This is a genomic window from Stenotrophomonas sp. NPDC077659, from assembly GCF_050268705.1.
Lineage (GTDB): Bacteria > Pseudomonadota > Gammaproteobacteria > Xanthomonadales > Xanthomonadaceae > Stenotrophomonas.
In genome coordinates this window covers 1-56487 of sequence record NZ_JBNNHG010000002.1, presented here as the reverse complement: position 1 = coordinate 56487, position 56487 = coordinate 1, and the positions used below count along the sequence as shown (strand labels likewise).

Below are 56487 nucleotides of genomic sequence, written 5' to 3'. Positions count from 1 at the left end.
GCGCCATCTGGGTCAGCGCCGGGTTTGCGGACAGAGCGCTGGGGAAAATGGAGTTGTCGCAGATGAAGAGATTGGAGATGTCGAAACTGCGTCCGTCAGCATCCACTACGGCGCTGTCCGGAGAATCGCCCATGCGGCAGGTCCCCAGGGTGTGCGCCGAACGCGCGGCGGCGAAAGTACCGGTGGCACCCGCAGCTTGCCAGATACGGGTCAACTGCTCCTGGGCGTGCGCGTCCAGTGCCTTTTCGTTCGGGCCATAGCTGAAATCAACCCGCGCACGGCGCATGCCGGATGCATCACGCTCATCACTGAGGGTCAGCCGGTTCCCATCCTGCGGCAGGCATTCGCCGTTGATGCCAATGCCGGCCAGGTGCCGATAGGAGGTCAGAGCATCCACCAGCCGCTGGCCCCACAGACCCGCGCCCCGTGCAAAGGTAGTGGCCAGAGTGACCGGCTGCACGCCGAGACTCTGCACCAGGTAGCCGCCCGCAAACGACGCGCCATGCGGCCGGACAAAATCCTCTGTGATGAGTGAGGAGGGGTAGCCGCGGTTCATGCACATGTCCGCGTCGAAGAATCCCCATACCTGGGTGGCCACGTGGGCCATGAAGTTGCGACCGACCTGGTCACTGCTGTTGGCCAGCCCGAGGTTGAGCAGCAGTCGCGGCGTCTCTACGCCGCCCGCGCACAGGAAGACAGCCGAACATTTCACGCGGTGCAGGCGATGGTCGCGCTGATAGACCACCGCGCTGACGCGGCCAAGGCCATCGCATTCCAGGTCTACTGCCCGGCTTCGGTCACTGATCGCCGCACCATGCGCTGTTGCCCACGGCAGCCAGGAGATGTCCATGCTCGCCTTGGCACCGTTGCTGCAGCCCTGATGGCAGGCGCCGCAGTTGTTGCACGGCTGGCGCAACCCCCACTGCGGCTGCTGCCGCGCCTGGCTGACCACGGCGGCGGGTGCATCGGTTGCGCGAACACCCAGCGCGCTGCAGCCGTGCTGCATGGCGTGCGCGGAAGCATTGCGTGGTACGGGGGGGTAGCCATACCGGCGGGCCGGGTCCCACGGATAGTGCGAGGGCCCCGATACGCCGATGAAGGCCTCCACGCGCTGTACGTACGCCAGCAGTTCTGCATCTGCGATGGGCCAATCAACACCCCGGCCTGTCAGCGAACGCAGGCGCAGGTCGCGCGGGTCGGGGCGGGGGCAGAACGCGCCCCAGTGGAGGGTTGACCCGCCTACTCCTTGGCCGGAATTGTTTGCGCCGAACGCGGTCGGGGTCTCACCGCCACTGAGGCGCTCTTCCATCCAGTAGATACCGCTCGCGAGCTCATCGGCCAGATGATCCTCTGGCGCGAATGTGCCACCCGCCTCCAGCACCAGCACCGATACGCCGGCTTCGGCCAGACGGGCTGCCAATGGCGCCCCCCCGGCACCACTGCCAATGATGACTGCATCAGCTGACTCATCCTTCCCGGGGCCATGTCGAGTGCCACTCAGCATGGAAGCTGCCACGCATTGATCGTGCCTGCTTCGGTGTGCTCGTAGCCGGGGCTCTGCGCGCCTTTGCCGCCGACAGCGAACCCGTCGTAGCCAATGGCGGCCCAGGTGGAAGGAAGGCTCATCCAGGTTCTGGCAAACAGCGCTCTGGCATCTTCAAACCAGTGCGCCCACTGCGCCGGCCCCAGCATGCCGTCCTGCGGCGCCACGGCGGCGTGCTGTTGCACCTGCTCCAGCAGCACCTGCTGTGCGGCCGGCTCAAGCGTGGTGAACCCATTGGCGGCAGCATCCAGCTGATCCAGAGCCTGTGCCCACGCATCCGCATCCGCGGACAGATCGGCAAAGCGCCATCCGTCGCTCTCCTGATTCACCAATGCGTGGCCGACGCGCAGTGCCAGATCGTCAGCATCTGCACCGGGTACGAGACGTGCCGCCAAGGCAGAGAGCAGCGCCAGGTGGCGCGTCGGCAACGACGATTCCGCGAGCGGCAGCGGCGTAGCATGCCGGGCCAGCAGCCGGGCCCGCATGCGCGGCGCGACGCGCTCAGCGTCCAGCAGTCGGATGAACGACGGCGGCAGTGCACGGGCGGCCAACGGCAGTGCCCACGCCGCAACCCGCTGGGAAAGCCACTCCGGTTGCTCCACGGGTATCAGATGCGCGGCATCCGGAACGACGTCGACGGACGCGTGTAGATAGTGCGGCGCGTTGAGTGCACGTTGCGCCGCTTCACCGAGGGCGCCATCCTCTGCACCGGCCAGGATCAGGGCAGGTACCCGCAGCTGGGCGGCGTCTTCCTGTCGATGCTCGCAGCTTCCTTCCTCCAACCATGCACGCCACGCAATGGGGTCGGTGCGCAGCACATCGAGGATGGCCGCTTCCCGTATGGCACCCTGTAGCGGCCGCCGGATGTTGGCGTCGATGAATTCTTCAGCATGGGCGCGTGCGGGACTCCCTGAGGCGAACCAGCCAAGCATCTCTCGGCGACGTGCTTCGTCCATGGGCTCGGGGCACGGCGGCGATGCGGCCACCAGCACCACGCCAACCAGGCCCGCCAGGCCCTGCCCCCCCTCACGGCTGCGTGCGGCAAGCAGCGAGGCGATCTTGCCTCCCATGCTGTGCCCCACCAGGAACCAGCAGGAGGGGGAGCGCGAGACGACTTCCCCCTGCAACCAATCCACCATGGCAGCAATGTGGGTGACATCTCCGGCGGCGGTGCCACCAAAGCCTGGAATATCCAGCGCGACACATTCGAACTCATCGCCGAGCGCGCGTTGCACGGCACTCCACTCCCGATGGCTGGCGCCCAGGCTGTGCAGCAGGAAAAGGACGGGACGTTGCATGGCGACCTCGGCGTGTAGCGGCGCGAGCATGGTCGTCAGACCGTCCACGTGGCGTGCAGGACGGTGTCAACGCAGCGCAAATGATCACGTGCTGTTGAGCTCTGCCTCACCTTGTTTGCGCGTGCAGCGCTCTAGGTTCAAGGAACCCCACGTCAGGATCCACATCATGTGCACCCCTACCACTGCACCGGCGGCCTTGCATGCCTGCCGGAGGGTGCGTTGATGTCAACGTTGCCCCAGGCCACCTCTCCCGATGGATCCATCGGCGACATAACGCCGTTGTCGATCGAGCGCAGGCGCCAAGGCGCGCTGCCCATCGAGCAGTATTCCGCACTGGGCGAAGGCCGCTCCGTTGCCCTGACCGGCTGCGATGGCGCCATCGACTGGTGGTGCGCGCCCAACATGGACAGCCCCCCACTGTTTGATCGCCTGCTGGACGGGAGCAATGGCGGCTACTTCAGTATCGCGCCTAACGAGCCCTGCACCGTCGAACGCCGCTACCGGAGCGAGAGCAATGTACTCGAAACCGTCTTTACGACGGCGTCTGGACGCGCTTCGCTGACAGAATCGTTGAACAGCGGCCACGCTGGACGGCTGCCGTGGTGCGAGCTGGCGCGCCGCATTGAGGGCCTGGAGGGCGAGGTCAGCTTTGCCGTGCGCATGCGCCCCGGTACCCGTGCACAGCATGCCAGCCCCTACTGTTCTTCCATTGGCGAGCACACCGTCTTCCACGTGCAGCGACTGCTGGGGGTGGTAGTCCATCATCCGGCATTGCAGCTTAGGTGGACCGACGAGGGCGCCGGTGGGCAATGCGCTGTCCGTGCTGGGGAACGCATTACCGTGGCGCTGGTCGTGGGCGAGGACGAGCCGCTGGTGGCACCGTCGGTGGAGGAAGTGGATGGCCGCATCGATCTGACCGACCGGGAATGGAAAGCGTGGGCCCGTAATGTGTCCTATGACGGCTGGGATCGCGCCACGTTCGTGCGCAGCACACTGGCGTTGAAGCTGTTGCTGTACTCACCCTCGGGCGCCATCGCGGCTGCGGCCACCACTTCGTTGCCCGAGAGGATCGGTGGCGACAAGAACTTCGATTATCGGTATGCGTGGGTGCGCGACGCCGGTTACACCATCCAGGCCTTCCTGGCCGCAGGCCTGGAAGCGGAATCCAAGGCAGCGTTTACCTGGCTGCTGCGCCAGTTGCGCCGCCACGGTCCCAAGGTGGTCTTCACACTCGAGGGCGGCGTGGTTGAGCCGGTGCAGGAACTGCCCATGCGCGGCTACCGCGATACCCAGCCGGTGGTGAAAGGCAATCTGGCCGGGGAGCAGCACCAGCATGGCATCTATGGCGATATCTTCGAGACCGCCTTCTGCTTCGTCGCAGCCGGAAACATTCTCGATGGCGCCAGCGCGGAGTTGCTGTCCAGGATTGCCGACCTGTGCGCGGACCACTGGCGCGCGAAAGATTCCGGCATCTGGGAGTTGCCGGAGCTGGAACACTACACAATGTCCAAGATCAGCTGCTGGCAGGCGTTGGCGCGGGCGGTGGAACTGGCCGACCAGGGTCAACTGCCGACGACGTGCCGTGACCGCTGGCAGCGTGAGCGCGACCGCATCAGTGACTGGATCGGAACCCACTGCTGGTCCGATGCCCTGCAGGCGTTCGAGATGTACCCCGGCAGCGGCAAGCTGGACGCAGCACTGGCATTGGCGGTGCGCTTCCGCTTTGACGGCAGGGAGCGGCTTCTGGCCACCCTGCACGCCATCGACCGTGAGCTGGGCCAATCAACCTTCCACTACCGCTACAGCGGCATGCCCGATGAAGAAGGATGCTTCATCGCCTGCTCTTACTGGATGGCCGAGGCCTATGCGCGACTGGGCTTCGTCGAGGACGCACGCGACCGCGTGGATGCGTTGAACGGTGCGCTCGGCCGGTGCCAGGGCGTCCTCAGCGAAATGGTGGACCCGCTTACGGGCCACTACCTCGGCAACACGCCGCAAGGCTTGAGCCACCTGGCCCAGGTAATGGCCATGGCCACGATTGCAGACACGTTGGGCTGCCCGTGAGCGGCCCTGCCTTCCCCGCCCCACGAAAAGGATTGACCATGAATGACCGTCTGAAGATGCAGGACCCGCGCAGCCAGTACCCCCAGCCGCCCTTCCCCGCCCAGCCGCAGCCGTTGCCGGGCAAGGCGGCGGCAATGGAGCCGGTACCGGACCACGGCGAAACCAGTTACCAGGGCTCGGGCAAGCTGAACGGGCGCCGGGCGCTGATCACCGGCGCCGACAGCGGTATCGGCCGCGCTGCAGCCATTGCCTATGCCCGTGAGGGCGCCGACGTTGCGCTGTCCTACCTGCCCTCTGAAGCCTCCGATGCCGACGAGGTATTCGCACTGATCGAAGCGGAGGGCCGCAAGGCGCTGGCGCTGCCGGGCGACATCACCGACCCGGAATGGTGCAAGGCCATGGTGGAGCGCACGGTAGAAGCCTTGGGTGGCCTGGACATCCTGGTAGTCAATGCGGCGCGCCAGCAGTACCGCGAAAGCATCGCCGAACTCAGTGCGGAGGACTTCGACAAGACCATGAAGACCAACCTCTATGCCATGCACTGGATCTGCCAGGCAGCGGTCCCGCATCTGCCGCCGGGTGCGGCGGTGATCACCACTGCGTCCGTGCAGGCCTACGACCCTTCCGCCATCCTGCTGGATTACGCCACCACGAAGGCAGGCATCGTCGCTTACACCAAGGCGCTGTCGGCACAATTGGTCGAGAAGGGAATCCGCGCCAATGTGGTGGCACCCGGCCCGTTCTGGACGGCACTGCAGTCCTCAGGTGGCCAGCCGACCGAGGCAGTCACCAGGTTTGGTACCCAGGTGCCCATGAAGCGCCCGGGCCAGCCGGTGGAAATAGCGCCGGTCTACGTGCTGCTGGCCAGCCAGGAAGGCAGCTACCTGACCGGCGAGGTCTTCGGCGTGACCGGCGGCGCGGGTATCGCCTGACCCCAGCGCTGGCGCGGGCACACGACCGCGCCAGCGGCTACGGACTCAGCAACACGAGACACCGGCGTGAAGCATCCTGCGTTTTTTCTGAACTGTTAATGATGAACGCGGTCACAAATACCCAGATGTGGCATCGTGTGGACCTTCCACGCTCCACCGATCTGGAAGGAGCAGTACCGCCGCTGCCGAAGGATGTGCGTGTCCAACGATCAATTCAAAGGATTTCCTTCACCGGCAATCAGAAGCCACGAACAAGCGGGCATTGGTGACAGACGGTCGGACATCTTCTTCAGCGCGGTGGAAACCACGCGCATGCCGATGATCATCACCGACCCGCACCGGCCCGATAACCCGATCATCTTCGCCAATCGGGCGTTCGTGGAGATGACCGGATATGAGCGCGAGGAGCTGATCGGCCGCAACTGCCGCTTCCTGCAGGGCCCGGACACCGATCCCGATGCCATCGCCGAGATCCGTGAGGCCATTGCCAGCACCCGCGAGGCGGCGACCGAGGTTCTGAATTACCGCAAGGACGGCTCGACGTTCTGGAATGCGCTGTTTGTATCGCCGGTGTTCGATGACGACGGCACCCTGGTGTACTTCTTTGGCTCCCAGCTGGATGTGTCGCGCCGACGCGACGCGGAGGATTCCCTTCGCCAGGCGCAGAAGATGGAGGCTCTCGGCCAGCTGACCGGTGGCATCGCGCACGACTTCAACAACCTTCTGCAGGTCATGTCCGGTTATCTGGAGATGATCACCGGCAGCTCCGAAGAAGAGCTGCGGCCAGACAGCTTCGTCAGGCGTGCGGCCACGCAGGCACAGTCGGCTGCCAGCAAGGCGGCAGTGCTGACCCAGCAGCTGCTGGCGTTCTCGCGACGGCAGAAGCTGGAAGGCCGTACGGTGAACCTGAACTCCCTGGTGTCCTCCACCGTGGAACTGGCCGCACAGCGCGTCGGCGCAGACGTGGAGCTGGAGATGGATCTGGCCCCCGGGCTGTGGAACTGCAGGATCGACACCACCCAGTTCGAGGTGGCCATCCTCAATCTTGTCATCAACGCGCGGGACGCATTGAAGGGATGTCCGCAACAGCGGGTGCTTCTCACTACGCGCAATGTGGAGGCCTCCAGAACAGGTGCTGCGGGTGAACTCGAGCACCTTCCTGCCGGCCGCCGGGTCTGCATATCAGTGCAGGACAATGGCAGCGGCATGTCCCAGGAGATCGTGCGCCGCGTGATGGATCCGTTTTTCACCACCAAGGAAGAGGGCGAAGGAACCGGTCTTGGCCTGTCCATGGTGTATGGCTTCGTCAAGCAGTCCGGCGGCACGGTGCGTATCGCCTCAGAGCCCGGCATGGGCACGACGGTGAGCCTGTACTTCCCTGCCACGACCGAGGCGCTGAGCAAGGACATCGCACCGTCCAACATGGCCATGGACCGCGGTGGCAGCGAGCGCATCCTGATTGTCGAGGACCGCGACGACGTGGCGGAACTGGCGAAGATGCTGCTTGAAGCTGGCGGATACCAGACCCAGGTCGCCCACGATGGTGCATCGGCCTTGGCGCTGCTGGAACAGGGAGAGGTGTTCGACCTGCTCTTCACCGACCTGATCATGCCAGGCGGCATGAACGGCGTGATTCTGGCACGCGAAGCGAAGCGTCGCCTGCCGAAGATGAAGGTACTGCTGACGACCGGTTACGCCGAGGCCAGCCTGGAGCGCACCGATGCCGGTGGCTCCGAATACGAAGTGCTGAACAAACCGTTCAACCGTCAGCAGCTGCTGCGCAAGGTTCGACTGGTCCTGGAGGGACCCACCGGCGTTGGTTGAGCACAGCGCCCACCTGCTGCGGGGGCAGGCTGGTGCTGATCAAGCACAGAGGGAGAAGCCCCGCGTCAGCGGGGCGTGTCCGAGTGGTTCAGGCGGCAGGCTCTGTCGCGCACTTGAACACGGTCATGCTGCGCGGCGGGGCCAGAAAGTGGCCAACGCCCTTCAGCCCGGCTTCGGATGAAAGGCCAGCATCGGTGGAGAGCAGCAGCAACGCGCTCGGCGAGGTGCCATCATCATCAGAAAGAGTGAATTCGACGCCTTCGTGATAAGCATTGATGACGATCAGCAGGCTGGCGTCGTTGCCGTGCTCGCGAACGCCTGATGCCTGTGCCCTGCCCTCCAGCAGCAGCCCGACTGAGCGCGCGGCGGCGTCATTCCAGTCGTCCTCGGTCATCTCCCGGCCTGCTGGATTCAACCAGGTGAGATCGCGCACGCTGGCCTGCTCGTTGTACTGGCCGTTGAGGAAACGGCCGCGCGTCAGGATCGGATGATCCTGGCGCAGCGCCAGCAGATCACGCACGAACCCGGCCAGCCTGCCTTCGGTGATGTCCCGGTCCCAGTCAATCCATGTGATGTCATTGTCCTGGCAGTAGGTATTGTTGTTACCGCCCTGTGTCTGGGCCCGCTCGTCGCCAGCCAGCATCATCGGCGTGCCCTGTGAGAGCAGCAGCGTGGCAAGCAGATTGCGCATCTGCTGTTCGCGCAGCGTGTTTATGGCTGCGTCTTCGCTCGGACCCTCTGCACCGTAGTTGCACGACGAATCGTTGTTTGAGCCATCACGATTCTCTTCGCCGTTTGCATCGTTGTGCTTGACGTTGTAACTGACGAGATCATTCAACGTGAACCCGTCGTGGGCCGTGATGAAGTTGACCGATGCCCACGGGCGGCGGCCACGCCTGTCGAACAGATCCGCCGAGCCGGTCAGGCGCGTTGCAAACTCCGCAAGCTTGCCTTCGTCACCCTTCCAGAAACTGCGTGCGGTGTCGCGGAACTTGTCGTTCCACTCTGCCCAGCCCGGGGGGAAGTGCCCTACCTGGTAACCACCAGGACCACAATCCCAGGGCTCGGCGATCAGTTTCACCTGGCTCAGCAATGGATCCTGGCCGACCGCATCAAGGAAGCCGCCACGCTGGTCGAAACCGGTGGGTTCTCGGCCCAGGATGGTCGCCAGGTCGAAGCGGAAGCCATCGACATGCATGTCATGCGCCCAGTAGCGCAGAGAATCGCAGACAAAGCGGATCGCCTGCAGGTTGCTCAGGTTGAAGGTGTTTCCGGTACCAGTGTCGTTGATGTAGTACCGCTTGTCTTCGGCCAGACGGTAGTAGCTGGCATTGTCGATGCCCTTGAACGACAGCGTGGGGCCGAGCTCGTTTCCTTCGGCAGTGTGGTTGTAGACCACGTCCATGAGGACTTCCAGCCCTTGGCGGTGCATGGCCTTGACCATGTCGCGGAATTCGTCGCGATGGCCACTGGCCAGGTAGCGCCGCTTGGGCGCGAAGAAAGCCAGCGTGTTGTAGCCCCAGTAATTGCGCAGGCCCTTTTCCAGTAGATGGTTGTCGTCCAGATAGGCGTGGACCGGCAGCAGCTCTACCGCGGTGACACCCAGGCCGCGGATGTAGTCCAGAACGGCTGGCCGGGCGAGGCCGGCGCAGGTTCCGCGGATGTCCTCGCCAACCTCGGGATGGCGCTGCGTATAGCCGCGGACGTGGGTTTCGTAGACGACCGTGCGGTTCCAAGGCGTGAGCAGTCGCTCATCCCCTTCCCAGTCATAGGTGTCCTCCACCACGACGGCCTTGGGCATGAACGGTGCACTGTCACGTTCATCAAAACTGAGATCGCCGTCGGGATGGCCGATGGTGTAGCCATAGAGCTCATCGGCCCAGGTCAGGTCGCCATCGATTTCGCGTGCATATGGGTCGAGCAGCAGCTTGTGATGATTGAATCTATGCCCGTCGGCCGGGGCATAGGGCCCATGCACCCGGTAGCCGTAGCGCTGCCCCGGCTTCACATCGGGCAGGTAGCCGTGCCAGATCTCGTTGGTGTATTCGGGCAGTTCGATACGCTGCTCGTTACCGCCATCATCGAACAGGCACAGTTCAACTTTGGTGGCGTGCGCGCTGAACAGGGCGAAGTTCGTGCCTTGGCCGTCGAACGTAGCGCCCTGTGGAAAGGGGCGCCCTTCGCGGATACGGGAGGCGGAGGTGTAGCGGGAGGGTCTGACCTGGTCGCGCATGGAGGGCTCGGTTTACCGGTTGCGGGCGTGCAGCCGTAGACTGCGGAGCATCGCGGTCCGCCTGTAGAGGCCATGTGGCGGCGGCATCACGCGGATTTGCAGGCTGGTGGTAGCGGCCATGGTGCGTTCCCGGCGGTCAGCGGCGTCTTTTTTCCAGATGCCATCGCTTGACTGTGGGCCTGGCCCTGCGGCGGGAGCCGGTGCAGCGAAAGCGGCCTGTCTCTCCGGCCGCCCCGCAGCTTTCATATCCATCGTGCTCGCACATATGGTTTCCAGCTGCCGGGGTCTGCCGCAGCATCTCCCTTCATTGGGCAAAGAGGCGTGCTGCGTCGCTCATCCCGGCGTGAACGCGGGCAGGCCGCCCACAGGACGAAATGGGTCAAGCGTGCATGCGTGCGAAGGGGTATTCTGATCTGAATCCCTTACCGGTTCCCCGCATGCTGCGTGCTGTTGCCTACCGAAGTGTCGCCGTTGCGGGAATGGATGCGGCCCGCCTGGAACGTATCGTGCACGGGGCCCAGCGCTTCAATCGCATGGCGGGCGTCACCGGCGCAATGCTGTTCGACGGTGCACGTTTCCTGCAGTACGTCGAGGGGCCAGACGATGGTATCGAGGGCGCGATCGGGCGAATCACGGCCAGTGATGAGCACAGTCGGCTTCACGTGATGGGTGATGCCCGGATCGACACCCGCCGGTTTCCGGCGTGGGACATGAGTTGCCTCATGCAGCCCAACACGGTGCTCGACCGGCTGTTCGTCGCTCACTGGGGAAGCTTGGATCATGCCCTTGATGAGGCTGGTAATCCTGTGGGGGGTGTGCTTCTGCTTCGACGGTTGATGGGCTGATAACTGCTTCGGCGCCGGCCGCCGTCGAGCGAACTGGACGCTGCAAGCCAATGGACGATTGTCGGCCAGCGGCCGGCACTACTTCGGCATGGCGATGGGCACTGCCGGCTCGCCGTATACATTGGCCACGAGTGCAGCGAGAAATTCATTGGTCGGGATGCGTTCGCCATTGGTGGAATAGCTGATGGCGGTCCCGTCCTGTGGGTTGTAGATGACCCGGGAATGCGAGCCGAGGACATCGCCGCCGTGGCCCAGGAAACGATGTTGCCCATAGGAGAATGCGGCCAGTCCCCTGCCCCAGCCTTGGCCCGCCGAAGGCATCATCTGCTGCAGGGATGTCCTGCGCAGTACCCTCCCTTGGAAAAGGGCCGTAATGAGCAGGTTCAGGTCATGCGGCGTGCCGGCGATGTCACCCACGCCCACCACGTTGGCGTAGTCGATGTCCTTGATCGGTTCCCACCCCCCTTTGTAGGCGTAGGACAGGAAGGTGTCCGGCTGGGGAACGCTGGCTGAGGCGAAATGCTGGAGGCCCAGCGGTGCAGCAATATCCTGGCCCACCAGATCGGCGTAGGTGCGACCCGATCGCTTCTCCAGGATCATCCTCAGAAGCAGGTACGCCGAGTTGGAGTAGGCGGTGCCCTGCCCAGGTTCGAAGGAGACGCCCTGCCTCTTGATCTCGTCGAGGATTGCCGGCTCGCTGACCTTGTCCACCACCCAGACTGTGCCGTCCTTGAGGGCGAAGTTGCCCAGGCCGCTGGTGTGCGCAAGCAGATCGCCGACGGTGATGGCCTGCGCGGACGGCATATCCGGGAAGAATCCGGACAGCCTGTCATCCAGGCTCAGGCGGCGCTCTTCAATCAGTTTGAAAGCCAGGATGGCCGTGACCATTTTGGTGACGGAGGCGATCTGGTATTTGGTATGGGCGGTGTAGTCTGCATCGCCCAACTGCTTCTGGCCGAAGTGGCGGGCATAGACCTCCTGGCCATCGCGGAAGATGGATATGCTGCCGATGCCGGCGTTGTTGTCTTCTACCTGGTCGAGGAAAGCATCGAGGCGTTCTGCGTGTACATCCAGTGGTGTGGCGGGCGCGACGTTGACCGCGCCGGGCAGCATGAAGACTGGAAGAAGAAGGAGCAGCGTGGCCAGGTTTTTCATGACGTTTGGTTTGAGGGTGCTGAGGGGGAGGCCAGTCGAGCAAGCTCGACGCTACCCGGCCGCGGCGAGGAGGCAGTGCCTCTGCAGCCAGTTGGCCAGGTCCGCCTTCGGCATCGGGCGGGCGAACAGATACCCCTGGAAGTGATCGCAGCCCAGCCCCACCAGCAGATCGCGCTGCGCGCTGGTTTCGACACCTTCGGCCAGCGCGCTCATGCCCATCACCTGGGAAATCTCGACGATTTTGCCCAGCAGGCGCTGGGCGCGCTCCTGGGTGGTGGCTTCAACGACGAAGTCCCGGTCTATCTTCAGTTTGCGCACCGGCAGCGTGCGCAGGGTGGACAATCCTGAGAACCCAGTGCCGAAGTCGTCCAGTGCCCAGGTAACACCAAAGCGTTCAAGCGCTTCCATCTTTTCGATGGTCTCGGCAGTCTCCGCCGACAGCGCCGACTCGGTCAGTTCAAGCTCGATCAACGCCGGATTGACGCCTGCGTCGCCGATGACGGCGCTGACCGCGGCCACGAAGCCAGGGTCCAGCAACTGGATCGGGCTGATGTTGACGGCAACCCGCAGGCCATGGGTTGCCGGCTGGTCCGCCCACTGTGCGAGCAGCACGCAGGCCTGCCGCAGGACTTCAAGGCCCACATCACGGATGAGGCCGCTCTCTTCGGCCTGTGCGATGAACGCACCGGGCGGCAGCAGTTCGCCGGAAGCGCGCCGCCAGCGCACCAGGGCCTCTACGCCGGTAACCACGCCATTACCACGCACCTGCGGCTGGTAATGCACCTCGATTTCGCCGTTGCGTACCGCCCGCCCGAGTTCGCGCTCCAGCCGCACGCGGTTGCCGATATCGATGCGGTAGATGGCGAAGATCACCACCAGCAACGCCATCGCCAGGAAAGTATTTGAGCGGGCGCCCCACGCCCGTACTTCAATTGGCGGCGAGGTACCCGGGGCGAGGAAATCCAGCGCGCCAACAGCAAATGCCGCAAATGTTGCCAGGCAGATCAGCGGGAATACCAGCGAACCGTAACGCTCGCGTGCATCAAAGGTCAACGCAGCGCCTGCGGCCAGGGGCAACAGGAACATATGAGCGGAACGCGGCACCCAGGCAATGGGGGCATCGATGACCGCCACGCCGACCACGGACAGGAACACCCCATGGGCCACGATCAACAGGGACATACCGTCTGCGTGGCGGCTGCGGGTGATCGCCAGCACGCCCACTACCATCAGGCCGGTGAACCCCACGGCCAGTTCGGCGCGGTCAAAATACAGATAGCACAGGGTCCAGGCCAGCCCCAGAAAGACGCAGGAAACACCCGCCAGCTTCAGGATCGTACCGATCTTCTTTCGGCGCGGGGCTTCCTGGAACTTCGGCAGGCCCTGCCATTTGCGTGCTCTGTTTGGCATCCGGCGAAGCGTCCTCTGGGCAACAGGGACGCGCATGGTCGCGGCCCATGCAAAGGGTAGCAAAGGCGGTGCGCCGACCAAAGAGCGTCGATTTTCTGGCGCGCGCCGGGACAGTGTATTGATGGCGAAATGACGTCTGCTGGCGCAGCCCACGGCCAGTCATGGACTGCGTGCCGTCGCATCCGCTCAGTGCGCCTGTAGCGGTCGGCGTGCTTCCAGCGCCTGCTTGATGCGGGCGATATCAGGGCCGCCCGCCTCGGCCAGGCGACGCACCTGCTGCCGTTCAATGGGCGGGAGCGACGTGGCCGATGAGGGGACGTCGTAAAGCAGCGTGGCATCCACCAGCCGCGCGACCGCCTCATGCAACCGCAGGTGCGGGTAAAGCCGCGCTGCGCACCAGCGCTCGGCGAAGCGCTTTCCTTGGGCGATGCTGGCCGCACGCACGCTCTTGGACTGCCACGGCTTCCGGCCCTGCATCCACAGCCGAACATCCGGGCGCCCGTCGGGGGCAACGACGGCTACTTCGCGGGCGTTCCACCACAGCGCCCAGCGTTCGCCGGTCTGGACCCAGCCGGAAGGGATGGGAGCGGTGCGGATGCCTGGGTGAGCGGAGGACGGAAACATGAGGGACAGCGTACGGATGACGGTCGCACACGCTGAGACCGTTTTCCTCAGCCGTGGTGTGACCCGCCCGCCGCACAGCCCCACGCAACCGTGCCCTGCAGATGCCGCAGCAGATGCTCCAGAAACACGCGCACCCTCGGCGCAAGCTGTTTACCCGGGCCATGCACGGCGCTCAGGGGCGAGGTGGCCAGCACATGGTCGGCCAGCACTTCCACCAGGCGGCCGGCGTGCAGATCTTCGGCCACATCCCAGATGGACTTGCGGGCAATGCCGGCCCCCTGGATCGCCAACTGCTGCGCCGCTTCGCCGTCATCGCACAGCGTGCTGGCGGCCAGCGGCACGGAGACGGTTCCGTCGCCCTGGACAAACCGCCAGTGGCTGACCGGCGGGCTGCCACTGGCAATGCAGTCGTGCTGCTGGAGATCGGCCAGGCAGCGGGGAACGCCGCGTTCGTGGAGATAATCCGGTGATGCGCAGAGCACGCGCCGGTTGGGGGCCAGTTCGCGCGCCACCAGGCGCGAATCATCAAGGGCGCCGTAGCGCAGCGCCAGTTCGATGCCCTCGCCCACGACGTCCACGATCTCGTCGCGCAGGCTCAGGTGCACACGCACGCCGGGATGGGCCCGCTGGAAGCTGCGCACCGCCGGCACGACGTGGCGGCGGCCGAATCCATTGGGCGCGGTGAGCGTGAGCACCCCGGCCACGACGTCCTGGCGTTGTTCCAGTGCGGCTTCGGCGGCGTCCACCGCGTCCAGCACATGGCGGCAATGCTGCAGGAAGAGCCGGCCTTCATCGGTGAGCGAGGCCTGCCGGGTGCTGCGGTTAAGCAGGCGTACCTGCAGTCGGCGCTCAAGCGCGGACAAGCGCTTGCTGACCACCGCCAGCGAGATGCCCAGCTCACGCGCCGCTGCCGATAGGCTGCCGCCATGCACGATGCGGTCGAATGTACGCAGCTCGTTGAGGTCCTCGATCACGGCGATGGTTTCCTGTTCGGCAAGAGTGCCTTTCCCATATTGCCATTCCGGAAACAGTCGTACATCCACACAATGTGGCGTGTAGTGCCCGCTGGGGAATGCGGGCCGCAATGACTTCAATACGCACACTGCCGCGACGGGATGCGCGCCATGCTGTGCCATAGCCACCCTCCAGGTAGCCAGACCCATGACCGATGGACCAGACCAGAGCGCCCCGGCGCTGACCCGCCGCCGCTTTTTCCAGGGCCTCACACTGATTCCCGTAGCCGCCGCACTGCCCGGCTGCGGTCCTGCTGCCGCACCCGCGGCGGACCACGGCACCGCACCGGCGGCAGCGGACTACACGCCGCAGTTCTTCAACGCCGCCGAGTGGGCCTTCGTCCAGGCGGCGTGCGACCGGCTGATTCCGGCCGACGAGACCGGCCCCGGCGCCGTTGAATCGGGCGTGCCCGAGTTCCTCGACCGGCACATGCAGACGCCGTACGCGGCGGGCGATATCTGGTACATGCAGGGCCCCTTCCTGGAAGCGCCCAGCGAGTTCGGCTACCAAGGCAAGCTGGCGCTGCGCGATATCCTGCGCGTGGGCATCGGCGCCTTTGATGCGCAGTGCCGCGCACAGTTCCAGGGCAAGGCATTCGCCCAGCTGGACCACGCACAGCAGGAAACGCTGCTGAAAGCCGCCGAGGGCGGCAAGCTGGAACTGGAGGGGATTTCCAGCAAGTTGTTCTTCTCCAATCTGCTGGGAGAGGTGAAGAACGGTTATTTCGCTGATCCCAGATACGGGGCCAACAAGGGCATGGCCGCGTGGAAGATGATCGGCTACCCGGGCATGCGTGCCGACTATCTGGACTGGATTGGCGTGCGCGACAAGGCGTACCCGCTGCCGCCGGTCGATCTGGCTGGGCGGAGGGGCTGAGCGCATGGCCATCACGAAACCGAAAGTCGACGCAGTGATTGTCGGCATGGGCTGGACCGGGGCGATCCTGGCAAAGGAACTGACCGACGCCGGCCTGCACGTGGTTGCGCTCGAGCGCGGTGGCGACCGCGATACCCAGCCTGATTTTGCCTACCCCAACGTGGTGGACGAACTGGAAGGGTCGGTGCACCGCCGCTACCTGCAGAGCCTTTCGCAGGAAACGGTGACCATCCGCCACACACCGGCCGACACGGCCGTGCCCTACCGCCAGATGGGTTCTTTCAAACCCGGCACCGGCGTGGGGGGCGCGGGCAGCCACTGGTCGGGGGCGCACTTCCGGCCTCTGCCGGAAGACATGAAGCTGCGCACTAACGTGGAAGAGCGCTACGGCAAGGGGTTCATACCGGCCGACATGACCATCCAGGATTTCCCGGTGACCTATGCCGAGCTGGAACCGCACCTGCACATGTTCGAGCTGGTGTGTGGCACATCCGGGAAAGCCGGTGTCATCAACGGTGTGGTGCAGGCTGGCGGCAATCCGTTCGAGGGTTCGCGCTCGGCCGAGTACCCATTGGGCCCCAACCCGAATTACCTGGGCGGCGAGTTGTTCTACAAGGCCGCGAGGGAAATGGGCTGGCACCCCTATCCCATTCCCGCCTCCAACGCGTCGGGCCCCTATGTGAACCCGTATGGCTGCCAGCTGGGCCCGTGCAATGCGTGCGGGTTCTGCAGCGACTATGGCTGCCTGAACTATTCCAAGGCCAGCCCCAATGCCTGCATCCTGCCCGTGCTGCGGCAGCGCGCGAAGTTCGAGCTGCGCACGCATTCGCAGGTGCTGAAGGTGGACCTGGACAGCACCGGCAGCAAGGCCACGGGGGTGACCTACCTGGATGCGCAGGGCCGTGAAGTGCAGCAGCCGGCCGATCTGGTGCTGCTGTGCGCGTTCCAGCTGTACAACGTGCACCTGATGCTGCTGTCCGGCATCGGCACGCCGTACGACCCGGAATCGAACACCGGCACGGTGGGCCGCAACTACTCCTACCAGAACCTCAACCGGGTGGTGCTGTTCTTCGACAAGGACGTGCAGGCCAACGGCTTCATCGGCATCGGCGGTGCCGGTACCACCATGGACGACCTCAACGGCAACCAGCTGGACAACACCAAGGCGGGCTTCGTCGGCGGCGGCCTGGTGTGGGCGCGGCAGCCGGGCGCAGGCCCGGTGCGCGGCATCAACGTTCCCAGCGGCACGCCCAGCTGGGGTGCGGCGTGGAAGAAGGCGGCGGCGGACAACTTCCGCCACAACTTCTACTACGAGGTGCAGGGCGCGTGCATGGCCTACCGCCAGCACTACCTGAGTCTGGACCCGACCTACAAGGACAGCTTCGGGCGGCCGCTGCTGCGCATGACCTTCGATTGGCACCCGAACGAGATCAAGGCGTCGCAGTTCTTTGTCGGCAAGGCGATGGAAATGAGCCGTACGCTCAACCCGCTGTCGATGAGCGGTGATGCCAAGAAGGACGGCGAGCACTACAACATCACCAAGTACCAGAGCACGCACACCTGCGGCGGCGCGATCATGGGCGACAACCCGAAGACATCGGCGCTGAACCGCTACCTGCAGAGCTGGGATGTGCCCAATGTGTTCGTGATCGGCGCCAACGCGTTCCCGCAGAACAACGGCTACAACCCGACCGGCCTGGTGGGTGGGCTGGCGTACTGGGCGGCCACCGCCATCCGCGAAAAGTACCTGCCCGATCCGGGCCCGCTGGTGCAGGCATGAGGAGACTCCGATGAAGAAGCTTCTCCTGTGGTGCGTGGCGCTGGCCCTGATCGTGCTGCTGCTGGCACTTGCCTACGCCTTCCTTCCCACCCGCACCCGCGTGCTGGCCCAGGGCGCCGCGCCGGATGCCGCGCTGATCGAGCGCGGCCGCTACCTGGCCGCCGCCGGTGACTGCACCGCCTGCCACACCCGGCCCGGCGGCCAGCCCTTTGCGGGCGGCCTGGCCGTGGCCTCGCCGCTGGGCAACATCTACAGCACCAACATCACCCCGGACAAAGAGACCGGCATTGGCGGCTATTCGCTGGATGACTTCGACCGTGCCCTGCGCCATGGCATCACCCCCGATGGCCGCACGCTGTACCCCGCCATGCCCTACCCGTCCTATGCGCGGCTGACCGACGAGGATGTGCGTGCACTGCATGCCTACTTCCTGCAAGGCGACATCGCACCTGTGAAAGAGGCCAACCGCGCGGCGGACATTCCCTGGCCGTTGTCGATGCGCTGGCCGCTGGCCATCTGGCGCAAGACCTTCGCGCCTGAAGCGGATGCTGTGGCGTTTGATCCCAGCCGTTATTCCAGTCCCGAACTGGCCCGGGGTGCCTATCTGGTACAGGGCTTGGGCCACTGCGGCAGCTGCCACACCCCACGCGGGTTTGCGCTGCAGGAGCAGGCGCTGGATGAAACCGGCAGTGCATACCTGGCCGGTGGCCAGGTCATTGACGGCTGGAACGCTGTGAACCTGCGCGGCAATGCGGCCGATGGCCTGGGCCGCTGGAGCAGCGGGGACATCGTGGACACCCTGCGCACCGCCCGTAATGCACACAGCGCGGTGGTCGGCACGCCGATGGCCGATGTGGTGATGCACAGCACCCAGCACCTGACCGAGGCCGATCTGCGGGCCATGGCGGTGTACCTGAAGAGCCTGCCCGCCAGTGCGAAGGAACCGTCGTCCTACACGACCGACGACGCCACTGCACGCAAGCTGCAGGCCGGTATCAACGACAGCCGCGGCGCCGAGCTGTATGCCGACAACTGCGCGGCATGCCACCGCACCGATGCCAAGGGCCATGCACAGGTGTTCCCGGCCATTGCCGGCAACCCGACGGTGCTGGCGGATGATCCGGTCAGCCTGGTGCGCCTGCTGCTGCACGGCAGCGCCCTGCCCTCCACCGCCAAGCGTCCGTCCAACCTGGGCATGCCGGGGTTTGCCGACCGCCTCAGCGATGAAGAGATCGCGCAGCTGGCGACGTTCGTGCGCCAAGAGTTCGGTAACCACGCTTCGGCCGTAAGTGCAGACCAGGCGAAGGAGGCAAGGACGCAGCTGGAGAAGGAGCGACGCCGTGAGGATGTGGCGCACGACCCGACGGATGCGTCTGCGGACGAAGCATCGGCGAAGTAGCGCGCCATCTGCAAGTAGAAGAGCTCCGGCATCAGCCGGGGCTCCCGCTGCTTGATTCCGCTGTAGCAGCGCCAGCAGATCCTGGCTGACCTTGTCCTTGTGCGGGTCAGTCAGGCCGTGCGGCGCCCCCGGATACACGATCAGCTTTGCGCCCTTGATGAGCTTGGCCGACTGACGGCCGGAAATGTCGACGTGCCGCCCTGATCATCGTCGCCGTGGATGACCAGGGCGGCACGTCGAATTTCTTGAGGTCCGCGCTTCGCCTGGCACGCGGAGGCGGTCGCGGCGCCCCTGCGGGCCTGTGATCTGCTGCAGCGACAACTGCTGGGGATGGAACGCGCAGAAGGCAACCGGCTTCAGGCCGAGGATGTTCCGGACACGCTGTTGTCGAATATCGTGACCTCGTCGGCCATCGAGGGCGAGCGCTTGGACGTCGGCACGGTCCGCTCATCTCTGGCGCGCCGGCTGGGCGTAGTCGAAGGCGGCACCCGCCACGCGACAACGCGTGCGGAACGCTTGGTCAACCTGATGCTTGATGCAACGCGCCACGCGGAACGCCTCTTGGACCTGGAGCGCTTTCTGCAGTGGCACCGTTGGCTGCCGGCCACTCACCCGACGACTCGGTCAGCTGAAGGAGTCCGGAGAGTCGAGCCTGCTCGACTCGACGAGGTCGCGGCATCGCCTGTCAGCGGGTATCGTAGAAGTTGGAACTCTCCTCGGTTTTCCATGCATCTTCCTGTTGAATGAAGGACAACAGGATGTCCTCCATTTCTTCGACGCTGGATGGCGGCTCGATGATGACCGTCTGCACACCCTGTACGCGGTTCTCGTACATCGCAGAGAGCCCGTGCTGCGGAGCCAGACCGCCGCCCACCCCAATCGGTGATGACATGCACACCCCGGGTCGTGGTCGGATCAACCTCGCCCCCTGCCAGCAGTTCGCTCTCGTCCGTCACCGGGAAGGACCATTTCATCTTGAACACTGCTGGAAACAGGGATCCCGCCATGGTGCTTACTTTCGTGGGATCTGAGGGGGGGTGATCGTACATCGCGTGCGTGTGCGGATGTACGGCATGAATCCAGCTCATGCCAGCTGCAACGACAATCCGCTGCTGCGCACGGGCTGGGCTCGATAGAGTGGCCGACGCAGCAATACTCATCGCCACTCAAGGAATGGACGCGTGCGACCCCACCCGAGCGCCACACCGCAGCGAAGCCTGGCCTCAAGCGTGGCGCTGTACCTGGCGACACTGGCCCACGCCTGCACCGCGCAGGCCAACGATCCACCCGCGCAGGACAGCCGCGCGACCGATCTGCAGACCGTCAAGGTCACCGGCCCTTCGACGACCGACCTGCGGCGCGAGGAGCCTACCCTGCGTGTCAGCATCGGCCGCGAGGACATTCTCCGGCACCATGACGACCGCCTCGCCAGCATCCTGCGCCGGCTTCCCGGCGTGACGGTCACCGCCGACGGCATCCGCATGCGCGGGCTCGGCGGCGATTACGTGCAGATCCTGATCGATGGCACCCCGGCCCCGGCAGGGTTCTCGATTGATTCCATCGCGCCGGAGCTGGTCGAACGCATCGAGGTTCTGCCCACGCCAGTGGCGGAGTACAGCACCCGCTCGATTGCCGGCACAATCAACATCGTTCTGCGCCGGAATGGCGAGTCGCGCCAGCGCACGCTCAAGCTCAGTGCGGCAGAGGCCGGCGGGGGCGTCATGCCGGCTGCCACCGTGCTGATGTCCGGAAAGCGGCCGGCGTTGGCCTGGTCCGTCAGCGCGACCGCGTCAGCACCCAAGGAGCGGCAGGACGCCGTCATCGACGATCAGGCCCTGGATGCGCAGGGCCTGCCGCTGTACCTCCGCCGCACCCGCGAACGCTATGTCGGCCAGACCAGGACTTTCAACATCGCGCCCAAGCTCACTTGGACCCTGGGTGAGCGTGACGAAGTCAGCTGGCAGAACCTGCTTCAGTACCGGAAAGAGGCGTGGACCCGCGACCGCGATGAGACGGTGCTGGAGGGCGGTCCCAGCGACTACCCGCGCAACCGCTGGATCAACGATTCACGCACATGGACCGCCAAGAGTGATGGGCAGTGGAAGCGCCGGATCGGTGAGCACGACACGCTGGACGTCAAACTCGGCGTCATGCATTTCAGTCGCGACGTGGATTTCGCGTTCCTCGGCTTCGCCTCCGAAGGCGACTTCGCACTGGACCGCAGCGTGCGTACGCGCGCCACCCATACCGCCTATTCCAGCACTGGCAAGTACGTCAGTGGGTTCAGTGAACGGCACGACCTCGCCTTTGGCTGGGACGGAGCCTATACCGAACGCAACGAGCGCCGCGTGCAGCGCGACCGTGCGGCGGACGGCAGGCCCTTGGACCTGATTGACGACGATCTGCGGGCGGAGATCCGTCGCTTGGCGTTGTACGCGCAGGACCAGTGGCGAACGACGCCTCGCCTGCAGACCTACCTGGGGCTGCGCTGGGAGGGGCTTGAGACAACCGTGGGCAGCCGCGCCACGGGGACGCTGCACAACCGCTCGAGCGTACTGAGCCCCATTGCGCAGTGGGTCTTCAAGCCCTCCCCTGCCGGCAAGGATCAGTTCCGCCTGGGTGTGGCCCGTACCTTCAGTGCGCCACAGCCGTGGCAGCTGCTGCCACGCCGTTACTCGGTCAACAACAGCAATGGCCCGGCCAACCCCGACCAGCAGGGCAACCCGGCGCTGCGCCCGGAAGTGGCGTGGGGTGTGGACACGGCCTACGAGCACTACTTCGGCAAGGATGGCCTGCTTAGCGTGGGGGCCTATGCGCGGCGCATTGACGATGTCGTGCTGCGAAGGCTGTACGTGCAGGACGGCCTGTGGATCAGTACGCCGTACAACGCTGGCAGAGCAACGACGCAGGGGCTGACCCTGGACGCACGTTTCGCACTGGCCGATCTGGTGCGTACCGATGCCGATCTTCAGGTCACGGCCAACCTGACCCGCAATGTCTCGCGTGTCGCCTCGGTGCCCGGACCGGACAACCGGCTGGCGGACCAGACCCCGGTGAGCGGCAACCTGGGCGTGCACTGGCAGGCATCGCAGCGGTTCGCAGCCCAGGCGGACTACAGCTACAGCGGGGGCGGCACGAACCGGTTGAGCCACGAATGGAGCCGGACATCGACGCCGGAACGCACGTTGGATGTCTCTGCTGATTGGAGGTTGGACGATGCGAGTCGGGTGAGCCTGTCGTTGAGCAATGTGCTGCAGCAGCGGCAGGGATCGCGGGTGGTCTATCGAGATGCGGAGGGCGCGGTGTCACGTTATTACGGCAGCGACAGCCGTATGGGTATCAAGTTGCAGTATGAGAGGCAGCTTTAAATTCACTTGTGGCGTAGATGATTCCTGGCGGTTCATCCACGCATGGCGTGGATCTACTGGGATTGCATAACCTCGCCTCGCGCCGACCGGGGCCGGAACCATCCAACCGCGTCGGTCGATCCACGCCGTGCGTGGATGCACCATCCAACCGCGCCAGTAGATCCACGCCGTGCGTGGATGCTCCTCGGCGGTCCATCCATGCATGGCGTGGATCTACTGACTCCGGCCCCTCCCCTGCTTACAGGAAGTCGTAGCTGATGGTGAAGCGCACGTTGCGGCCCGGCTGCGACCAGCGGCCGATGCCATCAGGGCTTGTGGCGCCCTGGAAGATGGCAGTGCCGGCACCGGCGGTACGCACGCGGTTCCACAGGTAGTGCTCCTTGTTGAACACGTTGTAGACACCTGCGGTCAGGTTGATCTTCGGGGTGATGGCATAGCTGCCGAACACGTCCAGCAGGGTGTATTCACGCGCCTTGTAGGCATACACCGGCACCACTTCAACACCGTAGCTGCCGTTGGTGATGCTCTTGCCGTAGTCCGACGGATCCTTGCGCTGCTGGTGGGTGAGGTTGGCGGTGATGCTCCAGCGGCGCGACGGCGCGTTGTAGGTCAGGCCACCCACGGCCTTTGCCGGGATGATGCTGGCCAGCGGCTCACCATCGTTGTCGGTGCCCTCGTTGTACGAATACGCTACGCGCGCCAGCCAGTCATCGGCCAGCAGCCACATGCCCTCGGCCTCAACACCCTTCACTTCCACCTCGCCCCGGTTGATGGGCATGGTGTAGGTGTAGCCGTTGCTGACCACGCCGCGGCTGTTGCGATACTGGATGCCTTCGTCGGTCAGGTACTGCGCGGTGTCGATGAAGTTGCTGTACTTGTCACGGAACACCGACACGCCCACGCGCAGGCGGTCGCTCTGGTAGCGCCAGCCCAGTTCCAGGTTCAGGCTGCGCTCGGCATCCAGATCCGGGTTGCTCCGGCCATCGGGCAGCGACACCGTCGCACCGTCGGACACGCGGGTGTAATCGGTGCTGGACGCGCTGCCGTACATGTCATTCACGCCCGGTGCGCGGAAACCACGGGCACCCTGCACCCACAGCGACTGGGTATCGGTGAATTTGAACTCGGCGCCGAGGTTCCAGGTCGGCGATGAAAACTTGGAGACGCCAACACTGCCCGCGTCGTCCTCGTAGCCGGACTGACCGTTGCCGCCTGCCGAGGTTTCCGGGGTGTACTTGTAGCTGTCGTAGCGCAGCCCACCGGTCAGGCTGAGACGATCGTCGAGCAGGCGCACACGGTCGCGCACGTACGCGGTCAGGTCGGTCTCCCGGGTGTCCGGCCACAGCGACGGATCGGTGTCACGGGTGAACAGGGTGCCACCGTTGCCCCAGCGCGAATCCACCGAGTTCCAGTGGATCCTGGCCTGCTGCCAGGCGGCACCATAGACGATGTCATGGCGCAGGCCGGCCGCCTCGACGCTCCTGTCGAAGTCCAGTGCGACGCGGTTGCGCTTCTGGGTGTCCCAACGGTTTTCCTGGCGCGAGCACGGGTCGGTGACCGAGCAGCGGGTGCCATAGGTGGCCACCGTGCCATTGGCCACCAGCACATTGGTCTGGCCCTGGATGTAGTTCTTCTGGTAGTCGGCGGTGGCTTCCAGTGTGTCGAACAGCGCGTTGTCGGCGTGCCAAGTGTACTTCAGGCCGTAACGGTCGCGGTCGCTGCGGTCTTCGGCGCTGCGGAAGTAGTACGAGCCGTTGCCATCGCTGCGGGTCCAGTTGTCGACATCGTTGGTGGAGCGTGCGCGCTCGTACACCACGCCCAGGGTCTGGGTGTCGGTGGCCAGGAAGTTGACCTTGAACAGCAGATTGCCGCTCTCACGGTCGACCGGATCAGGCGTGCGCCGGCCCGGGCCGAGGCGGTTGAGGGTGGTGCCATACCAGGACTCGGTTTCGTGGCCATCACGCTGGGTATAGACCAGCAGCGATTCGAATTTGCCGGTGCGGTTGGCCAGGGTCAGCGAGCCCATGTTCTCGTCGCTGGAACCGGTGTAGCCATACTTGACCGAACCGAAGCTGTCGTTGCCGGTGGCCTTGAGGAAGTCCGCCGGGTCCTTGGTGGTGAACATCACCGCGCCACTGAGCGCACCGCTCCCAGCGGTGATGGCATCTGCGCCCTTGATGATTTCCACGGTCTTCACCGCTTCCAGATCGACGCTGCCGCGGCCGGAGCGGAAGAATTCGTAGGGCTGGTAGGTGCCCGGGTCCATGCTCTGCGGGAAGCTGAGGCCGTCCAGGGTGATGGAGACACGGTCGGCTTCCATGCCGCGGATGTTGAAGCCGTTGAAACCGGCACGGCCCAGATCGACCATTTCCACGCCGGGCACGTAGCGGATGGCATCTTCCATGCTCTGCGCGCCCTGCTGCTGCAGGTTCCTGGCCGACAGCGTGGTGACGTTCTGGTTGTCGGATTTCCTGCGCGTCTCGGTCACCTGGATGGTGTCGAGGGTGCTGTCAGCATCAAGCGCCGCAGCGCGGGCCAGGGTCGGCACGGCGAGGCTGGTGGCGACGGCCAGGGCCAGCAGTGAGCGTTGCAGTTTCATCGGAGACTCCGCAGTTGTGGAAGGTGGTGGTGCCCATGGGCCAAGTGGCCCAGAGCGTTCCTGGCTGCGGAGCGCCGGGATGCGGCACGGTCTGCGTTGCTGGGAGCAAGGGGGAAGGGTTTCGCCTAGGGCTGGGTGACCTGCAGGGCGCCGATCTCGCTGCGCCCCTTCGCTGTCACCGGCACCCCGGTGTGCTGCTCTGTGTCGACCGGGACCGAAAGGAATTCATGACCGCCGCCCTGCCGCGCCGCCTCGACCTGCACCCGGTATGCGCCAGGCGGCAACGCCTGCCCGCGGTCGTCGCGGCCATCCCAGGCCACCGAGTAGCGGCCGGGCATTCGGGTCGGGCGGGCGATGCCCTGGATGGCCGGCAGATCATCGCGGCCATAGCGGCGCCACCACTGCGGCAGATCCTGCAGGTAGCGGGAACGCTCACCCAGCACCAGCAGCTGTCGCACCGGGCTGCCATCCTCGCGCGCGATCCACAGTGCGAGGTACGGCGCGTGGTAACGCTCACTTTCAAGCGCGGGTACCTGGTAGTCGATGACCAGTTGTTCGGGCGGGATAACCTGCCCGCTGCCGGGCACCAGCAGTGTGGGCCAGCGCTGCGAAGCAAAGGCGGTACCGGTATCGCTGAGGATCAGCGCGGCAACACCGGGCAGTGCATCGGCCAGTTCCAGCCCCGAGCGGATCGGCATCACCGACAGCGCCGTGGCCAGCGCATCGGCACTGCTGGCATCGGGCGCCACCACCGTCGCCGACGGTGCGAACTGCATGGGCCAGCCCGACCAGGGATCGAGGATATGGCTGTACTGCCGGCGGCCGACGGTGTAGCCCCGGGTGGCATGGCCGCTGGCCGCAATGGCCTGCGAGCGCAGGCCCACCGTGGCTAGTGCAGCCTGGTTGTCACGTGGGGCGCGGGCATCGGCCACGCCCACCGCCCACGCCTGCCCTGCATTATTGGCCTGCCAATAGCGGGCATCGCCGCCGATGTCGAGGCCGATGGCGGTGGCCGCCGGTGCCGCAGCACGGGCTGCCGCCAGAGCGTGATCGATGATGTAACCCTTGGCCAGCGCATCCACATCGAACACCACGGCCTGCGGGCGCATCACCGGTTGGCGCTCTTCAAGGCTGACCTCGGCCGAGGCAGCGGCCGAAGCCAGCGCACGTAGTTCCACACGGCTGGGTAGCACGCCGCTGTCCTGCGCCTGCCGCCAGCGCTGTGCCAGCGTGCCCAGGCGACAGCTGAAAAGCCCCTCGGTACGTTCGCGCCATTGTTCGCACAAAGCCAACACCGCGCGCAGATCGCTGGACAGCGCCTGTGGGGTGACGCTGGCATTGAAGCGATTCAGCTCGCTGTCCTGCCGCCACCGACTGAGCACGGCATCCAGTCGTTCGATCTCGGCCAGCGCCGCACGCTCGGCGGCACGCGCCTGCGCTGCCGGCGCATCGATGCGCAGCTCCAGCGAAGTGCCGAGCACATCGTCGCGATGCAGTTCTGCAGCACGGGCGGTGCCTGCATGCAGGCCGCACAACGTCAGGCAGATGGACAGCAGCAGGGTCGAAGGGGACGTCATCGAAGGCTCGATCAGGCACGGGGCCACCCGGCCCGTCTTGTTCAGGCGGGCCGGCCGGCAAACGGAACAACGCTTTCTGCGGTGGGCCACCCGCAACGGGGTGGCCTGGAACATCAGCGGCGCGGTGCGGGCGGCGCCACCTTGGCGTCCGCCGCATCGACCACGCCATCCTTGTTGCGGTCAGCGGTCTCGAACAGGCGCTTGCCCGACACCTGGTACTCGGCGAAGGTCATGTGGCCATCCTTGTCGGCATCGAGCACGCCAAAACGTACGTGGACCTGGCGGACGCCGCCCTGATCCATCGCATCGATGCGGCGGTCCACGCGGGTTTCGAACTCGGCCAGGTACTCATCCAGGCTCAACTGGCCATCGCCATTGCTGTCGGTGCGGGCGAACTGCGCATCGCGCACGCGCTGGTACTCGGCGCGGTCGACCTTGCCGTCACCCGTCTCGTCGTACAGCTCCAGGAAACCGGCTGCGGTATGGCTGGTCGGCATGCCCAGGCGACTGCGCGGCTGGCTGTCGAAGCGCTGCGCGCCGGCAGCGGTCTTTGCCTCACGCTGCGGTGCGGCCTTGGCATCCGCGCCCTTGCTGGCCAGTGCCTTCTGCCCACCCACCCAGGTCTTCTCGCCCGCCGCATTGAATTCAGCGGCAGAGATCTGGCCATTCCTGTCGGTGTCCAGCGCAGCGAAGCGGGCCTTGGTCTGTTCGATCTGGGCGGCGCGTTCGCGCTCGATTTCGGCGGCTACGCGGGCATCGAACTCGGCCACGTACTCAGCCTCTTCCACGGTGCCATTCCGGTCGGTATCGGTGGCGTCGAAGCGGGCGCGGCGGAAGGCTTCGAACTCTTCCCAGGTTACCCGGCCATCGCCGTTGTCGTCGTGCTCGGCAATGAAGGCCAGCACGTTGTTGCCGTGGCCGCCCACCAGCGGGCGCGGGCCGGGCGCGGTCTGTGCGGAAACAGCGGAGGAAAGCAGCAGCGCGGCAACGCACGCACTGGCAAGCACGGTGGTTTTCATGTCGACCTCGAAGGCGGTGTTACAGGGAAATCAGGGGTTGAGCACGCGGAACGAGAGCGTGACGCTGTTGCTGTACTCGGCCACCGGCGCGCCAGCCGGCGCGGCCGTGCGGTGGCGGGTCAAGGCAATCCAGGTACCGGCTGCGGACAGCGGCAGGCGCACGTGCCCGGCGGCGTCACTCTTCAGGTTCACCACCTGCGGGGTGCGATCCGAACTCCACACCGCTTCGGTGACTTCCACGGCCTGGTTGGCCAGCGGCGTGCCGTCGTACTGCACGATGAAATCGAAGGTCTCACCCACATACAGATCGTTGGGATGAGTGACTGGTACCAGCTCCACTCCCTTGTTGCGCGGTGCAAGCGCGGCGCGGTCCGGGTTGCCCACGCTGATGTAGCTGTCGGCCTGGGTGAGCGACTGGAAATCAGAGATCACCTTGGCACCGGCCGGAATCTTCACCGCCGGGTCACGCGAGCTTTCGCGCTTGCCGTCTTTTTCCCACGTGCGGAACAGCGCGCCCAGGCGCGGGCCTGTGCTGAGGCGGTAGGTGCCAGTACCTGCCGGCAACGTGTACTCGGCCACCGTGCGGGTCTTCATCACCTGCGAGGGCAGCGGTACCTGCTTGCCGTCCGGGCCCGAGACCGTGAACTGGCTGTCGTCGAACGCGGTTTCGGGGACGAAGAACGTCTCGGCGAACGCGGCATCCATGGCGATGGCCTGCCCTGCCCGTGGCGCGAAGTTGCTGGGCACCAGGTAGGGCGTGTGGGCGTACGCCGGCAGGGATGCAGCCAGCGCCAGCGCGGCGGTGGCGGGCAGGGAAAGAGTCTTCATGGGGCCTTCGTGTCGGGGAGCGTGGGCGCTGGCGAGACGAGGGTCCGAGGCTGGCGGACGAAATGCTATGCCAATTGAGATTGGTTATCAATTAGTGAAATCTGGCGAAATGTACCGTCGCGAATCGGAGCTCGCCCTTGACCTACCGGACGTTGCCAATCGCCATCATGGAGCTGATGAAGGTCAGCAGATAACCGGCGAGCAGTATCCCAGCCATCAGCCGCCGTCTGCGGCCCCCGACAGCGACGGCGGTGATGACACAGACGAGGGACGCCACCGCACCCAGCCCGAATGCCTGGAAGATCCAGGCGCCGCCCCAATGAACCTGCCAGGCCACCCAGCCGGCACAAGCCACGGCGATGACGAATGTGAGTGCCCAGAGCACTTTCATGGATCCACCTCGCCGTACGCGATGCCTTCCTGCAAGTACGCTTTGAAGCCAGCCATGATCGATCCTTGAGCGTTGGCGGGTGGTGCCGATCTTCAGCGTCGATTGCGCTGCCCGTCAAGCATGGCCGTGGCAACCCCTTACCTGCCGGCTCGCTCCCGGCGATCGGCCACGTACAGCAGCAGTGCCCCGCAACCCATCAACACCGCCGTTGCCACCAGGGCGCCCTGGTAGCTGCCAGTCGCCCTGGCCATGTAGCCGGCGATGATCGGCCCCAGGATCTGCGCCACGCCATAGCCCAGCGTGATGCGCGCCATCGCCTTGGACGGGTTGGACGGCACATGCCGACCGACCAGCGCAAGCGTGAGGCTGACGATGCCGACAAAGGTGGCGCCGAACAGGGCCGCCGACAGCAGATTGACCGCCGCACTTGCGGACACCGCTGGCAGCAGCATGCCTGCGCCCTGCAGGACGTACGCCAGCAGCAAGGCGCGGGTGGCGCCCATGCGGCGAGCGATGCGGTCCCAGGCAAACGTGGAGGGCAGCGCGGCGACGCCGACGATGACCCAGACCCAGCCGCCCCGGCCGTGCAGCACAGGCAACCTTTCCAGAATGGCGACGATGAAGGTGGCCCCGATGACAAAGCCGAAGCCCGCACAGACATAGGCCGCATTGAGCAGGCGCATCCACGCGCCCGATGCCGGCGGCGGCCGCGCGACCTGTGCACCGGCCGCACGGGACGCGGGCGGCGGGGCCGGCATCCATCGCCAGGCAGGCACGAAAAACAACAGGCCCAGCACCCCCAGCGCGATCCACTGCCCAGGCCAGGTCAGCACAGGCAGTGTCAGGGCGACGGCCACACCGGACACGACGATCCCCAGGCCCATGCCAGTGAAATGCAGGCCCAGGTCCGGACGATGCCCATGCCGCAGCAGCCAGTTCAACACCAGCCCCGAAGCGAGCAGCAACCCGGCCACGCTGGAGAGCCCGGACAGAAACCGCAGCACGCCCCAGGCAAGTGGATTCCGGGTAAGGCCCATGGCCACCGTACTGACCACCGCCACCACCAGGCCGATGCGGTAGAACACGAACCTGCGGCGTAGATCGCCTGTCGATGCCGCCAGCAAGGTACCGGCCATGTAGCCGGCATAGTTGATCGCGGCCAGCCAACCGGCGGCAACATACCCCAGGCCTGCCTGCGCCTTCATGATGGGCAGCATGGGCGTGTAGGCGAAACGGGCCAAGCCGACGGTCAGTACCAGCGCACAGATGCCCGCAAGGATGACGCGAAGCGGTGTGGTGCGGCCATCAACAGCAGGTTTGGTCATTACATCGTCCGCCATGGGCCCCGGTGGGTCTGCGCCTGCCGATGGTACAGGGGTCGGACGGAGGCGCAGCCATGCAATTTTGGTATGGACACACTGGATTATTTGTATTGGATGCATGGCTGGATCAGGGCCAGACTGGCCATCCCGCCCCATCCTGTTGCCGAAATGAACCGCCTTCTGCTCCCCGCCGCCGCCTGGACCTCACGTCATCATGCCGGTCTGCTGCTGACCGCCGGCGTTGCCGCGGTCGCCCTTCTGCTGGGGCACGCGTTGCCGTTGGTGGGCGGGCCGGTGTTCGGCATCGTGCTCGGCATCGTGTTGAAGAACCTGCTCTGGCCGGGCAGCCGCTTCGACGCCGGCATCCGCTTCGGCGGCAAGCAGGTGCTGCAGTGGTCGATCATCGCGCTGGGCTTCGGGCTAAGCCTGGACCAGGTGCTGAAGACCGGCATGGAATCACTGTCGGTAACGCTGGTGACGATGTCGGTGGCCTTCCTCAGTGCGTGGCTGCTCGGGCGCTGGCTGCGCGTGGAAGGCAAGCTGACGGTGCTGATCGGCGTAGGCACGGCGATCTGCGGTGGCTCGGCGATTGCGGCGGTCACCCCCATTCTCAAGCCCGACGATCACGATACGGCGTTTTCCATCTCCACCATTTTCCTCTTCAACCTGGTCGCCGTACTGCTGTTCCCGCTGCTCGGCCACCTGATGCACATGAGTGACCAGGGCTTCGGCCTGTGGGCAGGCACGGCCATCAATGACACCTCGTCGGTGGTGGCCGCCGGCTACGCCTACAGTGATCTGGCTGGCGGCTTCGCCACGATCGTCAAGCTGACCCGCTCGACCCTGATCATTCCGGTGTGCCTGGTGCTGACCGTGGCGATGGCGGCGCTGGCCAGGCGGCGCAGCACCACGACAGACGCGGCGGGCAGCTTCAGGATCGGAGCGATCTTCCCGTGGTTCATCCTGTGGTTCCTGGTAGCCTCGGGCCTGCGCACCGCGGGCTGGGTGCCGGACGCTTCGCTGCCGGTGCTGCACACGCTGGCTGAAGTGCTGATCGTGTTCGCGCTGTCCGCCATCGGCCTTTCCGCCAACCTGCGGCGCATGGCCGCCAGCGGCTTTCGTCCCATTGCACTGGGTCTGGGCGTGTGGGTGGCCGTGGCGACCAGCAGCCTCGTGGTGCAGTACTTTATCGGGCAGCTCTGACCGAAGCCCACGCGCATGAACCTTCATCACCTGGCCATCTTCCACGCCATCGCCGAGACCGGCAGCATCTCCGCCGCTGCGATCCGCGTATGCGTGTCCCAACCGGCGCTGTCGCGGGAACTGAAAGATTTCGAGGGACGCGTGGGAGTGGTGCTGTTCGAGCGGCTGCCGCGCGGGATGCGCCTGACCGAACCGGGCAAGGTGCTGCATGCCTACTCGGCCCGATTGTTCGCGGTGGCCGACAGCGCACAGGCGGCGATGCGTGATTTCGCCGATGCCCGCGCCGGGCAGCTGTCCATGGGTGCCAGCAACACCATTGGCACCTATGTCCTGCCGCGCTACGTGGCGGGGTTCCGCACGCAGTTCCCGCAGGTGGGTATCTCGCTGTTCGTCGGCAATACCGAGCAGGTGGCGCAGGGCGTGGCCGACCTGCGCTTTACGGTGGGGTTTGTCGAGGGGCCCATCCGCGTTGAAGGGCTGATCGTGGAGGAATTCAGCCGCGATGAACTGATACCGGTGGTGGGAGCGCAGCATCCCTTGGCCGGACGCAGACGGGCCAGCCCGGCGGACATCAACGGGCTGCCACTGCTGATGCGCGAGCCGGGCTCCGGTACGCGCGAGCTGATTGCCGGGTTGCTGCAGCAACTGGACGTACAGACCGGCAGCATCGTGGAATTCGGTAATACCGAGGCGTTGAAGCAGGCCGCGATCCATGGCGGCGGCATCGCGTGGCTGCCCCGCATCAGCGTGGTGCGTGATCTACAGGACGGAAGCTTGGCACGTCTTCCGGTGCGGGCGCTGGGGTTGCAGCGTCCGCTCAGCATCATCCGCCGCGAAGGCGCTTACCAGGTGCCCGCGGTGGAGGCCTTCCTGCAGCGGGTACGTGAAGAGCGAACAGGCCGGTCGTGACTGCCAGTAGAGTCGACCTTGCTCGACCGCACGGAAAAATCAGCCGGGCATGGCTCGGCTCTACCGGGTTACCGTGGTCATCCTCGCCTTGAGTGCCCGCAAGGACGCGCTGCGCTGAGCCATCAGGAATCGGCGAACGTGCAGTCCTCGCTGGCCACCAGCATCACGAAGGCACCGCCGAGCGTCGCATTGTGATGATCGACAATACGCTGCGCTTCCAGCACCGGCGAATCGGTGGTGGTATGCGCGTCGGCCACCAGCACGGCCGCAAACCCGAGGTCGCGCACGGCGCGACTGGTGGTATCCACACAGAAGTCGGTCTTCATGCCGACGATGACCAGTTCTTCGACGCCGGCGCTGGCCAGCCGGTCGGCCAGCCCTGTATCGAAGAAGCAGTTCGGACGGGTCTTGTCGAATACGGTGTCGCGCGCAGGATCGATCCGCAGCTCCGCCAGCAGCTGCGACAGCGCACTGTCGCTGGCCAGCGGCGTACCCGCGGGGCCGATATGGCGTGCGGCAAAAACAGGGGCGCCAGCGGCATGTGCACGGTCGATCAGCGCGTTGATGTTGCCCAGCACCTCGTCAGCGCGGTACGGGCGACGCGCGCCGTTGAACAGGCCCTGCTGCATGTCGATGACCAGCAGGCCACGGCGACGGAAAGCGGAAGGATCCATGGCGTTTCTCCTGTGGGAGTGAGCACGGACGGAGAAACAAAAAGGCCTCGTCCACGCCGGGCGGGGTCCTGTGAGGGCGCACTGCTTCATCTCACGCAACGACCTCATGACCCGCCAGAGGCAGTCGTGGCGACTGTGGTTGCGCGGAAGACCGTGGGACCGATTCTGCGTCAGCACATTGCGACGGTCAAACCCTCATGGCGGTGACAGTGCCTGCAGCGCCTCGAAGACCGGTGTGTCGCCTTCGGTGAGTTCGATGATGCAGCGACGCAGCGGCGGGTGCTCGATCAGCGCCAGCAGCATGGCCGCGACATCGGCGCGTGCAACATTGCCATAGGGAATGGCCAGGCCCGCACGGACGCGGCCCCTGCCAGGTTCATCGGTCAGCGTGCCGGGGCGCAGGATCACCCAGTCCAGCAGGCTGCCGGCCAGATGCACATCGGCACGCTTCTTCACCACCATGTAGTGCTCGAACGTGTCAGAGCGCAGCGTGCCGCGACCCGCTTCCGGAAAGGCTGACACCAGCAGGAAGCGCGGCACTGCGGCCAGCTGGGCCGCCGCGACGGTCAGTTCCAGCCCGCGTCCATCGATGGCAGCAGTCATCGCCGCCCCGCCCTTGCCACCCGCACCGGCCGAGAACACCACCACGTCACTACCCTGCATCAGACCCGCCAGTGCAACGGCGTCCAGCTGCAGCAGGTCACCCTGCACGGGGCGCGCACCGAGGGCCGCGATATCGGCACCCTGCCCCCGCGCACGGTGCAGCGCCAGCACACGATGTCCACGTGCGCTGGCCTGTTCCACCAATAGACGACCGATCTTGCCGGCGGCGCCGACGATGAAAACCTGCGTCATTCGAACTCTCCGAGGGATACGGCTCTCACTATGGCCCGCTGATATCCAATCCACCGTGACTGCATCCCAGTGATGCGCAACCCTTGTCCACCCGCAGCGCCTGCAGCCGAAGGGCGTCGCCAACGACGTGACTCTGCGCGGTGATGTTCATCGTGACCCAGACAGGGACGCGCCGAGCGGCTGCTCCCACCTGAGTGGCCCTCGCAGGCCACCGCCACCTCAGCACGCCGACGCAACGCTTGGAACAAGGCTGATGCAGCAGAAGAAACGGGTACGGCAGGACTGATGCATCACGCGGCGCGGAATCATGACGCATCGTTTCCCGCACAGCCGACGCGGATCAACCCAGCAGCTGCACTGGCCATGCCCCCTCCATGGCGCGACATTGAGGCGAACTCCGTAGTGCCGCAGTGAAGGGACACACCTCTGCTTCTTCGCATTCCGCATACAGTCGGCAACGCTTTCTTGATGCATGGGCGAGGAAAGTACGATCAACGGAATTCAACGGGCAGCATGCAGCATGCAGCAGTACAGCGAACGGCGATCAGGCGAACACGGCCTTCTGCTGGTGGAAGATCAACTGGACCTGGCTGAGTTGGTGGAAGACGCCTTGTCCGGCCAAGGCAATACGGTCACCCATGCACAGAGCGTCTTCGAGGCCTTGACGTTGTTGAGAGACGGAACCTTCGATGCGGCAATTCTCGACATCGAGCTGGGTGACGGCGTCGTGTTCCCTGTCGCTGATCGATTGGCCGAACTCGGAGTTCCCTTCCTGTTCGCATCGGCTGTCTATGATCAGGTGGTACCAGCACGGCACCAGAACGCTCGGTTCGTTGCCAAACCCTTCCATATCCCGCAGCTGCAGGAGGCGGTACGCGCGACGCTTGCCCAGTCCCGCACCGGCTGAATCCGGGAGGGATTGCGTCCTCTGCCTGCCCATCTGTGAGATGCAGCATTGCAGCCTCTCACGGTGCGCGCAGGTGGTCCATCCCGCGCGTGCGCATCTGGCTTCGCTTGCCTATGCACAACGGCAGGTTGCCTTCGCGGCGCTGGCAGGTGTAGACGCCACGCTGGAAGGGGAGCGCCAGCGCATGCTCCCGCACGTGCTCAGGGTATGCATGCCCGATGGATCGGGGGACAGGCTACGGTCAGTCGCCGAAGGTCCGGAGTGTCCACAGCGACCAGGCCTGCCAGATGGTCGGCGAAGCCGCCTGCAACGCGACCGCACACTCTGCCGCTGGTAATCACCACGGGGGCGCCCGCCCAGCAGATCGACGCGCCAATGGCCTCAAGACGGCGCACGAGATCCACGTCTTCCGAACACCGCTGTGCAGCAAAGCCACCTGCGCGCCTGTAGGCCGCAGTCGAGACGCCGAGGCTTGCCCCATGCACGCGACCATGCCCTGCCCCCCATCGCTCGCCGCGCTGGAAACGGCTACGCAAACCGGCGTACTGCGGCGCCAGTTCGCCAAGATCGACGACACCACAGAAGACGTCAGTGCCCGCACCGCGCTGGGCCACCAGCCAGTCGGAGGGCACCTCGCTGTCCGCGTCGGTGCTGGCCAGCCAGCCTGCACCGCGCTCGATCAGAATGCCCGCCGCCGCCGCGCGTGCAGCGCCCACGCACCGTGCCTGCACGCTGACAGTCCCCACCCCCATGCCTGCACAGACATCGGCACTGCCGTCACTACAGGCGTCCAGTGCAACGACGATCTGCACCGGTTCGCCGCCCAGGCCTGGGTGCATGGCGGCCACGGCCAGCGAACGCAGGCACGCCGCCAGGTGCTCAGCCTCGTTGTGCGCCGGCACCAGTACGCCTATCACCTCAATCCCTCGTTACTGGCCAGGGAAAGCGACGTGCGCGTCCAGCCCTGCAGGATGAAGTCATTGTCGCGGTAGCAGAATGCCTCATGCAGGCCGTGTCCCAAGCGTTCGTGCACCAGCACACTGCGGCTGGCACGGCCCGGGAACGACGGCAGCCAATGGCAGGCGACCAGCACACCGTCGTCTTTCAACGCCGCGTGCAGCCCGTCGCGCAGTTCAACCAACGCGGCAGGGCCAAGGTAGTATCCCATTTCGCCGCAGACGATGAGATCGAACCTGCCCGCAGGCCACTGCTGTGGATGCTGTGCGCAGTGCACCTGCACGTGCGGCAGATGAGCCAGACCGCGGCGTGCCTGGAAGGCGGCACGGGGACTGATGTCCGTGGCCAGCAGACGCTCGCAGCGGCCGGCCAGGCACTCGGTGAGCACCCCATTGGAACATCCCAGCTCCCAGCCGCGCTGGAAGCTGGGCCGGGTCAGGCTGGCCATCAGCAAGTCCCGCTTGCGTTCTTCGTACCAGCGGGTGCGGTAGCCGAACGGATCATCGTTGGCATGAAGTTCGTCGAAGTACGGCTGAGCGTTCATGCAAGGTAGACCTCGTGATTACGGTAGAAGCGGATGAGGACGTGGGCCGGAAGGATGGGATGGGCGTGCAGACGGGGCACATCGCCGGTCTGGGTACGGAACTGGGCGATGGCCCCGCGCTTGCGCGCGGCAACGGCAGAGATGTCGAGCAGTCGCGGCTGCTCCCACGCCATGTGGGCCCAGGCTGGATCCAGCCAATGCCAGCCCCAGACCGGGTATTCCAAGCGTGCGCATCCTGCTGCCCGCGAGGCGTGCCATGCCGCGCGCCCGGCTGCTTCATGGTCGGGATGGCCGTCAAAGCGCCAGGGTGCGAGGACCAGATCGTCCTCGCGAAGGGTCTGCCACAGCCAGTCTTCCAGGGCCGTCTCGTGGGCGTTGACCTTTCCATCGGCAATACCAAGATGGACGATGGATCCCGCATCAATGGCGAGATCGGCAAGCGCGTCGCGCAGTTCTCCCCTGCGCGCATGGCGCAGGCGCTGCGGCGTCCACCAGGCTTCACCCGGGTAACAGGCCTCGCCATCGGTGACCGCCACGACCTTGACCTGCAGCCCGATGCCTGCGGCCGCACACAGCAGCCCGCCACAGGCCAGCACTTCGTCATCCGGGTGCGGCGCAACCACCACAATCCGCCTCACGCCCGCACACAGCTCGGCAAGCGTGGTTTCAGGCTGCTGCCAGAGCCAGTCACAGCGTTCCCATGCCTGCTCGTCCGATCCAACGCCGTGGATGGCGGCTACAGCGACCACGGCATGACCTGCCTGGCGCACTGCTCACCCAGCCATTCCCAATCTCTGTCAGCATGGCTCTGGCGCAGGAACACCGTCAGATCGGCCCAGCGCCGCGCGTGGGCATCCTCCCTGCACATTGGCGCGGGGCCAAGCGCGCGACCGGCCAGGTCCAGCACCTGGGTTGCGGCTCGCTCGACCACGCTGCGTACGCGTGTCACCTGCACCCGATGGGTAAGCTGCGGTGCCGCGTCGATCGCCGCGGCCAGCTCACGCAGCAGGGCGGCGGCAGGAGCCAGAACAAGATCTGCTTTGCCCAGCAGGCGCGCGCGCAGCCCCTCGCTGCAGTCATGCTGCATGCGCTCGGCCAGCGCGCTGGCTGCACCAAACCACACTGCGGCGACGCCTGCGCCACCGTGCCAGAAGCCGGGACGCTCGAGGTACGCATTGATCGGCCCAATGGCGTCTGCCTGCGCACCATCGAAGCGCACCGTGGTGGATGGCACTCCGGCCATTCCCGCAGCCGGCCACGGTTCATTGTCCATGCAATGCCATTGTGACGCGTCAACTCTGTACAACTGGACGCCTGCATCGCCTCTGACGGTCACCAGTGCGGTGTCCACCAGATCGCTTCCCGAGCACCACGGCTTGTCACCGTGCAGACGGCCCGCCGTATCGGGCCGCAGAGTGCAGGCCGGCCCGTCCGCTGCCCACACCGCCAGCAGCTGCTCAGGCGGAACGGGTGCATGCAGTTCATGCAGAATCGCTACCGCGTCAAAATGGGCTTCGAGCACTTTGGCCAAGCACAGATCTTCGTGACCCAGGGTGGCAAGCGCGCGCCACCGCTCAAGCGTGCGGCCCCCACCCGGAAGGGGAAGACCGGGCACCTGCAACAGGCGTTGCCTGGCCAGGTTGGATAATGGGGAAGGCAGCACCGGAGCAAGCATCGTATTGTTGTCGCAGGGATTGAACCTGCAACGTAGGCCCCGGCAAGTCACATTGCTGTCTTTCGGATGTATCGGGCGGATGAATGCCTTGGCGGCGGGTGCCCATCGCTGTTGCCCAGGAGCGCGCTGAAGCATTCAGATGCCGCGCACCGGCACCACCTGTTCCATCATGGTCAGGAAGATCTCACGACGGGTCGGCCTTGGCTCGTCCAGGCATGCAGGGATGGCGCCTCGCCATGTGCCGCCATCCTCGCTCAGGCTGCCGGCCAACGGCAGGCACTACCACAGCGACGTTCAGAGCATCCCTGGGCAGCGGCGGCATCGTCAACGTGCGCCGCCTCCCGTCACCCGATGCGCATTACCACGTGAACCGCGCGGTCGCAGTGACCGTGCGGCCGGTGCCGTAATAGCACGACGACACGCCGGTGCAGGTCGATACGAAATGCTTGTCGGCCAGGTTGCTCAGGTTCAACGAGAGCTGCGTACCCACCGCGCCGTAATGGCCGATGTCGTAACGGATGGCCGCGTCCCACAACGTGTAGGACGGAATGCGGTACAGGTTGGCACTGTCGCCGTAGCTCCTGCCGTTGTAGCGCATGCCCACAGCCAGGCTCAGGCCTTCCAGCGCACGGTGCTGGAAGGTGTAGTCACCCCACAGCGCCGCGGTCCAGTCCGGCACCATCGCCAATTCCTTGCCGGTGTAGCCGTTGTTGCTGCGGGTTACTTCCGATTCCATCCACGACGCCGCACCGATCACGCTGAAGCCGTCCAGCGGGGTGATGCGGCCTTCCAGTTCGACGCCACGCACGCGGCCCTCACCGTCCTGCACCTGGCACTGGCTGGTGCCGGTGGTGCCGCAGTTCCTGTGGTTGACGTCGGGGTCATCGGTCAGCACGTTCTGCTGGCGCAGGTCATAGGCGGACAGGGTGATCAGGCCGTCGAAACGGGCCGGTTGGTACTTCAGACCCACTTCCCACTGCTTGCCGGTGATGGGGTCGAACGGGGTGCGATCGTATGACTGCGTGGCCGAGCTGCCGGCCGGCTGGAACGATTCGGCATAGCTCAGGTACGGGGACAGGCCGTTGTCGGCCATGTACAGGATGCCGGCATTGCCGCTGAACGCCTCGCTCTTGATGCCGCTCGGCGTGCGGGCACCGTACCAGTCGGTGGCTACGGTATAGGCTTGGGTCCAGGTGTCATCCTTGGTCCAGTCGTAGCGGCCGCCCAGGGTGAAGCGCCACTTGTCCAGCGCGATCTGGTCCTGCAGGTAGACGCCTGTCTGGCGGTTGATGCCACCGGAATAGCTGATCGAGGTGGTGGCCGGGATGTAGCCGCTGTATACGGGGTTGAAGATGTCGATGGCGGTGGGCGTATCGGTGGCCGTTCCCATCGTGCCACGCGCGGCGTTCCAGTCGGCCTTCTGCCAGTCCACACCCAGCAGCAGGGTGTGCTCGGCGGCACCGGTGCTGAACTTGCCGGTCAGGCGGGTATCGGCGGTGTCACCGCGCGAATCGCCCTCGCCCCAGGTAGCGCGGCGCTTCTGCGTGCGGCCATCCGCGTTCAGTGCGCCGTTGGTCACCACGGTGCGGAAGGTCGAGTCCACGTTCAGCCGGCGCGCGCTCTGGCTCAGCGTCCAGTGCTCGTTGAAGGCATGTTCGAACAGCCAGCCGGCCGACCAGATGGTGCGGTCATAGGTGTTCCAGGTCGGCTCGCCAATGAAGGTATTGTTCTTCATGTGGCCGAAGGGCGTGGCCACCAGGGTGCCGGCCATCGGCAGGAACTGGTAGGTGGAACCGCCATCATCGCGCTGGTACAGGCCCAGCAGGGTCAGTCGGGTGCGCGCGGCCATCTGGAAGGTGTAGCTGGGCGCGAGGAACCCATGTTCCTGATCGGTGTGCTGGATCTGGGTATCGCCGTCACGATACAGGCCGACCAGGCGGACCAGGTGGCGCTGGTCATCGCTGCCCGCCCCCACGTCGAAGGCGGTGCTGTACTGGCCGTTGCCATCCACGCCCAGCTGCAGCACCTGCTGCGGGTCCGGCGTGGGCGTCTTGCTGACCTGGTTGACCATGCCGCCCGGAGCGACCTGACCGTACATCACTGCCGACGGGCCTTTGAGCACCTCCACGCGGTCCAGGTTCCAGCTGTCGATCATGGTGCGGTTCCACTGTCCGCCCTGCGGCGCGCGCATGCCATCGACGGTGACGTTGTTGCTCCAGCTGCCCGCGTCGAAACCGCGGATGCGGAAATCGTCGACACGGTTGTCAATGCCAGTGCTTTCCAGCGAGACGCCGGCCACGTAGCGCATCGCGTCATTGAGGGTCTGCACGCCGCGCGCATCCAGCTCCTCACGCGCGATGACCGACACCGACCTGGCCATCTCGGCCACGGGCGTGTCGGTTTTGGTGGCGCCCGAACTGTGGGTGACGGTGCGATAGGCATTGACGTGCACGGCATCCAGATCGGTGGGCGTGGTGCCGACGGGCGCTTCCGGCAGGACCTGCGCGGCCACGGGGGTGGCAAGCAGCATCGCCACGGAAACGGACAGCAACGAGCGCATCGGCGCGCGGGCAAGAGTAGCGGACATGGGAAGACCTGCTATGAAGAGGCGCGCCCGGAACGGCGGCAGTGGCGCTTGTCAAAGATGCGTTAAATCATAGCATATGAGAATGGTTCCCACTACCATTCAGCATCCGCCCCGCAACGGACCAGCCGCCTAGAGTGCCGCGCGTACCGCTGCCAGCAGTTCCAGCAGGCTGAACGGTTTGGGCAGCAGGCTCATGCCGGTCCCGAGGAACGTCTCACGAACCACCGCGCGCTCGGTGTACCCCGTAATGAACAGGACCGGCAGCACCGGGTTGATCTCGCGTGCGGCGTCGGCGAGTTCGCGGCCATCCATGCCGGGCAGGCCGACGTCGGACAGCAGCAGGTGGAAGGCGGGGTCCTGCCGCAGTTGGCGCAACGCCTGACGCGCGTCTTCGGCCAGCGTCACCTGGTAGCCGGCTTCGGACAGCATTTCACCCACCATCATGCGTACAGAATCGGTGTCATCCACCAGCAGGATGCGCTCGGACTGGCCACGGGGCGGCGCCGCCTGCAAGGGGCCCACCTCGGCCTGCGCGATTTCACCGGCAGGCAGCAGCAGCTCGACTTCAGTCCCTTCCCCGGGCTCGCTGGCAATGCGCGCCACCCCGCCCGACTGCCGGGCGAAGCCATAGGTCATCGACAGGCCAAGGCCCGTACCCTCCCCCTGCGGCTTGGTCGTGAAAAAGGGTTCGAACACTTTATCCAGCAGTTGCAACGGAATGCCGGGCCCGTTGTCGATCACCTTCAGGCTGACATAGCGGCCAGGGGTCAACTCGCTCTCGTGCTGGACCCCGCAGGCTTCGGCACGCAGGCGGATCAGGCCGCGACCGCCCAGCGCATCGCGCGCGTTGATGACCAGGTTCAACACCACGTTCTCGAACTGATTGACGTCGGCGACGGCAATCAGCGGCGTCTCTCCCAGTTCGAACTCCAGTTCGATGTTCTCGCCGATCGAGCGGCGCAGCAGGTCTTCCAGCGAGCGCGTGCGTGCGACAAGATCGAAGGCGCGCGCATCCAGTGGCTGTTTACGGGCAAACGCCAGCATGCGCTGGGTCAGCGCGGCGGCACGTTGGGCTGAAGCGGCGGCGATGCTGGCGTACTGCGGTACCTTCTCAAGCCGGGATGACGCCACGGCCAGTTCGATCATGTCCAGGCCGGAGATGATGGTGGTCAGCAGATTGTTGAAGTCATGTGCGATGCCTCCGGTCAGCTGGCCGAGCGAATCCATCTTCTGCGCCTGCAGCAGCTCACCTTCGGTCCGGCTGCGCTCGGCAATCTGGTGCGCGAGCTCGGTGGTGGCGGTCTCCAGTTCGGCGCGCTGTTCGCGCGCGCGCGCATGGTGCTCGGTCACGTCTTCCACCACGACCAGCCCATGGCCCGTACGGCGGTCAGGCGTCAGCCGCCACTGCGTATCGCGCGGGCCCTGCCGCCCTTCGATGGACAGCACGCCCTGCCACCGCGCCTGCCGGCCCAATGCGTCCTGCAGGTCCAGCACGAACTCATTGTTGCTGCCCAGCATGGCCAGCAGCGAGCCGTTGGCATCGGCCTCGCTGAGCAGGCGTGCGAACGCGGCATTGCTTTCACGGATCTGCAGGCGGTCATCCAGCACCGCAATGGGCGCATTGACCTGGCTGAAGATTTCCCGGAACCGTGCATCCGCATCACGCAGTGCCTCTTCGGCGCGGCGCGCACGCAACAGGCTGCGCAGGGTCGCCAGCAGTACATCCGGATCGACCGGGTGGATCAGGTATCCATCGGCGCCATTGTCCAGGCCGGTGATCATATCGCCGGTAGCGATGGATGCCGCCGACACGTGCACCACCGGCAGCAGCTGCGTACGTGGCTGGGCGCGCAGCTGCCGCACCACGTCGAAGCCACTCATGTCCGGCAGGTTGACGTCCAGCACCACCGCGCCGAATTCGGTGTCCGCCAAGCGGTCCAGGCCTTCCTGCCCGGTGGCCGCCTCGCTGACCCTGTAGCCATGATGTTCCAGCACGCGCCGCACGGAATAGCGCGTGGCCGCGTTGTCATCCACCACCAGCACCCGGTCAGAGTGGGGCATTGGCGGCCTCCGTCGCCTCGTTCAACGCTACCGGCAGGATGACATGGAAGGCCGAGCCACTGCCTGGCTGGCTTTCCGCCGCCACCCGGCCGCCCAGCAGTTCAGCGAAACGCTTGCACAGGGACAGACCGAGACCGGTACCGCGCAGGCGCTTCTGCAAGGGCGAATCCACCTGCACGAAATCCTCGAACAACCCGGGCAGGAGGTCGGGGGCGATGCCGATGCCGGTATCGCGCACGGTGAAGCGGACCTCCACGTCGTTCTCCATCGCTGCGGAAACGACCACCTGGCCTTCCGGTGTGAACTTGATGGCGTTGGAGATGTAGTTGCGCAGGATCTGCGCCAGCTTCTTGTCGTCGGTGTAGAGCATCGGCAGCGGCGGCGGGTCCTCGAACATCAGCTCGATGCGCTGGTTGCTGTCCACCAGCGGCCGGAACATGCCACGCAGGGCGGCAAACAGGTCCATCAGATCGAACCAGCCAGCCGAAATCGTGATGCGCCCGGCCTCGATCTTGGCCAGATCCAGCAGGTCATCCACCATCTCACGCAGCTCGGAGGCCGATGCACTGACGAAGCGGACCTGGCGCAGCTGCTCATCGTTGAGCGGCCCATCGAAACCATCTTCCAGCAACCGCGTCATGCTGAGGATGGAGCCCAGCGGCGTGCGGAACTCATGGCTCATATAGGACAGGAACCGGCTCTTCAGGTCGGAGACCTCGCGCAGCTGCACGGCCTGCTGGTCCAGTTCGGCGTACAGCGCCAGCACGCCCTGGTTGGTCTCTTCCAGTTCGGCGCGCAGGGCGGCGTTCTCCGCTGCCAGGCGGGCATTCTCTTCCTGCATCTGTTCCTGCACCATCACCATGCCCCCATGCGCAGGGCAACGATGCTGGCATCGTCACGCCCACGGTCGAAATCCCGCTGCAGCACCGCCACCACCAGCGCCGGGTGGCGATGGACCAGGCCCGGATAGTCCTGCAGCCGCCAGCGCCCCTGCAACCCGTCGCTGTGCATCAGCAGCAGAGTGCCGTGCGCGGCGTGAACGTTGAATGCCTGCGCCTTGCGGAACTGCACGCCAACGATGCCGGGCATCGAGGCCAGCCCCCGCCAGGTCGAGGCATCGGCAATGCCGGCATTGATGTTGCCGATGCCACAGAACTGCGCCTCCCCCCCGGCCAACGGCACCGTCGCCACGGCCACCGCACCCCCACGGGTGCCGGACATGGCCTGGTGCAGCGCTTCAATCAGCTGGCTCGGCGCCTGCACCCCCGCTTCGGCCGCCCTGCGTACGCCAACGTGCGCCGCATCGGATGCCGGCAGTCCATGGCCGAGGCCGTCGATCACGGTCAGCGTTGCGCGAGTGTCGGCGATCGACAGATGCCAGGCATCGCCACAGGTCTGCTCGCCACGCATCGCAAGGCGCAGGGCCCCATAGGGCAGATCCACGCGCGGGCCTGCACGCTCGGGGTAGATGCGAACCACCACGATCGTGCCGCGCGCATCGGACCAGCTGTCGAGCACCATCGCCTGGCGCTTCACCGCGCCCAGCCCCAGGCCCTGGCTGCCACCGGTGGAATAGCCTTCCACCAGAGCCTGCGACAGCACGAAGCCGGGGCCCGAATCGACCGTGTACAGCTCGACACCGGGTGTATCGCGCCCCTGCACCACCGACAGATGGACCTTGCCGCCGCCACCGTGACGCAGCAGGTTGCTGGCCAGCTCGCTGGCGGCCAGTGCCACCCTGCCGCTGTCTGTTTCGTCGAAACCGATACGTGCCGCCAGGGCCAGCGCCTCGCGGCGCACCTGCCCGACCTGGGTCGGTTCATCCACGGCGACGACGCGGGTAACGTGGCCGGAGAAACTCACGTCCATTTGGTAATGGTGATGCGTGTGCCCTGGCCGGGTGCACTGTCCAGAACGAAGTCATCCACCAGCCGCCGCGAGCCGGACAGGCCCAGGCCCATGCCCTTGCCCGACGACCAGCCATCGGTCAGTGCCTGCTCGATATTGGCAATGCCCGGCCCCTGGTCGGAAAACACCAGGCGGACGCCGCAGCGAACCCCCTCCTGCAGCAGCTGCCAGTCCATCTGCCCGCCGCCACCGTAGATGACGGTATTGCGGGCCAGTTCACTGGCGGCGGTCACCAGTTTGGTCTGGTCGACCAGGCGCAGCCCACACGCCACCGCAGCCTGGCGCACGGCCTGGCGGGCCAGTACGACGTCCTGCTCGACCCGCACCGGCAGGGTCCCCTGCTGCACGCTCATCGCAGTTCATCGCTCTGGCGCAGCACCTTCATGCCACGCTCGACGTTCAATGCGGTGCGCACGCCGCTCAGATCCAGCCCAAGCTCCACCAGGGTGATGGCCACGGCCGGCTGCATGCCAACCACCACGGTGGTGGCATCCATCACCCGCGACAGCGCGGAAATGGTGGCGATCATGCGGCCGATGAAGGAGTCGACGATGTCCAGCGAGGAGATGTCGATCAGCACCCCCCGCGCGGAGGTACGCTGGATGCGCTCGCTCAGGTCGTCCTGCAGATTCAGCGCCAACTGGTCGTGCATGTCCACCTGGATGGTGACCAGCAGCAGGTTGCCCATCTGCAGGATCGGGATACGGTCCATCAGCGGTTGGCCTGGGTGACGGTCAGGCCCGTGCGCTTGAGCGCCAGCGCCAGTGCGTCGGCCAGGTTGGCCTTGGTGACAATGCCCTGAAGATCCAGCCCCAGGTGCACGATGGTCTGCGCGATCTGTGGACGCACGCCACTGATGATGGCGTCGGCGCCCATCAGGCGGATGGCGGTGACGGTCTTCAACAGATGCTGGGCGACCAGCGTATCCACGGTCGGCACGCCAGTGATGTCGATGATGGCGATTTCCGAGCCGGTATCGACGATGCGCTGCAGCAGCGATTCCATCACCACCTGGGTTCGCTGGGAATCCAGGGTACCGATCATCGGCAGCGCCAGCACGCCATCCCACAGCTTCACCACCGGCGTGGACAGCTCGAGCATCTCTTCCTGCTGGCGCTGGATGACATCCTCGCGGGTGCGCTGGAACGCCTTGACCGTGTGCAGCCCCAACACGTCCAGCAGCTCGGAGATCGACCAGAGCTGGTCGCCCAAGGCCTGCGGATCGCTGCCGTGGTGCTGCTGCAGAAGCTGGAACAGGGGCCGCTTCAGCGAAAAGATGAACGTGGCCGTTTCCGAAGACGTGAAACCCTTGATTGCCCGGTCACGCGAGAGGTCTTCGAGGAAATGACGGATGGACTGCCATTCCGTGCCGTGCAGACTGCCGGCATCGGCGGCCGAGAGTGCCGGCAGCAACAGCTGCCAGAACTCCTGCACCTGCTGGTCAAGATCCCGCGCACCGATGCGGCTGTCATCGTTCAGCCCGGCGGCATGGAGATTGTCACGCCACTGGGCGATCAGGGTGGACTGATGCTCGCGGATGAGGTCGATGGTGCGCTGCTGCAAAGCCGCCATGGGTTCGGTCCAGATGGTTGAAAACGCCGGGAGCCGCCCTTCTGGACAAGCCCCCCACTCGTCAGAAAGCGTATTAAGCACTGTGAAGAGGTTTTCAGCGCGTGAAGACGGAGGGTCATCTTTCCACCTTCGCCGAGTAGGGCCTCTTCGATGCGCTGCATGTCCATGTGGCGCCACAGGCAACCTCTGTTGGCGGGCATTCACATCGCCACGCACGCGTGTTCGGGATAGTGATGCCCGCCCCACCCATTTCATGAGCCCGGATGCGCGCGATTTCCTTACGTTTCAAGCAATGGCCACGCCCCTGGCGGGTACTGGCGTGGAGCGCAGCCGGTCTTTACGCCGCCTACCTGCTGGCAGGCAACCTCTTCCTCAATACCCCGCTGTTCGACCGGGTCACCAACCTCAAACCGCAGAAGTTCGTGATGCGCACCGGGCCGGCCATCACCCTGCTTCCCGGCCATGTCATCGCCTGGAACGTGCATATGCGTGGCCATGCGAACCACACGGTGTATGTATTTCATGCCGACCGTGCCAGTGCCCGGCTGGCGCTGTGGCCGTTGTTCCGGCGCGAGGTACGCGTGCCCCGGCTGGAGGCTGCCGGCGTCTCGGCCGAAGTGACCCGTGTGGAGGATGCGGTACCGCCGCCACCGCGTGGCAACCAGGGCTGGACCCTGCGCTTCGACGCCATCCACAGCGAGTCGATCGCCCATGCCCGACTTGGCAAGCTGCTCATCATCGGTCGCGGCAGCGGCACTGTCGGCTTCCGCAAGCAGCTGCGCGGCGGGCCTTCCCAGCTGTATGACTCGCAGGTCGCCTTCCGCGACGCCATCGCCAGCTACGACGGCGTACAACTGCTGGACGCGATGAAGGTCGAGGCCCGCTTCGGTTATCCCTGGCACTACCGCGACCAGGCACCCGGCATTGCCAAGTTCGACCTCCTGCGTGGCTCGTTGAACGTGGACGCACGCAGCCAAGGCCTGCGGGTAGACACCGAAGGCGGCGCGGTGGCGGTGTCCAGCGCGCCCGTCGCCGGCCAACTGCAGGCGCAACTGTCGCTGCAGGGTGGCACGCTGCAGCCGGGCAGCCGCGCGATCTGGCGGGTGCCGCTGCAGGCGGGCGCGGGTGCGCCTGATCGCGGGCTGCTGGCGATACAGATGGATGCTGCCCAGGACATCCGCCTGCAGGCCCGCCTGCCGGCGCGCGAGGGCACCGGTGCCTGGCTGAAGGCCGACCTGCATGTTGCCGGACGGAAGATTCCGTTCCGTGAGCCAGGCCAACTGCTCGAACGCACCTCCGGTCGCGTGCAGGGCGAGTGGCGCTTCACCTCGCTCAACTGGATTCCCGCCTTGTTCCTGCGCCGGCCGTGGCTGCAGCTGGATGGGGGCGGCACCCTGCGAGGGGACCTGCAACTGGAAGAAGGCGAACTTGCCGCAGGCAGCACGGTGGACATTCCCGAAGCTGCCGCAACGGCCGAGGTGGCTGGCGTGCGCATGACAGGCACGGCCAGCGCACACGGCGCGCTGGAAGCCGGATCACCCACCCGCGCCGTGCTGGATGTGCGGGTGCCGCGCTTCACCGCCCGCGCCGGCGGCGCGCAGGGCGAGACCCTGTTCGACGGACGCGCGCTGTCCCTGCAGCTCAGCGGCGACGGGCGCCTGCGTGAGTTCCGCAGGGACATGCGCGCGCGCCTGCACTTCAACAATGCGTCCATCCCCGATCTCACCGCCTACAACCGCTACCTTGGCAAGGGCCAGGTGCGCCTGCTGGGCGGTACCGGCAGCCTGACCGGTGATGTCGAGCTGGATACCGATGGCCGGGTCGGCCACGGCACGGCCACGTTGCTGGGCAGGGGGGCACACCTGCAGGTTGCCGGGCTGGATCTGCTCGGTGACGCGCAGGTCGACGCTGACCTGCGTCGCGGTGATTTCAAGCAGCGATACTTCGATCTCTCCGGCACATCGATACAGCTGCGCAAGGTGCGGGTTGGCCAGCAGGAGCGCAGCGCCCCCTGGCAAGGGAAGGTGCTGTTCAAGCAGGGGCGGATCGATGCCCAGGCCCCCTTTCGGGTCGACGCCAGCGCGGATCTGACCATGAGCGATGCCGGGCCGTTGCTGGGGGTGTTCGCCGAGCGTAGCGACTACCCGCGCTGGGCCCTGTCCCTGCTGGATGCAGGGCAGGTGAACGCGCGCACCCGGCTGCGCTGGCAGGCCGGCCACCTCATGCTTGATGGCCTGGAAGCGGAAAACGAGCGGCTCTCGGTACGCGCCCGCCTGGATCTGACCAGTCAGCACAAACGCGGTGACCTGTACCTGCGCTGGGGCCTGCTCGGCGCGGGCATCGAACTGGATGGCAAGCAGCGCCAGTGGCATCTGGCGGGCGCGCGCGAGTGGTTTGAGGAGCGCCCGGCCCTGCTGCCGGCCGAGGGTGCGCCCGCCAGGGCCGACTGACGCAGCAGGACGGCGCAGCATCCAATCGACCCGCGCATGCGGACACGCACTGCAGCGGCACGTGACCAAGGATCAATGATGCATCACAGAAGACAGATGTCCGGCCTGTTGGGCTGGCTGGGAGTGACCCTGGCCGCAGCAGCCCTGGGGGCGCGCGCATCGACTGCTGCAGCGAGTTTCTATGGGCAGCTGGCCCTGCCCCACTGGGCTCCGCCTGCCAGCGTGTTCGGCCCGGTCTGGATGTTCCTGTATGTGCTGATGGCCATCAGCGCATGGCTGGTCTGGCGGCAGGGTGGCTGGCGCAGCCACCGGGCCGCGCTCGGTCTGTACCTCGCGCAACTGACCGCCAACGTGCTCTGGAGCTGGCTGTTCTTCGCGTGGAAGCTTGGCGCAGCAGCCTTCGTCGACATTGTGGTGTTGCTGGCCCTGATCGCAGCAACCATGCTTGCCTTTGCACGGGTCACGGCCTTGGCGGCCTGGCTGCTGCTGCCCTACCTGGCCTGGGCCAGCTTCGCATCAGCACTGTGCTACACCGCCTGGAGGCTCAACCCAACGGCGCTTTAGGGGTGAATCAGGCAGCCGCTCCGGTCGCTGACCGCCACTGCCGAAGCGCGGCACCGGTGAACGCCTGCTGGCCACAGCCCGAGGGGCAGCGCACCAGCCGTGCTGACGACGTGCTGACCAACCCTGCACCTTCTTCGGCCTTGAACACCGTCTTACAGGCCAGACAGCGTGCCACCAGCGCGTACAGGTGGACGATCCGCCCGCTGCACGGATCCTGCAGGGCGTTGACATCCATCAACTCGAACCGCGCACTGCTGGGCACCGCGCGGCGGGGGAACGGGGGGTAATGGCCAGGGCAGGAAACAGAGGGTTGGGATTCCACGTTGCGTCGCCGGAGAGGGAGTCGGCCCACTGTAGGCAGCACCGCGTGGAGCACATGTGCACTACGGATGCAGCGACCGCGAAAGCACACCGGGATGGCAAGGGCTTATTTCTGAATTGTTCATCAAATTACTCCTCCGTTCTCAGCTCAATAAGTTGTATGCGAATCATCTGTTTTGCTTCACCATGTCCGCATGGATTCATCTTCCAACCCGCACGTGTGTTGCAGCGCCCATGCCAACGCTGCCCAGGTGGCCAGAACCGTGAGCACTGCCGCTGATGCCCCTTGCTGACAGCGCCCGGGATGCCGCGCTGGATCTGTGCGCGCGTGAACCCATCCACACACCCGGCGCGATCCAGCCTCACGGCGTGCTGCTGGTCGTCGATCCGCAGACCCTGCAGGTACGTGAGCGCGCCGTAAGCGATACGGCGCTGCTGGAACGCTCAGGCGACCCTCTGGGCCAGGCACTGGCTGATGTACTGGGCGGCGCTCTGGCCGGCTTCATCGAACGTGTCGGCCAGGTCGCCATGGACAGCTCGGCGCATCTGGGCGCCATCGAGCTGCCAGGCAGCGGCCTGCACCAGCTGCTGGCACACCGTTCGGCGCAGGCGCTGCTGCTGGAGCTGGAATCGCCCGTGGCGGGCCAGCCGACCTCGCTGGAAGCGCTGTATCCGGCCATCCGCGCGCTGATGGCTGCCATCGAAACCGCCGCCACCGTCGAATGCCTCTGCCAGATCGCCGCCGAGCACATGCGCGCGATGACCGGCTTCGACCGGACCCTGGTCTATCAGTTCGACAGCGGTTGGAACGGCATCGTGGTTGCCGAGGACGGCAACGGCGTGCTGCCCTCCTACCTCGATCTGCGCTTCCCGGAATCGGACATCCCCGCGCAGGCGCGCGAGCTGTATCGCCGCAACCGGGTGCGTCTGATTGCAGATGCCAACTACGCAGCAGTGCCGCTGGTGCGTACGCCAGAGCATGCGGACGCCCCGCCGACCGATCTCAGCCTGTCGGTGCTGCGCAGCGTCTCACCGGTGCACCTGCAGTACATGCGCAACATGGGCACCGGCTCCTCGATGTCGGTCTCGTTGATGCACGAGGGCCAGCTGTGGGGCCTGGTGTCGTGCCACAGCGCCGAGGCGCGCCGCCTGCCCTACCCGGTGCGTACCGCCTGCGAGTTCATGGGCCAGATCGTATCGCTGCAGATCGCCCTGAAGCAGCGCGCCCATGCCGTCGAGGAACGCATCCAGCGCCGTTCGGTGCTGGTCAAGCTGCTGGGACGGATGGCCGGCGACGAAGAATTCATGGCGGCGCTGCGGCAGGATCCAGTCAGCCTGATGTCGCTGACCAATGCCGCCGGTGCAGCCATCGTGCACAAGGGTGACTGCGTGCGTGTCGGGCAGTGCCCCGAACGCGGCGCCGTGCTCGATATCGCCCACTGGCTGGCCGAAGGCCATGCAGCCGATGAAGTCTATGCCACCGACCATCTCGCCCGCGAGTGGGCGCCCGGTGCCGCGCTGTCAGCGGTGGCCAGCGGCGTGCTGGCAGTCTCCATTTCGCAGTTGCACGACAGTTTCCTGATGTGGTTCCGCCCCGAGGTGGTACGTACCGTGCGCTGGGGCGGCGATCCGCGGAAGAGCGCAGCACCGGGAACGGTGCTGTCGCCACGCAGCTCGTTCGAAGCATGGAAGGAGACCGTGCAGCAGCGCAGCCTGCCCTGGACCGATGCCGACCGCGATGCCGCGCACGAAATGCGCACCGCCATCGTCGATATCGTGCTGCGCAAGGCCGAGGAGATGGCCGAACTCAACGAGCAGCTCGTGCGCAGCAACAAGGAGCTGGAAGCATTCTCCTACTCGGTCAGCCACGACCTGCGCGCGCCGTTCCGCCACATCGTGGGGTATTCCGAACTCCTTGGCAGCTCGGCAGGTGATCGGCTGGACGACACCGAGCGCCGTTTCCTGGACACCATCGTCGAATCGGCGAAGTCGGCGGGGACCCTGGTCGATGACCTGCTGAGCTTTTCGCAGATGGGTCGCTCCACCCTCGGCCGCATGCGCCTGGACATGACCGCGCTGGTCGCCGATGTGCGCCGCACGCTGGCGTTCGACTACGCCGGGCGCGAGATCGACTGGAAGGTCGGTGAACTGCCGGCCGTCGAAGCCGACCCGACCATGATGCGCCTGGTCTGGCAGAACCTGCTGTCCAACGCCGTCAAGTTCACCCGCGAACGCGAGCATGCCGTCATCGAGGTGGGCTGCGAGCGCACTGCGGAGGAAGACATCTTCTTCGTCCGCGACAACGGCTGCGGTTTTGACATGCGCTACGTCGACAAGCTGTTCGGTGTGTTCCAGCGCCTGCACCACATTGAAGAATTCGAAGGCACCGGCATCGGCCTGGCCAATGTGCGCCGCATCGTCGGCCGCCATGGCGGCCGCACCTGGGCCGAAGGCGCGCTGGACAAGGGCGCCACCCTCTATTTCACCCTGCCCCACCACAACGGAGAACACTCATGAGGGATCTGCGGCCCATCCTTCTGGTTGAAGACAGCCCCAAGGATGCCGAACTGACCATGGCCGCGCTGGCACGCTGCCAGCTGTTGAACGGCGTCGTGCACGTGCGCGATGGTGCCGAGGCGCTGGACTACCTGCGCTGCGAGGGCGCCTATGCCGGTACCCACCACGGCGGCCCCGTGGTGGTGCTGCTGGACCTGAAGCTGCCCAAGGTCAACGGCCTGGAAGTGCTGGAACAGGTGCGCAGTGACGCCGCGCTGAGCAGCACGCCCATCGTCATGCTGACGTCCTCCCGCGAAGAACAGGACCTGGTGCGCAGCTACCAGCTCGGCGTGAATGCCTTCGTGGTCAAGCCTGTGGACTTCAAGGAATTCTTTGACGCCATCCAGGGCCTGGGCATGTTCTGGGGCATCACCAACCAGCCGCCCCCCCACCCTTTGGTTGGAGCCGGCACCTCCAATGCGTGATGCCCTGCCGCGCCCGCCGCACCTGCGCATCCTGATGCTGGAAGACAGCGCGCTGGATGCGGAGCTGATCACTGCACAGCTGAAGCGGGCCGGGCTCGACTTCCAGGTCGAGCGCCTGTGGACCCGCGATGCGTTCATTGAAGCCATCGACAGCGACCGCTTCGACGTCATCCTGGCTGACCACGTACTACCGGGTTTTGACGGCGACGCCGCCCTCGACCTGGCGCGCGAGCGTGCACCGCACATTCCCTTCATCTTTGTCTCCGGCACGCTGACCGAGGAGCTGGCGGTACAGGCACTGACCCGTGGCGCGCGCGACTATGTGGTCAAGCAGCGCCTGCAGCGGCTGCCCGATGCGATCCGTCGCGCGCGCCAGGAAGCGACTGAACGCGGCCAGCTGGCGCAGGCCAAGGCCGCGCTGGACGAAAGCCAGGCGCAGCTGCAGCAGATCACCGATGCCGTCCCCGCGCTGATCGCCCACCTGGACACCCACCACCGCTACCGCTTTGCCAACAAGGCGTTTCTTGACTGGCATGGTGCCGAACTGGCGGGCATTCTCGGCCGGACCGCCGCGGAAATCAGCGGTGCGGAAGCCTTTGCCAACGCCCTGCCGAGCCTGCAGCGCGTTCTGGCCGGCGAGCGCGCCAGTTTCCAGACCACCCTGGTACACCGTAGCGGCGAGTCACGTTTCGTGCAGATGGACTGCGTGCCCGAGCGATCCGCCGACGGCACCGTCACCGGCTACACCTGCCTGGGCAGCGATGTCTCCTCGCTGAAGCGCGCCGAACTGGCGCTGCGCGAGGACAACGAATCCCTCGAACGCCAGGTGCAGGCGCGCACCGTCGAACTGCAGGGCAGCAAGCGGCGGCTGCAGGCCATCTTCGAATCCAGCTTCCAGCACCAGGTGCTGCTCGACACGTCAGGCCGTATCGTCGATGCCAATGTTGCCTCACTGGCGGCCGTGCTTGCCGAAAAGACAGACGTTGTCGGCCTGCCCTTCTGGGAATCGCCGTGGTTCGCCAGCACACCGGAACTCGCCCCGGCGGTGGACCAGGCAGTGGCCGAGGCGGCGCGTGGACGCAGCGCCGTGCAGGCCATGGACCTTGAACTGCCCACCGGTCGCCGCAGCTTCGATTTTTCCTTCCGAGCGCTGCAGGGCGCAGACGGTGCGATCACCGCCGTGGTGTCCGAGGCGGTGGAAACCACCGCGCGCATCCACGCCGAACACGCGCTGCGGCAGGCCCAGAAGATCGAGGCCGTTGGCCAGCTGACCGGTGGCATTGCCCACGATTTCAACAACATTCTCACCGTCATTGCCGGCAACGTCGAACACGCGCTGCTGCTGAACCAGCGCGACAGCCAGCCCGGCAACATGACGGCGCGCGCACTGGACAACGCCCTGAAAGGCGTCGGCCGCGCCGCCAGCCTCACCCAGCGCCTGCTGGCCTTCGCCCGCAAGCAACCGTTGCGCAGCCAGGCGGTCAACCTCAACGATGCCCTGCTGGGCATGCAGGACATGCTGCAGCGCGCCTTGGGCGAACTGGTGCAGCTGGACATCCGCACCGGCGAAGGGATCTGGTGCATCGAGCTGGACGTCAGCCAGCTGGAAGCCTCGGTCCTGAACCTGGCGGTCAACGCGCGCGACGCGATGTCCGGTGGCGGCCGCCTGGTGGTGCAGGTCGACAACAGCCACCTCGACCACGACTACGCCGCCCTGTTCCCCGATGCGACGCCGGGCGAATACGTGATGCTGCGCGTCCGCGACAACGGTCACGGCATGTCGGCCGATACATTGGCCAAAGTGTTCGAGCCGTTCTTCACCACCAAGCAGGTGGGGCGTGGCACGGGCCTGGGGCTGTCGATGGTCCACGGCTTCGTCAAGCAGTCCGGCGGGCACGTACTGATCGACTCGGTGGAAGGCGGCGGCACCAGCATCACCATGATGTTCCCGCGCTCAGCCATGGAGCTGCCCAGCGACACCGCCGTGCCCGCCAACGGGCTGGCCCACTACGAGCCCCGCGAAGAAACCATCCTGGTGGCCGAAGACAACGACGATGTGCGCGCGTACACCGTCGAGGCCCTGCGTCAGCTGGGCTACCGCGTACTGGAAGCACACGATGGCCCTTCTGCGCTGCGCCTGTTGGAACGCCCGGATGCAAGGATCGACCTGCTGTTCTCCGACGTCGTGATGCCGGGCATGTCGGGCTGGGAGCTGGGCCGTGAGGTGCGCGAGCGCTGGCCGGATGTCGCGGTGTTGTTCACCTCCGGCTACCCGCGCGACCACGATGCGGCCGGCAGCAAGGGACGCACCGCGCCACTGCTGTCCAAGCCGTTCACCCGCAGTGACCTGGCCGAATCGGTGGTCAGCGTGCTGAAGGTGCGCGTGCCAGCCGGTTGATCTGCGCACACTCCACCACCGCCGGTGGTGATGGCATCCGGGCCAGTGCGATCATCGCCTGGCCGATGGCCAGGTTGCTGGTGGTCAGCGCCGGCAGCAGCACCTCGGCAACGGCCATCAGCGGCCGGGCCAACAGATAGAACGGCTTGAGCATGGCGTGCCGTGTGCCCGTGCCAGCCACCGGACGCACGCCGGCCGGACGCAGCATCACTGCCCGCACCGGCAACTGCGCCAACGCCTGCTCTGTTTCACCCTTCACCCTCAGCGGCATGATGCGGCTGCGCGGATTGGCCTGCGCCCCGGACACATACAGGAAGCACCCTGCAGGATTGGCGGCCGACCATGCTTCGGCCACGGCCCGGGTGATCTGCAGCGTGACCTGGCGGTACTCGGCCTCCGGCGTACCCACCGGCGGCGAACCTGCGCAGTAGAAGCAGGCATCGAAGCCGGCAAGCGACTCACCTGTTGCAGCGCACTGCAGGAAATCGGGCAGCACGATCTCATCGACATCCGAGGGGACACTACCCGCCCGGCGTACCAGTGCCACCACCTGTGCGACATTCACTGATTGCAGACAAGCCCGCAGCACGCCCTGCCCGACCAGCCCGCTGGCACCCACCACCAGCACCCGCATTGCCTTGCTGTTGCCCATGGGGCATTTCCTCCAGCGTTCTAGATCTTGACGAACCGCTGGATCTTCCGCGCCAGCCAACCACTGAACACCAGTGGAGCATCCAGCGCGGACACACAGATGCAGGGCACACCCGGCGCGGTCACCGGCTGGTGTTCAACATCCTCGTCCAGATCGGCCACATCGCCCGGCGCGAACAGACCCAGCGCATCATTGTACGCACCCCGCAGGATCTGGGTAAGCTCACTGCGTCCATGGCTGTGCATCGGCAAGCACTTGCCCGGCGCGATCCTGAGCATGATGAGCGACGGCATCTGCGCCGCACGGATGCAATGCACTCCCGGCGCCATCCAGCGCCAGCGCAGGCCGCTGAGCGAGCGGCCGAAGTACGGGTGCAGCGAGGCAGGCAGATCGTCGGGATCGACCTCGGTACGCGGCACCGGTGGCTCCACTGCGCGCGCCACGGGCACCGCCGCCACGACTGGCAACGGCCGCTCAAGCTCGGCCAGCATCGCTGCACGCAGGGCCTGGCTGCGCCCGCCCACGCCCATCGGCTGGGTCTGTTCGACCAGCGCCGCACCGATGGCCTCGGCCTCGCGCAGGCGCTGGCGGCAGTACGGACACTGTTCCAGATGGGTGCCGGCGACCACGCTCAACGGCGCCGGCAACGCCCCAGCCGCGTAGCTCAGCAGCGTCGATTCGTGCAGGTGATGGTGCGGGTTCATGGCGCGCCCCCCACCTTTGACTGCAGTTGCAGGAATGCCCGGCGCAGATGCGACTTCACCGTGCCCAGTGGCATGCCCAGCGCTTCGGAAATCTCGCCGTGGCTCTTGGCCTCGAAATAGGACATGCGGACCAGACGTGCCTGCACGGCCGGCAGCTCGTTGATGCGCTGGCGCAGGCGCGCCTGGTCGGCGTAATGCTCGGCGCTGCTGTGCGGCTGCACGTCGCAGCTGGCAGCCTGTTCCACCGCCGCCTGCACCTGCATCCAGCTGCGCTCGTGGCGCACCCGGTCAATCTGCAGGTTGCGCGCGATGCGGTAAAGCCACGTGCTCAGCGCCCCCTGTGCCGCATCGTAATCGGCAGCGCGCAGCCACAGGCGCAGCAGGCATTCCTGTGCCAGTTCCTCGGCCACCGCCTCCGGCGCGCCCAGGCCGCGCAGGTAAACGCACAGGCGTGGCATGAAGTG

47 protein-coding genes and 2 pseudogenes (1 of these 49 only partly in view) are annotated in these 56487 nt (G+C 65.8%); 17 read left to right on the top strand and 32 right to left on the bottom strand.

What is annotated here, in order from left to right; all coding sequences use genetic code 11:
- Together ACQKDV_RS00645 and ACQKDV_RS00640 are read right to left on the bottom strand one after the other, a co-directional pair.
- Nucleotides 1-1504: pseudogene (locus tag ACQKDV_RS00645) on the bottom strand (GMC family oxidoreductase) (its annotated part extends 29 nt beyond the left edge of the window); the annotation flags it as partial.
- Nucleotides 1498-2841 (bottom strand): alpha/beta fold hydrolase, encoded by a 1344-nt coding sequence (locus ACQKDV_RS00640; RefSeq protein ID WP_427781889.1) that lies wholly within the window; start codon nt 2839-2841, stop codon nt 1498-1500. The pseudogene ACQKDV_RS00645 and the gene ACQKDV_RS00640, both read right to left, overlap by 7 nt.
- Before the next feature lie 222 nt (nt 2842-3063).
- Here ACQKDV_RS00640 and ACQKDV_RS00635 point away from each other — a divergent pair, with 222 nt between their 5' ends.
- The 3 genes from ACQKDV_RS00635 to ACQKDV_RS00625 all read left to right on the top strand — a co-directional run bounded on the left by ACQKDV_RS00635 (nt 3064) and on the right by ACQKDV_RS00625 (nt 7661).
- On the top strand, nt 3064-4905 hold the full coding sequence (locus tag ACQKDV_RS00635) for a glycoside hydrolase family 15 protein (protein ID WP_427781869.1): 1842 nt from the start codon (nt 3064-3066) through the stop codon (nt 4903-4905).
- Nucleotides 4906-4943: 38 nt separating this feature from the next.
- Nucleotides 4944-5837: an SDR family oxidoreductase gene (locus ACQKDV_RS00630; protein ID WP_427781868.1), complete on the top strand. Its 894-nt coding sequence runs from the start codon at nt 4944-4946 to the stop codon at nt 5835-5837.
- A gap of 192 nt (nt 5838-6029) precedes the next feature.
- The gene (locus ACQKDV_RS00625) at nt 6030-7661 is read left to right on the top strand and encodes a histidine kinase famiy protein (protein ID WP_427781888.1); all 1632 of its coding nucleotides are present in this window, start codon (nt 6030-6032) and stop codon (nt 7659-7661) included.
- Between the two features lie 88 nt (nt 7662-7749).
- Here the strand turns inward: ACQKDV_RS00625 and glgX are convergent, their stop codons facing one another.
- Nucleotides 7750-9894: a glycogen debranching protein GlgX gene (gene glgX, locus ACQKDV_RS00620; RefSeq protein ID WP_427781867.1), complete on the bottom strand. Its 2145-nt coding sequence runs from the start codon at nt 9892-9894 to the stop codon at nt 7750-7752.
- 437 nt (nt 9895-10331) lie between these two features.
- Between glgX and ACQKDV_RS00615 the strand changes: the two genes are divergently transcribed.
- Nucleotides 10332-10739, top strand: coding sequence for a BLUF domain-containing protein (locus tag ACQKDV_RS00615; protein ID WP_427781866.1), 408 nt, complete (start codon nt 10332-10334; stop codon nt 10737-10739).
- Between the two features lie 78 nt (nt 10740-10817).
- Here the strand turns inward: ACQKDV_RS00615 and ACQKDV_RS00610 are convergent, their stop codons facing one another.
- The 4 genes from ACQKDV_RS00610 to ACQKDV_RS00595 all read right to left on the bottom strand — a co-directional run bounded on the left by ACQKDV_RS00610 (nt 10818) and on the right by ACQKDV_RS00595 (nt 14902).
- Nucleotides 10818-11894 carry a serine hydrolase domain-containing protein gene (locus ACQKDV_RS00610; protein WP_427781865.1) on the bottom strand — a complete coding sequence of 359 codons (1077 nt, stop codon included), beginning with the start codon at nt 11892-11894 and terminating at the stop codon, nt 10818-10820.
- Between the two features lie 51 nt (nt 11895-11945).
- Nucleotides 11946-13304: a putative bifunctional diguanylate cyclase/phosphodiesterase gene (locus tag ACQKDV_RS00605; RefSeq protein ID WP_427781864.1), complete on the bottom strand. Its 1359-nt coding sequence runs from the start codon at nt 13302-13304 to the stop codon at nt 11946-11948.
- A 186-nt stretch (nt 13305-13490) separates the two neighbouring features.
- The gene (locus ACQKDV_RS00600) at nt 13491-13928 is read right to left on the bottom strand and encodes a hypothetical protein (RefSeq protein WP_427781863.1); all 438 of its coding nucleotides are present in this window, start codon (nt 13926-13928) and stop codon (nt 13491-13493) included.
- Nucleotides 13929-13975: 47 nt separating this feature from the next.
- Nucleotides 13976-14902 (bottom strand): LysR family transcriptional regulator, encoded by a 927-nt coding sequence (locus ACQKDV_RS00595; protein ID WP_427781862.1) that lies wholly within the window; start codon nt 14900-14902, stop codon nt 13976-13978.
- Nucleotides 14903-15089: 187 nt separating this feature from the next.
- Between ACQKDV_RS00595 and ACQKDV_RS00590 the strand changes: the two genes are divergently transcribed.
- Genes ACQKDV_RS00590 through ACQKDV_RS00580 form a run of 3 tightly spaced genes read left to right on the top strand, consistent with a single transcriptional unit; the run spans nt 15090 to nt 18997 of the window.
- A complete protein-coding gene (locus tag ACQKDV_RS00590) occupies nt 15090-15818 on the top strand; it encodes a gluconate 2-dehydrogenase subunit 3 family protein (RefSeq protein WP_427781861.1) in 729 nt (242 codons plus the stop codon).
- 4 nt (nt 15819-15822) lie between these two features.
- Nucleotides 15823-17598: a GMC family oxidoreductase gene (locus ACQKDV_RS00585; RefSeq protein ID WP_427781860.1), complete on the top strand. Its 1776-nt coding sequence runs from the start codon at nt 15823-15825 to the stop codon at nt 17596-17598.
- Nucleotides 17599-17608: 10 nt separating this feature from the next.
- A complete protein-coding gene (locus tag ACQKDV_RS00580; RefSeq protein WP_427781859.1) occupies nt 17609-18997 on the top strand; it encodes a c-type cytochrome in 1389 nt (462 codons plus the stop codon).
- A gap of 60 nt (nt 18998-19057) precedes the next feature.
- Here the strand turns inward: ACQKDV_RS00580 and ACQKDV_RS00575 are convergent.
- Nucleotides 19058-19253 (bottom strand): annotated as a pseudogene (locus ACQKDV_RS00575) (alpha/beta fold hydrolase); the annotation flags it as partial.
- Nucleotides 19254-19288: 35 nt separating this feature from the next.
- On the opposite strand from ACQKDV_RS00575, the gene ACQKDV_RS00570 reads away from it, so the two are divergent.
- The gene (locus tag ACQKDV_RS00570; protein ID WP_427781887.1) at nt 19289-19744 is read left to right on the top strand and encodes a DUF4172 domain-containing protein; all 456 of its coding nucleotides are present in this window, start codon (nt 19289-19291) and stop codon (nt 19742-19744) included.
- Here the strand turns inward: ACQKDV_RS00570 and ACQKDV_RS00565 are convergent.
- Nucleotides 19683-19889, bottom strand: a complete 207-nt coding sequence (locus tag ACQKDV_RS00565) for a hypothetical protein (protein WP_427781858.1) — start codon at nt 19887-19889, stop codon at nt 19683-19685. The two genes, ACQKDV_RS00570 and ACQKDV_RS00565, sit on opposite strands and share 62 nt — an antisense overlap.
- Nucleotides 19890-20178: 289 nt before the next feature.
- On the opposite strand from ACQKDV_RS00565, the gene ACQKDV_RS00560 reads away from it, so the two are divergent.
- On the top strand, nt 20179-22365 hold the full coding sequence (locus tag ACQKDV_RS00560) for a TonB-dependent receptor plug domain-containing protein (protein ID WP_427781857.1): 2187 nt from the start codon (nt 20179-20181) through the stop codon (nt 22363-22365).
- A gap of 238 nt (nt 22366-22603) precedes the next feature.
- On the opposite strand, the gene ACQKDV_RS00555 is transcribed toward ACQKDV_RS00560, so the two are convergent.
- The 6 genes from ACQKDV_RS00555 to ACQKDV_RS00530 form a co-directional block, all read right to left on the bottom strand.
- A complete protein-coding gene (locus ACQKDV_RS00555) occupies nt 22604-24964 on the bottom strand; it encodes a TonB-dependent hemoglobin/transferrin/lactoferrin family receptor (RefSeq protein ID WP_427781856.1) in 2361 nt (786 codons plus the stop codon).
- 125 nt (nt 24965-25089) lie between these two features.
- On the bottom strand, nt 25090-26541 hold the full coding sequence (locus ACQKDV_RS00550; protein WP_427781855.1) for a DUF2271 domain-containing protein: 1452 nt from the start codon (nt 26539-26541) through the stop codon (nt 25090-25092).
- 113 nt (nt 26542-26654) lie between these two features.
- The gene (locus ACQKDV_RS00545) at nt 26655-27560 is read right to left on the bottom strand and encodes an EF-hand domain-containing protein (RefSeq protein WP_427781854.1); all 906 of its coding nucleotides are present in this window, start codon (nt 27558-27560) and stop codon (nt 26655-26657) included.
- 30 nt (nt 27561-27590) lie between these two features.
- A complete protein-coding gene (locus ACQKDV_RS00540) occupies nt 27591-28388 on the bottom strand; it encodes a DUF4198 domain-containing protein (RefSeq protein WP_427781853.1) in 798 nt (265 codons plus the stop codon).
- 142 nt (nt 28389-28530) lie between these two features.
- Nucleotides 28531-28779, bottom strand: coding sequence for a hypothetical protein (locus ACQKDV_RS00535; RefSeq protein ID WP_427781852.1), 249 nt, complete (start codon nt 28777-28779; stop codon nt 28531-28533).
- Nucleotides 28780-28916: 137 nt separating this feature from the next.
- On the bottom strand, nt 28917-30104 hold the full coding sequence (locus ACQKDV_RS00530; protein ID WP_427781851.1) for a YbfB/YjiJ family MFS transporter: 1188 nt from the start codon (nt 30102-30104) through the stop codon (nt 28917-28919).
- A gap of 165 nt (nt 30105-30269) precedes the next feature.
- Between ACQKDV_RS00530 and ACQKDV_RS00525 the strand changes: the two genes are divergently transcribed.
- Together ACQKDV_RS00525 and ACQKDV_RS00520 are read left to right on the top strand one after the other, a co-directional pair.
- Nucleotides 30270-31304 carry a YeiH family protein gene (locus ACQKDV_RS00525; protein ID WP_427781850.1) on the top strand — a complete coding sequence of 345 codons (1035 nt, stop codon included), beginning with the start codon at nt 30270-30272 and terminating at the stop codon, nt 31302-31304.
- 15 nt (nt 31305-31319) lie between these two features.
- Nucleotides 31320-32213 carry a LysR family transcriptional regulator gene (locus tag ACQKDV_RS00520; protein ID WP_427781849.1) on the top strand — a complete coding sequence of 298 codons (894 nt, stop codon included), beginning with the start codon at nt 31320-31322 and terminating at the stop codon, nt 32211-32213.
- A 122-nt stretch (nt 32214-32335) separates the two neighbouring features.
- Here ACQKDV_RS00520 and ACQKDV_RS00515 read toward each other — a convergent pair whose 3' ends face one another.
- Together ACQKDV_RS00515 and ACQKDV_RS00510 are read right to left on the bottom strand one after the other, a co-directional pair.
- A complete protein-coding gene (locus ACQKDV_RS00515; protein ID WP_427781848.1) occupies nt 32336-32887 on the bottom strand; it encodes a cysteine hydrolase family protein in 552 nt (183 codons plus the stop codon).
- A gap of 195 nt (nt 32888-33082) precedes the next feature.
- Nucleotides 33083-33742, bottom strand: coding sequence for an NAD(P)-binding oxidoreductase (locus tag ACQKDV_RS00510; protein WP_427781847.1), 660 nt, complete (start codon nt 33740-33742; stop codon nt 33083-33085).
- A 520-nt stretch (nt 33743-34262) separates the two neighbouring features.
- Here ACQKDV_RS00510 and ACQKDV_RS00505 point away from each other — a divergent pair.
- Complete coding sequence (locus ACQKDV_RS00505) at nt 34263-34649, top strand: response regulator (protein WP_427781846.1); 387 nt, start codon at nt 34263-34265, stop codon at nt 34647-34649.
- Between the two features lie 200 nt (nt 34650-34849).
- On the opposite strand, the gene ACQKDV_RS00500 is transcribed toward ACQKDV_RS00505, so the two are convergent.
- From ACQKDV_RS00500 to ACQKDV_RS00450, 11 genes are all read right to left on the bottom strand, one after another.
- Nucleotides 34850-35566, bottom strand: coding sequence for a glycosyltransferase (locus ACQKDV_RS00500; RefSeq protein ID WP_427781845.1), 717 nt, complete (start codon nt 35564-35566; stop codon nt 34850-34852).
- Nucleotides 35563-36150 (bottom strand): class I SAM-dependent DNA methyltransferase, encoded by a 588-nt coding sequence (locus tag ACQKDV_RS00495; protein ID WP_427781844.1) that lies wholly within the window; start codon nt 36148-36150, stop codon nt 35563-35565. Before ACQKDV_RS00495 ends, ACQKDV_RS00500 begins: the two co-directional genes overlap by 4 nt.
- Nucleotides 36147-36899 (bottom strand): PIG-L deacetylase family protein, encoded by a 753-nt coding sequence (locus tag ACQKDV_RS00490; RefSeq protein WP_427781843.1) that lies wholly within the window; start codon nt 36897-36899, stop codon nt 36147-36149. The genes ACQKDV_RS00495 and ACQKDV_RS00490 overlap by 4 nt, the downstream gene beginning before the upstream one ends.
- Nucleotides 36887-37825, bottom strand: a complete 939-nt coding sequence (locus ACQKDV_RS00485; protein ID WP_427781886.1) for an acyl-CoA dehydrogenase — start codon at nt 37823-37825, stop codon at nt 36887-36889. The genes ACQKDV_RS00490 and ACQKDV_RS00485 overlap by 13 nt, the downstream gene beginning before the upstream one ends.
- 358 nt (nt 37826-38183) lie before the next feature.
- Complete coding sequence (locus tag ACQKDV_RS00480; RefSeq protein WP_427781842.1) at nt 38184-40412, bottom strand: TonB-dependent siderophore receptor; 2229 nt, start codon at nt 40410-40412, stop codon at nt 38184-38186.
- Nucleotides 40413-40541: 129 nt separating this feature from the next.
- Nucleotides 40542-42473: a response regulator gene (locus ACQKDV_RS00475; RefSeq protein ID WP_427781841.1), complete on the bottom strand. Its 1932-nt coding sequence runs from the start codon at nt 42471-42473 to the stop codon at nt 40542-40544.
- Nucleotides 42460-43335: an ATP-binding protein gene (locus ACQKDV_RS00470; RefSeq protein WP_427781840.1), complete on the bottom strand. Its 876-nt coding sequence runs from the start codon at nt 43333-43335 to the stop codon at nt 42460-42462. Before ACQKDV_RS00470 ends, ACQKDV_RS00475 begins: the two co-directional genes overlap by 14 nt.
- Nucleotides 43329-44342 (bottom strand): ATP-binding protein, encoded by a 1014-nt coding sequence (locus ACQKDV_RS00465; RefSeq protein ID WP_427781839.1) that lies wholly within the window; start codon nt 44340-44342, stop codon nt 43329-43331. The genes ACQKDV_RS00470 and ACQKDV_RS00465 overlap by 7 nt, the downstream gene beginning before the upstream one ends.
- Nucleotides 44333-44734: an anti-sigma regulatory factor gene (locus tag ACQKDV_RS00460; protein WP_427781838.1), complete on the bottom strand. Its 402-nt coding sequence runs from the start codon at nt 44732-44734 to the stop codon at nt 44333-44335. Before ACQKDV_RS00460 ends, ACQKDV_RS00465 begins: the two co-directional genes overlap by 10 nt.
- The gene (locus ACQKDV_RS00455) at nt 44731-45093 is read right to left on the bottom strand and encodes an STAS domain-containing protein (protein ID WP_427781837.1); all 363 of its coding nucleotides are present in this window, start codon (nt 45091-45093) and stop codon (nt 44731-44733) included. The genes ACQKDV_RS00460 and ACQKDV_RS00455 overlap by 4 nt, the downstream gene beginning before the upstream one ends.
- A complete protein-coding gene (locus ACQKDV_RS00450) occupies nt 45093-45953 on the bottom strand; it encodes an STAS domain-containing protein (RefSeq protein ID WP_427781836.1) in 861 nt (286 codons plus the stop codon). The genes ACQKDV_RS00455 and ACQKDV_RS00450 overlap by 1 nt, the downstream gene beginning before the upstream one ends.
- A gap of 263 nt (nt 45954-46216) precedes the next feature.
- Here ACQKDV_RS00450 and ACQKDV_RS00445 point away from each other — a divergent pair, with 263 nt between their 5' ends.
- Together ACQKDV_RS00445 and ACQKDV_RS00440 are read left to right on the top strand one after the other, a co-directional pair.
- Nucleotides 46217-48403, top strand: a complete 2187-nt coding sequence (locus ACQKDV_RS00445; protein ID WP_427781835.1) for a hypothetical protein — start codon at nt 46217-46219, stop codon at nt 48401-48403.
- 75 nt (nt 48404-48478) lie between these two features.
- Entirely contained in the window at nt 48479-48967 is a 489-nt protein-coding gene (locus tag ACQKDV_RS00440; protein ID WP_427781834.1) for a TspO/MBR family protein, read from the top strand.
- 7 nt (nt 48968-48974) lie between these two features.
- On the opposite strand, the gene ACQKDV_RS00435 is transcribed toward ACQKDV_RS00440, so the two are convergent.
- Nucleotides 48975-49202: a hypothetical protein gene (locus ACQKDV_RS00435; RefSeq protein WP_427781833.1), complete on the bottom strand. Its 228-nt coding sequence runs from the start codon at nt 49200-49202 to the stop codon at nt 48975-48977.
- 365 nt (nt 49203-49567) lie between these two features.
- On the opposite strand from ACQKDV_RS00435, the gene ACQKDV_RS00430 reads away from it, so the two are divergent.
- From ACQKDV_RS00430 to ACQKDV_RS00420, 3 genes are read left to right on the top strand one after another with little or no spacing between them, the layout of a single operon-like run.
- Nucleotides 49568-51805 carry an ATP-binding protein gene (locus ACQKDV_RS00430; RefSeq protein ID WP_427781832.1) on the top strand — a complete coding sequence of 746 codons (2238 nt, stop codon included), beginning with the start codon at nt 49568-49570 and terminating at the stop codon, nt 51803-51805.
- On the top strand, nt 51802-52269 hold the full coding sequence (locus ACQKDV_RS00425; protein ID WP_427781831.1) for a response regulator: 468 nt from the start codon (nt 51802-51804) through the stop codon (nt 52267-52269). Before ACQKDV_RS00430 ends, ACQKDV_RS00425 begins: the two co-directional genes overlap by 4 nt.
- A complete protein-coding gene (locus ACQKDV_RS00420) occupies nt 52262-54667 on the top strand; it encodes a response regulator (protein WP_427781830.1) in 2406 nt (801 codons plus the stop codon). Before ACQKDV_RS00425 ends, ACQKDV_RS00420 begins: the two co-directional genes overlap by 8 nt.
- Here the strand turns inward: ACQKDV_RS00420 and ACQKDV_RS00415 are convergent.
- The 3 genes from ACQKDV_RS00415 to ACQKDV_RS00405 form a co-directional block, all read right to left on the bottom strand.
- A complete protein-coding gene (locus ACQKDV_RS00415) occupies nt 54633-55319 on the bottom strand; it encodes an NAD-dependent epimerase/dehydratase family protein (protein ID WP_427781829.1) in 687 nt (228 codons plus the stop codon). The two genes, ACQKDV_RS00420 and ACQKDV_RS00415, sit on opposite strands and share 35 nt — an antisense overlap.
- Before the next feature lie 20 nt (nt 55320-55339).
- Nucleotides 55340-56023 carry a ChrR family anti-sigma-E factor gene (locus ACQKDV_RS00410; RefSeq protein WP_427781828.1) on the bottom strand — a complete coding sequence of 228 codons (684 nt, stop codon included), beginning with the start codon at nt 56021-56023 and terminating at the stop codon, nt 55340-55342.
- Nucleotides 56020-56487, bottom strand: a 468-nt coding sequence (locus tag ACQKDV_RS00405; protein WP_427781827.1) for a sigma-70 family RNA polymerase sigma factor, incomplete at its 5' end; no start/stop codon positions are given. The genes ACQKDV_RS00410 and ACQKDV_RS00405, both read right to left, overlap by 4 nt.

What these genes read in the sequence shown, in the direction of transcription:
- ACQKDV_RS00545 (WP_427781854.1), bottom strand. Translation starts at nt 27,560, where the DNA reads ATGAAAACCACCGTGCTTGCCAGTGCGTGCGTTGCCGCGCTGCTGCTT.
- ACQKDV_RS00540 (WP_427781853.1), bottom strand. Translation starts at nt 28,388, where the DNA reads ATGAAGACTCTTTCCCTGCCCGCCACCGCCGCGCTGGCGCTGGCTGCA.
- ACQKDV_RS00425 (WP_427781831.1), top strand. Translation starts at nt 51,802, where the DNA reads ATGAGGGATCTGCGGCCCATCCTTCTGGTTGAAGACAGCCCCAAGGAT.
- ACQKDV_RS00435 (WP_427781833.1), bottom strand. Translation starts at nt 49,202, where the DNA reads ATGGATGTCAACGCCCTGCAGGATCCGTGCAGCGGGCGGATCGTCCAC.
- ACQKDV_RS00495 (WP_427781844.1), bottom strand. Translation starts at nt 36,150, where the DNA reads ATGAACGCTCAGCCGTACTTCGACGAACTTCATGCCAACGATGATCCG.
- ACQKDV_RS00530 (WP_427781851.1), bottom strand. Translation starts at nt 30,104, where the DNA reads ATGACCAAACCTGCTGTTGATGGCCGCACCACACCGCTTCGCGTCATC.
- ACQKDV_RS00590 (WP_427781861.1), top strand. Translation starts at nt 15,090, where the DNA reads ATGACCGATGGACCAGACCAGAGCGCCCCGGCGCTGACCCGCCGCCGC.
- ACQKDV_RS00440 (WP_427781834.1), top strand. Translation starts at nt 48,479, where the DNA reads ATGATGCATCACAGAAGACAGATGTCCGGCCTGTTGGGCTGGCTGGGA.
- ACQKDV_RS00555 (WP_427781856.1), bottom strand. Translation starts at nt 24,964, where the DNA reads ATGAAACTGCAACGCTCACTGCTGGCCCTGGCCGTCGCCACCAGCCTC.
- ACQKDV_RS00525 (WP_427781850.1), top strand. Translation starts at nt 30,270, where the DNA reads ATGAACCGCCTTCTGCTCCCCGCCGCCGCCTGGACCTCACGTCATCAT.
- ACQKDV_RS00565 (WP_427781858.1), bottom strand. Translation starts at nt 19,889, where the DNA reads ATGTCATCACCGATTGGGGTGGGCGGCGGTCTGGCTCCGCAGCACGGG.
- ACQKDV_RS00520 (WP_427781849.1), top strand. Translation starts at nt 31,320, where the DNA reads ATGAACCTTCATCACCTGGCCATCTTCCACGCCATCGCCGAGACCGGC.
- ACQKDV_RS00420 (WP_427781830.1), top strand. Translation starts at nt 52,262, where the DNA reads ATGCGTGATGCCCTGCCGCGCCCGCCGCACCTGCGCATCCTGATGCTG.
- ACQKDV_RS00535 (WP_427781852.1), bottom strand. Translation starts at nt 28,779, where the DNA reads ATGAAAGTGCTCTGGGCACTCACATTCGTCATCGCCGTGGCTTGTGCC.
- ACQKDV_RS00635 (WP_427781869.1), top strand. Translation starts at nt 3,064, where the DNA reads ATGTCAACGTTGCCCCAGGCCACCTCTCCCGATGGATCCATCGGCGAC.
- ACQKDV_RS00465 (WP_427781839.1), bottom strand. Translation starts at nt 44,342, where the DNA reads ATGGACGTGAGTTTCTCCGGCCACGTTACCCGCGTCGTCGCCGTGGAT.
- ACQKDV_RS00605 (WP_427781864.1), bottom strand. Translation starts at nt 13,304, where the DNA reads ATGCCAAACAGAGCACGCAAATGGCAGGGCCTGCCGAAGTTCCAGGAA.
- glgX (WP_427781867.1), bottom strand. Translation starts at nt 9,894, where the DNA reads ATGCGCGACCAGGTCAGACCCTCCCGCTACACCTCCGCCTCCCGTATC.
- ACQKDV_RS00455 (WP_427781837.1), bottom strand. Translation starts at nt 45,093, where the DNA reads ATGGACCGTATCCCGATCCTGCAGATGGGCAACCTGCTGCTGGTCACC.
- ACQKDV_RS00460 (WP_427781838.1), bottom strand. Translation starts at nt 44,734, where the DNA reads ATGAGCGTGCAGCAGGGGACCCTGCCGGTGCGGGTCGAGCAGGACGTC.
- ACQKDV_RS00410 (WP_427781828.1), bottom strand. Translation starts at nt 56,023, where the DNA reads ATGAACCCGCACCATCACCTGCACGAATCGACGCTGCTGAGCTACGCG.
- ACQKDV_RS00450 (WP_427781836.1), bottom strand. Translation starts at nt 45,953, where the DNA reads ATGGCGGCTTTGCAGCAGCGCACCATCGACCTCATCCGCGAGCATCAG.
- ACQKDV_RS00415 (WP_427781829.1), bottom strand. Translation starts at nt 55,319, where the DNA reads ATGGGCAACAGCAAGGCAATGCGGGTGCTGGTGGTGGGTGCCAGCGGG.
- ACQKDV_RS00630 (WP_427781868.1), top strand. Translation starts at nt 4,944, where the DNA reads ATGAATGACCGTCTGAAGATGCAGGACCCGCGCAGCCAGTACCCCCAG.
- ACQKDV_RS00600 (WP_427781863.1), bottom strand. Translation starts at nt 13,928, where the DNA reads ATGTTTCCGTCCTCCGCTCACCCAGGCATCCGCACCGCTCCCATCCCT.
- ACQKDV_RS00505 (WP_427781846.1), top strand. Translation starts at nt 34,263, where the DNA reads ATGCAGCAGTACAGCGAACGGCGATCAGGCGAACACGGCCTTCTGCTG.
- ACQKDV_RS00580 (WP_427781859.1), top strand. Translation starts at nt 17,609, where the DNA reads ATGAAGAAGCTTCTCCTGTGGTGCGTGGCGCTGGCCCTGATCGTGCTG.
- ACQKDV_RS00445 (WP_427781835.1), top strand. Translation starts at nt 46,217, where the DNA reads ATGCGCGCGATTTCCTTACGTTTCAAGCAATGGCCACGCCCCTGGCGG.
- ACQKDV_RS00550 (WP_427781855.1), bottom strand. Translation starts at nt 26,541, where the DNA reads ATGACGTCCCCTTCGACCCTGCTGCTGTCCATCTGCCTGACGTTGTGC.
- ACQKDV_RS00485 (WP_427781886.1), bottom strand. Translation starts at nt 37,825, where the DNA reads ATGCTTGCTCCGGTGCTGCCTTCCCCATTATCCAACCTGGCCAGGCAA.
- ACQKDV_RS00640 (WP_427781889.1), bottom strand. Translation starts at nt 2,841, where the DNA reads ATGCAACGTCCCGTCCTTTTCCTGCTGCACAGCCTGGGCGCCAGCCAT.
- ACQKDV_RS00480 (WP_427781842.1), bottom strand. Translation starts at nt 40,412, where the DNA reads ATGTCCGCTACTCTTGCCCGCGCGCCGATGCGCTCGTTGCTGTCCGTT.
- ACQKDV_RS00585 (WP_427781860.1), top strand. Translation starts at nt 15,823, where the DNA reads ATGGCCATCACGAAACCGAAAGTCGACGCAGTGATTGTCGGCATGGGC.
- ACQKDV_RS00625 (WP_427781888.1), top strand. Translation starts at nt 6,030, where the DNA reads ATGTGCGTGTCCAACGATCAATTCAAAGGATTTCCTTCACCGGCAATC.
- ACQKDV_RS00430 (WP_427781832.1), top strand. Translation starts at nt 49,568, where the DNA reads ATGCCCCTTGCTGACAGCGCCCGGGATGCCGCGCTGGATCTGTGCGCG.
- ACQKDV_RS00475 (WP_427781841.1), bottom strand. Translation starts at nt 42,473, where the DNA reads ATGCCCCACTCTGACCGGGTGCTGGTGGTGGATGACAACGCGGCCACG.
- ACQKDV_RS00610 (WP_427781865.1), bottom strand. Translation starts at nt 11,894, where the DNA reads ATGAAAAACCTGGCCACGCTGCTCCTTCTTCTTCCAGTCTTCATGCTG.
- ACQKDV_RS00515 (WP_427781848.1), bottom strand. Translation starts at nt 32,887, where the DNA reads ATGGATCCTTCCGCTTTCCGTCGCCGTGGCCTGCTGGTCATCGACATG.
- ACQKDV_RS00615 (WP_427781866.1), top strand. Translation starts at nt 10,332, where the DNA reads ATGCTGCGTGCTGTTGCCTACCGAAGTGTCGCCGTTGCGGGAATGGAT.
- ACQKDV_RS00510 (WP_427781847.1), bottom strand. Translation starts at nt 33,742, where the DNA reads ATGACGCAGGTTTTCATCGTCGGCGCCGCCGGCAAGATCGGTCGTCTA.
- ACQKDV_RS00470 (WP_427781840.1), bottom strand. Translation starts at nt 43,335, where the DNA reads ATGGTGATGGTGCAGGAACAGATGCAGGAAGAGAATGCCCGCCTGGCA.